The organism is Streptomyces sp. MNU76 (assembly GCF_020982545.1).
Lineage (GTDB): Bacteria > Actinomycetota > Actinomycetes > Streptomycetales > Streptomycetaceae > Streptomyces.
Window position 1 is genome coordinate 1 of record NZ_JAJKLK010000003.1, and the last position, 57,671, is coordinate 57,671.

Here is a 57,671-nt window from a genome sequence, read left to right on the forward strand (position 1 = left end):
CCCGGGACGCGCATCGCCAGAATGGCCATGTCGTCGGAGGGCGCGTCGGAGGCGAAGCGTTCGACCGCACGCATGACGCGGGCCGCGACCGCGCCGGCCGTGAGACCCGTGCAGGTGGTGAGGACCTCGGTGAGGCCGTCGTCGCCCAACATGCGGGTGCCCTCGCGGCGTTCGGTGACGCCGTCCGTGACACACAGGAGGACGTCGCCGGGGTCGAGGGTGACGGTCTGCTCGTACAGCTCCAGGTCCTCCATGACGCCGAGCAGGGCCTGCGGTTCGGCGGCCGGCTCGACCGTGCCGTCCTGGCGCAGGCGCAGCGGGAGCGGATGGCCGGCGCAGACGACCTTCAGGACCGCGCTGCCGTCCTCCTGGGGCCACAACTCGCCGTACAGAAGCGTGAGGAAGCGGCTGCGGGCGCCCTCGTCGATGATCGCGGAGTTGAGGCGTTCCAGGACCGCCGGGCCGGCGTAGCCCTCGCGGGCGAGCAGACGCAGGGCGTGGCGGGCGAGGCCGGTGACCGCGGCTGCCTCCGGGCCCGTACCGCAGACGTCGCCGATGGCGAAGCCGTACGCGCCGTCGCGGATGGGGAAGAGGTCGTAGAAGTCGCCGCCGACCTCGTTGCCCTCGCCGGCCGCGCGGTAGATGACCTCGACCTCGACGCCGTCGATCTGCGGGAGCTCGGGCGGGAGGAGGCTGCGCTGGAGGGACTGGCTGATGGCCACGCGCTCCGAGTAGAGCCGGGCGTTGTCCAGGGCGAGGGCGGCCCGGCGGGAGAGGTCCTCCGCCAGTTCCAGGATCTCCTGGCGGAAGTGTTCGTCGGTGGGCTTGCCGAGGGTCAGCATGCCGATGACGCGGTTGCGGGCCACGAGCGGGAGGACCACGGTCTCGCCACCCACCGCCGAGGCCGTCGCCAGGGTGGTGCCGATGCCCGAGCTGACCGTGGCGGGTTCGCCGAGGCCGAGGCTGCGCATGGAGGTGCGCAGGGCGGCCTGGTGGGCGGCCTCGGCGGGGGCCGTCCAGACGCGGGCGCCCGGCGTGGGGATGGGTTCCGGCGGGCGGATCTTGACCAGGAGGGCCTTGAGGCCGTCGATGAGGTCCTCGTCCTCGTGCAGGACGTAGGAGAGGTACGGGTCGGAGGCCTGGTCGGCGATCGTGTAGACCGCGCACCATGTCGCGAGCGTCGGGATGGTCATCTGGGCCATCAGGGCCAGGGTCTGGTCGCGGTCCAGGGTGCCCGCGAGGAGGTCGGAGGCCTCCACCAGGAAGCTCAGCGAGCCGCGGCGCAGGCGTTCCAGTTCGCCCAGGCGGGCCGACTCGACGGCCAGCGCGATGCGGTCGGCGGCGAACTGCAGGCGCAGGGCCTCCTCGTTGGAGTACCGGCCCTGGGCCTCGGCGGCGACGCCCAGGGAGCCCGTGAGGCGGCCTTCGACCTTGAGGGGGACCGTGACGACCGAGCGCATGCCCGTGCCGTTGAGCAGGGGGACGGCGCCGGGGACGGCCGTGAGGTCGTCGTGGACGGCGGGCATGCGGGCCGAGCCGTAGCGGCCGGGGCCGGCCTCCACGGGGACGCGGGCGAAGCGTTGGCGGGCCGAGGGCAGTCCCGTGGAGGCCCGGACCTCCAGCTCCGTCTCGTCGTCGGTGGCCAGGAGCAGGAAGGCGGAGTCGCCGTCGAGCATGTCGCGGGCGCGTTCGACCGTGCGCTGGAGGAGGCCGTCGAGGTCGTCCGGGGCGGGGGAGCCGATGAAGACCTCGAAGGGGTCCGTGGCCTGGCCCTCGCCTGAGCCGGAGGTGTCGCCGGACGGCATGCGGATGGGGGTCTGGAGGACGGCGCGCTCGTCGTCGCGCACGAGGAGGCAGACCGTGGAGGGGTCGCCGGCGGAGTCGCGGACCCGGAGGTGGGAGGCGTAGACCGGGGTCACCCGGCCGTTGGCGCCGCGGATGCCGTAACTGCCCTCCCAGCGGGAGAGCTGGAGGGCCTCGGCCACGCCCGTGCTGGTGCCGGGCGTGTGCGGCCACGCGGCCAGGTCGGTGAGGGGTTTTCCGATGACCTGGTCGGGGGTGTAGCCGAAGAGTTCCTCGGCGTCCTCGTTCCAGGCGCCGATGGAGCCCACGCGGTCGATCTGGACGACCGCGACGCGGACCCGGCCGTCGGCGAGCGGGAGCAGGTCGGCGGGGAGGGACGGGCCGGCCGAGCGGGTGCCCACCGGGCGGTCGGGGAGGTCGAGTTGGAACCAGACCTGCTTGTGCGTGGACGTGTACTCCACGCCCCAGCGGGTGGCCATCGCCGCGCACAGCTGGAGGCCGCGGCCGCCCTCGCGGTCGGGGCTGCCCATGTTGATGTGGCTGCCCTGGAGGGGGATCTCACGTTCGGGGTATCTGTCGGCGACCTCGATGCGGACGCCGTCCTCGGCACGCAGACAGAGGACGTCCGCGGAGGTGCCGGCGTGGACGACCGCGTTGGTGACGAGTTCGCTGGTGAGGACCACCGCGTCGTCGACGATGTCGGCGAAGCCCCAGCCCTGGAGGGTGTCGCGGACGAACGAGCGGGCGGTCGCGACGGATCGTGAGACGGCAGCGAAGCTGGCGGCCGCGCGCGCGGTGATCACAGAACTCCTTGTCCGGTTCTCTACGTGCGGGGGTGCGTGGACGGCCTCCTGCCGTGGCAGAGGCTGGTTCTCCGTCGGCCTGGGGTCCTGGGGGGTCTCCCCGGGATGCAGTCCGGTGGTCATGGTGCGGCCGCCCCTCCGATGCCTGCCCGCTCGTGCTCGTGCGCCACCGCCCAGGCCGGGTAGGAACCGGCGTGGCTGGACAGCCGCATGCAAGGTTACTTACCTTCGCCGTCCATGCGGATGCCGGTCGTCTGTGTTTCCGTCCGGAGGTGTGCGGACTGAACCGCCCCGGGTTCGGTGGAGATCTCAGTTGGTGGCTGTGAGCTGGGTTTTCGTGGTTGCTCGGTAGTAGTTGGCTTCGTATTCGACGGGCGGAATGTGCCCTATCTCACCGTGGAGCCGGCGGTGGTTGTACCAGTCGACCCACTCGGCGGTGGCGAGCTCGACGTGCGAGAGCGTCTTCCACGGCCGCTGCGGTTTGATGACCTCGGTCTTGAACAGACCGATCGTCGACTCCATGAGCGCGTTGTCGTACGCGTCGCCGACCGAGCCGATTGAGGCCGCGATGCGGGCCGCGTCGAGGTGTTCGGCGAGGCGAAATGAGGTGTATTGCGACCCGGCGTCGGAGTGGTGGACCAACTCGCCAGGGGCCGGCGGACGGCCGTCGCGGTCGCGCTGCCACAGCCCCATGTCCAGGGCGTCCAGGACGAGTTGGGTCTCCTTCGACAACGACGCGGACCAGCCGACAATGCGACGCGAGAAGGTGTCCACGACGAACGCGACATAGACGACGCCCGCCCAGGCCGCGACGTGTGTGAAGTCGGCGACCCAGGTGCGGTTCGGAGCCGGGGCGACGAACTCGCGGTCGAGCAGGTCCGGGGCCCGGGCGGCGGCCGGATCCGGCATGGTGGTGATGACCTTCTTGCCGCGGACGGCGCCGGCGATGCCGAGCTCGCGCATGAGGCGCTCGATCGTGCAGCGGGCCACCTCGTGGCCCTGGCGGTTGAGCTGTCGCCAGACCTTCCTGGCGCCGTAGACCCGGTAGTTGGACTGGTAGACCTCCTGGATCAGCTCCTTGAGTTCCTCGTCTCGCACCGCTCGCGGAGAGGGGCTTTCGAGGCGTTTCTTGCAGGCGTAGTAGGTGGAGGGGGGCGATCTTGCAGCTGTGCTGGGTCAGTACGCGGCAGATCGGCTCGACGCCGCCGAAGCGGTCCCGGTGCTCGTCGATGAACGTTACGAGCGAGGAAGTGGCCGGTCGAGCTCGGCCGCGAAGAAACTCGCCGCGGCCTTCAAGATCTCGTTCGCGCGCTTGAGTTCGGCGATCTCCTTCTTCATCGCCTTGATCTGCGCGGACTCCTCGCTCGTCGTCCCCGGCAGGGTCCCGGAATCGATCTGGTCCTGGCGGACCCACTTGCGCAACGTCTCGCGCGAGCCGATGCCGAGCTTCGCCATCACCGCGTTGATCGCGGCGGACTCGGTCGGGTAGTCACCGCGGACCTCGGCGACCATGCGCACCGCGCGCTTGCGCAGCTCAGGGGGATAGGAGGAGGGACGTGCCATGACTCTGATCCTTACACGGAATCGAGTCTCCATTCGAACCGGGGCGGTTCAGACCGTGTGCGAAGCTGCCGAACTGTTATGGCCTGGTTCAGCCATGGTGAAACACTGGGCAGGCTTCCAGGAGGAGGTCGGGCGACTCCGAGTACGAAGTAGCACGAGTGGTACGAGCAGTGTGAGCAGTACGAAGCGTTCGAACATGGCGAAGTACGCCCAACAGGAACGGTCGACCCTTGCGGGAGGGACACAGTGGAGTCTGGCGCAGCGGCGCGGGGCACTAAAGCGCGCGCGAAAGGCGGACAGTCCCTGAGTGACCAGCGCAAGTCGCGCAAACCGCGCAATGGAAGCACGACCGTGGACACGGCCGCCCTGAACCGGCTGCTCACGGCTCTGGAAGCGATGCGGGACGGCAACTTCCGCAAGCGCCTCACCGTCTCGGGTGACGGTGTCATGGCGGAGATCGCCGCGGTCTTCAACGAGGTGGCGGACCGGAATCTGCATCTCACCGGTGAGCTGTCGCGGGTGCGGCGGGTCGTCGGGCGTGAGGGCAAGCTCACCGAGCGGCTGGAGACGGGTGCCACCGAGGGGTCCTGGGCGGCGGCGATCGACGCGTCGAACGCGCTGGTCGACGACCTCGTACGGCCTGTCTCCGAGGTCAGCCGGGTGCTGTCGGCCGTGGCGGACGGTGATCTGTCGCCGCGGATGGAGCTGCGGACGCAGGCGCCGGACGGGACCGGGCATCCGCTGCGCGGGGAGTTCCTGAAGGTCGGGCGTACGGTCAACAACCTGGTCGATCAGCTGTCGACGTTCACCGACGAGGTCACCCGGGTGGCCAGTGAGGTGGGCACCGAGGGCAAGCTGGGCGGGCAGGCCAAGGTGCGCGGAATGTCGGGTTCCTGGAAGGACCTGACGGAGTCCGTCAACACGATGGCGTACCGGCTCACCGCGCAGGTGAGGGACATCGCGCTGGTGACGACGGCGGTCGCGAAGGGTGACCTGTCCCGCAAGGTCACGGTGGACGTGGCCGGCGAGATGCTGGAGCTGAAGGTCACCGTCAACACGATGGTGGACCAGTTGTCCGCGTTCTCCTCCGAGGTGACGCGGGTGGCCCGTGAGGTGGGTACGGAAGGGCAACTCGGCGGGCAGGCCGAGGTGCCGGGTGTGGCCGGGGTGTGGAAGGAACTCACCGATTCGGTCAACCTGATGGCCGGCAACCTCACCGCGCAGGTGCGGGGGATCGCCCAGGTCACCACCGCGGTCGCCAACGGTGACCTGTCGCAGAAGGTGACCGTGCCCGCACGGGGCGAGGTCGCCAAGCTCGCCGAGACGATCAACCAGATGACCGAGACGCTGCGGATCTTCGCCGACGAGGTCACGCGGGTGGCCAACGAGGTGGGTGCCGAGGGGCGGCTCGGCGGTCAGGCGCAGGTTCCGGGCGCGGCGGGAACGTGGAAGGACCTCACCGATTCGGTGAACACGGTGTTCCGGAACCTCACCATCCAGGTGCGGGACATCGCGGCCGTCACGACGGCGGTGGCCGACGGCGATCTCTCGCAGAAGGTCACGGTGGACGTGGCCGGCGAGATGCTGGAGCTGAAGAACACCGTCAACGGCATGGTCGACCAGCTGTCGTCCTTCGGTGACGAGGTCACGCGGGTGGCCAACGAGGTGGGTGCCGAGGGGCGGCTGGGCGGTCAGGCGCAGGTGCCGGGCGCGGCCGGTACGTGGAAGGACCTGACGGACTCCGTCAACACCGCGTTCCGCAACCTCACCGGACAGGTGAGGAACATCGCGGCGGTGACCACGGCCGTGGCCAACGGTGACCTCTCGCAGAAGGTCACCGTCGATGTCGCGGGCGAGATGCTCGAACTGAAGAACACCGTGAACACCATGGTGGACCAGCTGTCGAGCTTCGCCGACCAGGTGACGCGGATGGCCCGGGACGTGGGTACGGAGGGCCGCCTCGGCGGTCAGGCCCGCGTGGACGGTGTGTCCGGCACCTGGAAGGAGCTCACCGACTCCGTCAACTCGATGGCCGGCAACCTCACCTCGCAGGTACGGAACATCGCGCAGGTGACGACGGCCGTGGCGCGGGGTGACCTCTCCCAGAAGATCGACGTGGACGCGCGCGGCGAGATCCTGGAGCTGAAGAACACCATCAACACGATGGTCGACCAGCTGTCGTCCTTCGCGGATCAGGTGACCCGGGTCGCCCGGGACGTGGGTACGGAGGGCCGCCTCGGCGGTCAGGCGCAGGTGCCCGGCGTGGCCGGTGTGTGGCGCGACCTCACCGAGTCCGTGAACGGCATGGCCGGCAACCTCACCGGCCAGGTGCGCAACATCGCGCAGGTGGCCACGGCGGTGGCCAGGGGCGACCTGTCGCAGAAGATCACCGTGGACGCGCGCGGCGAGATCCTGGAGCTGAAGAACACGCTGAACACGATGGTGGATCAGCTGTCGTCGTTCGCCGAGGAGGTCACCCGGGTCGCCCGTGAGGTGGGTACGGAGGGCCAGCTCGGCGGTCAGGCCGAGGTGCAGGGCGTCTCCGGCACCTGGAAGGACCTCACGCAGTCGGTGAACTTCATGGCGAACAACCTGACCATCCAGGTGCGCCAGATCGCCGAGGTCACGACCGCGGTCGCCAAGGGCGACCTGTCGAAGAAGATCACCGTCGACGCCAAGGGCGAGATCCTGGAGCTCGTCACCACCGTCAACACGATGGTCGACCAGCTGTCGTCGTTCGCCGAGCAGGTGACCCGGGTGGCCCGCGAGGTGGGCACCGAGGGCATTCTCGGCGGCCAGGCGCACGTGCCGGGTGTCACCGGCATCTGGAAGGACCTCAGCGGCAATGTGAACCTGATGGCCAAGAACCTGACCATGCAGGTGCGGAACATCTCCCAGGTCGCCGCGGCCGTCGCCAACGGCGACCTGACCCGGACGGTGACGATCGAGGCGGCCGGTGAGGTCGCGCAGCTCGCCGACACCTTCAACAGCATGGTGAAGACGCTGAGTTCGTTCGCCGACCAGGTCACCAAGGTGGCCCGCGAGGTGGGCACGGACGGCATCCTGGGCGGTCAGGCGCACGTACCGGGTGTGGCGGGTACGTGGAAGGACCTCACCGAGTCGGTGAACTCGATGGCGTCCAACCTCACCGGGCAGGTCCGCAACATCGCGATGGTGACGACCGCCATCGCCAAGGGCGATCTGACCAAGAAGATCGACATCGATGCGCGCGGCGAGATCCTGGAGCTGAAGACCACCATCAACACGATGGTCGACCAGCTGTCGTCGTTCGCGGAGGAGGTCACCCGGGTGGCCCGCGAGGTGGGCACCGAGGGGCAGCTGGGCGGTCTCGCGCGGGTGCGGGACGTCGACGGCACCTGGCGGGACCTCACCGAGTCGGTGAACGAGATGGCCGGGAACCTGACCCGGCAGGTCCGTGCCATCGCGCGCGTGGCCACCGCGGTGACCCGGGGCGACCTGAACCTCAAGATCGACGTCGACGCGTCCGGCGAGATCAAGGAGCTGCAGGACTACATCAACAAGATGATCGCCAACCTGCGCGACACCACGATCGCCAACCAGGAGCAGGACTGGCTCAAGGGCAACCTCGCCCGGATCTCCGCCCTGATGCAGGGCCGCCGGGACCTCGACGACGTGGCCTCGCTGATCATGAGCGAACTGACGCCGGTGGTGTCCGCGCAGCACGGCGCCTTCTTCCTCGCGCTGCCGTTCCTCGACGGCAAGGACCTGGCCCCGGACAACGACGACCAGTACGAGCTGCGCATGCTCGGCTCGTACGGCTATTCGATGGGCTCCATGCCGACGTCGTTCCGGCCCGGGGAGGCGCTGGTCGGGACGGCGGCCAAGGAGAAGCGCACGATCTTGGTGGAGAACGCGCCGAGCGGTTACCTGAAGATCTCCTCCGGGCTCGGGGAGGCGCCCCCGGCGCAGGTCATCGTGTTGCCGGTGCTCTTCGAGGGGACCGTGCTCGGGGTGATCGAGCTGGCGTCGTTCACACCGTTCACCCAGATCCAGAAGGACTTTTTGAGCCAGATCGCGGAGATGATCGCGACGAGCGTCAACACCATCTCCGTCAACACCAAGACCGAGGTGCTGCTGAAGCAGTCGCAGGAGCTGACCGAGCAACTGCGCGAGCGGTCCGACGAGTTGGAGAACCGGCAGAAGGCGCTCCAGGCGTCCAACGCCGAACTGGAAGAGAAAGCCGAGCTGCTGGCCCGGCAGAACCGCGACATCGAGGTGAAGAACACCGAGATCGAGGAGGCGCGGCAGGTCCTGGAGGAGCGGGCCGAGCAGCTCGCGGTGTCCATGCGCTACAAGAGCGAGTTCCTCGCGAACATGTCGCACGAGCTGCGCACGCCGCTGAACTCGCTGCTGATCCTCGCCAAGCTGCTCGCCGACAACGCCGAGTCGAACCTGACGCCCAAGCAGGTCGAGTTCGCCGAGACGATCCACGGGGCGGGTTCCGACCTGCTGCAGCTCATCAACGACATCCTGGACCTGTCGAAGGTCGAGGCGGGCAAGATGGACGTCTCCCCGACCCGGATCGCCCTCGTCCAGCTCGTCGACTACGTGGAGGCCACCTTCCGGCCGCTGACCGCGGAGAAGGGTCTCGACTTCTCCGTACGAGTCTCGCCGGAGCTGCCCGCCACCCTGCACACGGACGAACAGCGCCTGCTGCAGGTGCTGCGGAACCTGCTGTCCAACGCGGTGAAGTTCACCGACTCCGGGGCCGTGGAGCTGGTCATCCGACCGGCGGGCGCGGACGTGCCGGTGGCCATCCGGGAGCAGCTGCTGGAGGCGGGTTCGCTGCGGGACGCGGACGCCGACATGATCGCCTTCTCGGTGACGGACACGGGCATCGGTATCGCGGCCAGCAAGATGCGGGTCATCTTCGAGGCGTTCAAGCAGGCGGACGGCACCACCAGCCGTAAGTACGGCGGTACGGGTCTGGGGTTGTCCATCTCGCGGGAGATCGCCCGGCTGCTGGGCGGCGAGATCCACGCGCAGAGCGAGCCCGGACGCGGTTCCACCTTCACCCTGTACCTGCCGCTGTACCCCAGCGAACTGCCCCCGCAGGGCTACGCGCACAACGCGCCTGCGACGCTGGAGGCGGGCGAGCTGCTGGCCTCCGAGGAGGAGCTGGCCCAGCGCGCCGAGACGCCGGCCGAGGTGAAGTCGTACCGCGAGACCCAGAACGGGGCCGCCGCGCTCTTCAGGCGCCGCCGCAGGTCCGTGTCGGCCGGCTCCCCGTCCTCCGCGCAAGCGCAGGGCAACGGGCAGGCTCAGGAGCACTGGGCGCAGCAGGCGGCTCAGGAGGCGGCGTCGCGGGCGCGCCGGACGGCGGCCCGGTTCGACGGCGAGAAGGTGCTCATCGTCGACGACGACATCCGTAATGTCTTCGCGCTCACCAGCGTCCTGGAGCAGCACGGCCTGTCCGTGCTGTACGCCGAGAACGGCCGCGAGGGCATCGAGGTCCTGGAGCAGCACGACGACGTGACGGTCGTGCTGATGGACATCATGATGCCCGAGATGGACGGGTACGCGACGACCACGGCGATCCGCCGGATGCCGCAGTTCGCCGGGTTGCCGATCATCGCGCTGACGGCGAAGGCGATGAAGGGCGACCGGGAGAAGGCGATCGACTCGGGTGCCTCCGACTATGTGACGAAGCCGGTCGATCCGGATCATCTGCTGGCGGTGATGGAGCAGTGGATGCGCAGTGAGTGACAGGCGGTACGGCCCGTGGTCACAACCCGTCGGGGTGCGCGCGGAGTTGCTGACGGAGTGTGCCCGAGGCCGTGTAGAAACGCGGGATTCGGGGAACCTTCTGGTCTCCCCTTGCGTTTCTGCTACGAGCACAGTGACATCACGGTGACAGGGTGTGGCGACGGGCGGGGTGCGGCTACGATGACCGGCACAAGGACGGGTGGCGCGAGGGAGTCGTCCCCTGGGGTGACGCCGAGCGGTGTCACGTCGAGTCCTGCGGACAGGGGAGGCCCCAAGCCGGGGCGAGGAGGGCGGGCCATGGTGCAGAAGGCCAAGATCCTCCTGGTCGATGACCGGCCGGAGAATCTGTTGGCGCTGGAGGCCATCCTCTCCGCGCTCGATCAGACACTGGTGCGGGCATCGTCCGGGGAGGAAGCGCTCAAGGCGCTGCTGACGGACGACTTCGCGGTCATTCTGCTGGACGTCCAGATGCCGGGCATGGACGGTTTCGAAACGGCCGCGCACATCAAGCGGCGTGAGCGGACCCGGGACATCCCGATCATTTTCCTCACCGCCATCAACCACGGACCGCACCACACGTTCCGTGGGTACGCGGCGGGTGCGGTCGACTACATCTCGAAGCCGTTCGACCCCTGGGTGCTGCGCGCCAAGGTCTCCGTCTTCGTCGAGCTGTACATGAAGAACTGCCAGCTCCGGGAGCAGGCGGCGCTGCTGCGGCTCCAGTTGGAGGGCGGTGGCAAGGGTGCGGCGGGCGGTTCCAAGGAGCCCTCCGGAGGCATTCTCGCCGAGCTCTCCGCGCGGCTCGCGGCCGTCGAGGAGCAGGCGGAGGCGCTCTCCAAACAGCTCGACGACGACTCCGCGGACGCCGCGGCGGTGGCCACCGCGGCCCATCTCGAACGCAAACTCACCGGTCTGCGCAGGGCGCTGGACGCGTTGGAGCCGGGCACGGGCGGGCCTTCGCCCATGCCGTCACAGAACTGAGCGCACATCAGGGCGCGGGCCCGGTCACGCAAGTGGCCCGGGCCCGCGTCTCGTTGCGACTGGGCCGGGACGGGGACAATGACGGTGACGGGCCGATGCCGGTGCGCCCGCGCGGTTGACGGCCTGTCAGGCCGCGTCAGCTTCAGGCCGACGCACGCGCGACACGAACGGGTGAAGCAGTAGGCACACGTGTCGGCCGTGGCCTCCACCGGTAACCTCACACCCATGGCCTCACGTCAGTCCGCAGCGAAGAAGCCGCCCGCGAAGAAGGCGGCCGCTCCGACGAAGGCTCCGGCGAAGAAGGCCCCCGCGAAGAAAGCCGCCGCCAAGAAGGCGACGGCGAAGAAGACGGCCCCTCCGAAGCCGGCGCCCAATCCGACCGGAGGTGTGTACCGACTGGTACGCGCCATCTGGCTCGGTGCCGCGCACGCCGTCGGCGCCGTCTTCCGCGGCATAGGGCAGGGCGCGCGGAATCTCGACCCGGCGCACCGCAAGGACGGCGTCGCGCTGCTGATGCTCGCGCTCGCTCTGATCGTCGCCGCCGGCACCTGGTCGAACCTGCGCGGCCCGGTCGGCGATCTCGTCGAGATGCTGGTCACCGGCGCCTTCGGCCGGCTCGACCTGCTGGTGCCGATACTGCTCGCGGTCATCGCCGTGCGGTTCATCCGGCACCCCGAGAAGCCCGAGGCCAACGGCCGGATCGTCATCGGCCTGTCCGCGCTCGTCATCGGCATCCTCGGCCAGGTCCACATCGCCTGCGGTTCGCCCGCCCGCAGCGTCGGCATGCAGGCGATAAGGGACGCCGGAGGCCTCATCGGCTGGGGCACGGCCACCCCGCTGACGTACACCATGGGCGAGGCCCTCGCCGTGGCGATGCTCGTGCTGCTCACGGTCTTCGGCCTGCTCGTCGTCACCGCCACGCCGGTCAACGCGATCCCGCAGCGACTGCGGCTGCTCGGCCAGAAGCTGGGCGTCATCGCCGACGACGAGGACGACGACGAGTACGGCGAGGACGACGCGCGCTACGAGGAGCAGTGGCGCGACAGCCTGCCCGCGCGCTCCCGCCGGCGCGGCTCCGCCCCCGAGCCGTACGACCCCGACGGCGCCGAGCAGGAGGCCCTCACCCGCCGCCGCCCGAGGCGCTCCGCCGTACGGCAACCCGATCCGGACCGGCCGATGGACGCCGTGGACGTGGCCGCGGCGGCCGCCGCCGCGCTCGACGGGGCGGTGCTGCACGGCATGCCGCCCTCGCCGGTGGTCGCCGACCTCACCCAGGGCGTCACCGCGGGGGACCGGGAGGAGACCACGCCCGTCCCGGCCGCGCGCAGCAAGCCGACCAAGGAGGCCAAAGAAGAGCCCCCGGTCGCCAAGCCGCCGAAGGGCGCCCGCCAGGACATCCTGGTGCCGGACCTGACCAAGCAGGCCCCGGAGGCCCATCGTGAGCTGCCGCCGCGCGCGGAACAGCTGCAGCTCTCCGGCGACATCACCTACTCCCTGCCCTCGCTGGACCTGTTGGAGCGGGGCGGCCCCGGGAAATCGCGCACCGCGGCCAACGACGCCATAGCTGCCTCCCTGACGAACGTGTTTGCCGAGTTCAAGGTCGACGCCGCCGTCACCGGCTTCACCCGCGGGCCGACGGTCACCCGGTACGAGGTCGAGCTGGGGCCGGCGGTCAAGGTCGAGAAAATCACCGCCCTGACCAAGAACATCGCGTACGCGGTCGCCAGCCCTGATGTCCGGATCATCTCCCCGATCCCGGGGAAGTCCGCCGTCGGCATCGAGATTCCCAACAGTGACCGCGAGATGGTCAACCTCGGAGACGTGCTCCGCCTCGCCGAGGACGACGACCCGATGATGGTCGCGTTCGGCAAGGATGTGGAGGGCGGCTACGTCATGCACAGCCTGGCGAAGATGCCGCACATGCTGGTCGCCGGCGCGACCGGCTCCGGTAAGTCGTCCTGCATCAACTGCCTGATCACCTCGGTCATGATGCGTGCGACGCCCGAGGACGTCCGCATGGTCCTCGTCGACCCCAAGCGCGTCGAGCTGACGGCCTACGAGGGCATCCCGCACCTCATCACGCCGATCATCACCAACCCCAAGCGGGCCGCCGAGGCGCTCCAGTGGGTCGTGCGCGAGATGGACCTGCGCTACGACGACCTGGCCGCGTTCGGCTACCGGCACATCGACGACTTCAACGAGGCCATCAGGAACGGCAAGGTGAAGCTGCCCGAGGGCAGTGAGCGAGAGCTCCAGCCGTACCCGTATCTGCTGGTCATCGTGGACGAGCTGGCCGACCTGATGATGGTGGCGCCGAGGGACGTCGAGGACGCGATCGTCCGTATCACCCAGCTGGCGCGCGCGGCCGGCATCCATCTGGTGCTCGCGACCCAGCGGCCGTCCGTGGACGTCGTCACCGGTCTCATCAAGGCGAACGTGCCCTCCCGGCTCGCCTTCGCCACTTCCTCGCTCGCCGACTCCCGCGTCATCCTCGACCAGCCGGGCGCCGAGAAGCTGATCGGCAAGGGCGACGGGCTGTTCCTGCCGATGGGGGCGAACAAACCGACCCGTATGCAGGGCGCGTTCGTGACCGAGGACGAGGTCGCGGCCGTCGTCCAGCACTGCAAGGACCAGATGGCGCCCGTCTTCCGGGACGACGTCACCGTGGGCACCAAGCAGAAGAAGGAGATCGACGAGGAGATCGGCGACGACCTCGACCTGCTGTGCCAGGCGGCCGAACTGGTCGTCTCCACGCAGTTCGGCTCGACCTCCATGCTCCAGCGCAAGCTGCGCGTCGGCTTCGCCAAGGCCGGGCGGCTGATGGACCTGATGGAGTCCCGGGGCGTCGTCGGACCGAGCGAAGGCTCCAAGGCACGTGACGTTCTTGTGAAACCCGACGAGCTGGACGGCGTGCTCGCCGTGATCCGGGGGGAGACTGAGGCGTAAGGGCCGCAGCGGTATCGCGGAGGGGCGCGACAGGGGCGCACGGCAGGAGAAGACCGGTTGTCCGGCGGGCGGAACACGGATGGGATTACGGCATCCGGGTATTCGAACGTGACTCACCCGTAAGGAAATGGTGAGCAACCGTTTCCCTTCGTCGTACGTCAAGTTGGACGAGGGGACAGCCCCGTGCCCGCACCCTCACCACCAGCAGGATGTCCGGCCATTCTGATGGCGTACAAAGTCCCACCGCCCGGTTGCCCCACCCTTTCGCACCCCCCCTAGACTGAACCTCCAGCACAGGTGGCTACACGCTCGAAAGGCGCCCCCGTGTCCATCGGCAACTCCCCTGACGGCAACTTCCCCGAAGACGAGCGCCCGTTCGAAGACGACCGTGACGAACGCTCGGCGGAACGCCCCTCGATCGGCCGTGCCCTCCAGCAGGCACGCATCGCGGCCGGGCTGACCGTCGACGACGTCAGCAACGCCACCCGGGTCCGCATCGCCATCGTGCACGCGATCGAGCAGGACGACTTCGCCCCCTGCGGTGGCGACGTCTACGCGCGCGGTCACATCCGCACCCTCGCGCGCGCGGTGCGCATCGACCCCGAGCCACTCCTCGAACAGTTCGCGGAGGCGCACGGCGGGCGGCCCGCGCCGACCCCGGCGGCCCCGCTGTTCGAGGCGGAGCGAATCCGTCCCGAACGGCGCGGCCCCAACTGGACGGCCGCCATGGTCGCCGCGATCGTCGCGGTGATCGGCTTCGTCGGCTTCACCGCGTTCAACGGCGGAGACGACGACGGCTCCACCACCCAGGTCGCCGAGGGCTCCACCCCGACCACCGTAAAGTCCCCCTCGCCGACGCCCAAGGCCGACAAGTCCGACGCCGACCCGAAGCCCGACCCGACCGACAGCGCCATCGCGGCCGCGCCCCGTGACAAGGTGACCGTGCAGGTCAGCGCCTCCGACGGGCGCAGCTGGATCTCCGCCAAGGACCACAACGGGCGGTTCCTGTGGGACGGCCTGCTCAAGCAGGGGCAGTCCAAGACCTTCCAGGACAGCTCCCGGATCGACCTCGTCCTCGGTGACGCCGGTGCCGTCCAGCTCTACGTCAACGGCAAGAAGATCAAGGACGACTTCCAGCCCGGCCAGGTCGAACGTCTGACGTACACGAAGGGCGACCCGGAGGTCGGCTGAGCCCGCCGGGCCTCCGGAGCGGACGTACGGACGGCCCACAGGGAAACGCGGGTACGGGGTTGGCCAAGATCGGCCAACCCCGTCGACGTGGGCTGTCACTGGGACGAAGTAGTCTTGAGCCCATGCCTGAACGCCGTACCGTCGCACTCGTCACTCTTGGCTGCGCCCGTAACGAGGTGGACTCGGAGGAGCTCGCAGGCCGCTTGGAGGCGGACGGCTGGGAGCTCGTCGAGGACGCCGAGGAAGCGGACGTCGCGGTCGTCAACACCTGTGGCTTCGTCGAGGCCGCCAAGAAGGACTCCGTCGACGCCCTCCTGGAGGCCAACGACCTCAAGGGGCACGGCAGAACCCAGGCCGTCGTGGCGGTCGGCTGCATGGCGGAGCGGTACGGCAAGGAACTGGCCGAGGCGCTGCCCGAGGCCGACGGAGTGCTCGGCTTCGACGACTACGCCGACATCTCCGACCGTCTCCAGACCATTCTGAACGGCGGCATCCACGCCTCGCACACCCCGCGCGACCGGCGCAAGCTGCTGCCGATCAGCCCGGCCCAGCGGCAGGAGTCCGCAGCCGAGGTCGCGCTTCCGGGGCACGCCCCCGTCGATCTTCCGGAAGGCCTCGCTCCGGCCTCGGGGCCCCGGTCCCCGCTGCGCCGCCGTCTGGACGGCTCGCCCGTCGCCTCCGTGAAGCTCGCCTCCGGCTGCGACCGCCGCTGCTCCTTCTGCGCCATCCCCTCCTTCCGCGGCTCCTTCATCTCGCGCCGCCCCTCGGACGTGCTGAACGAGACGCGCTGGCTCGCCGAGCAGGGCGTCAAGGAGGTCATGCTGGTCTCCGAGAACAACACCTCGTACGGCAAGGATCTCGGCGACATCCGGCTGCTGGAGTCCCTGCTGCCCGAGCTCGCCGAGGTCGACGGCATCGAGCGGGTGCGCGTCAGCTACCTCCAGCCCGCCGAGATGCGGCCCGGCCTCATCGACGTGCTCACCTCCACGCCCAAGGTCGTGCCCTACTTCGACCTCTCCTTCCAGCACTCCGCCCCCGCGGTGCTGCGCTCGATGCGCCGCTTCGGCGACACCGACCGGTTCCTGGAGCTGCTGGACACCATCCGCGGCAAGGCCCCCGAGGCCGGCGTCCGGTCCAACTTCATCGTGGGCTTCCCCGGTGAGACCGAGGCGGACCTCGCGGAGCTGGAGCGGTTCCTGAACGGCGCGAGACTGGACGCCATCGGTGTCTTCGGGTACTCCGACGAGGAGGGCACCGAAGCGGCGACGTACGACAACAAGCTGGCCGAGGACCTCGTCGCCGAGCGTCTCGCGCGGGTCTCGCGACTGGCCGAGGAACTGGTCTCGCAGCGCGCCGAGGAGCGTGTCGGACAGACCGTGCGTGTCCTGGTCGAGTCGGTCGACGGCGACGAGGGCGCCTGCGGCCGCGGCGCGCACCAGGCGCCCGAGACGGACGGTCAAGTGCTGTTCACTAACGGCGAGGACCTGAGCGTCGGCCTTATGGTCGAGGCGAAGGTGGTCGGCACGGAAGGCGTCGACCTGGTGGCCGAGGTGCTTCCGGGCTCGCTCGCCTCCCCCGCGTGTACTGAGGAGGCGGCCAGATGACGGGAGTCCCGGCATCCGCGGCGGGCGGCACCTCCGGCGCCAAGAGCGCGGCGAGCGCCTCAGGCGTTCCCGGCGCCCCGAGCGCCGCCGTCCCCAGCGCTGCCGGGGAGGCGCGACCCGTCCGTGGCGGGAAGCTGGGAGCTGCCGCCGTCAACCAGGCCAGCCTCTGGAACATCGCGAACATCCTGACCATGGTCCGCCTGGTTCTCGTGCCGGGCTTCGTCGTCCTGATGCTCATGGACGGCGGATACGACCCGGTCTGGCGGGCCTGGGCGTGGGCAGCCTTCGCCGTCGCCATGATCACCGACGTCTTCGACGGCCACCTGGCCCGGACGTACGACCTCGTCACCGACTTCGGGAAGATCGCCGACCCCATCGCCGACAAGGCGATCATGGGCGCCGCCCTGATCTGTCTGTCCTATCTCGGTGATCTGCCGTGGTGGGTGACCGGCGTCATCCTCGGCCGGGAGCTGGGCATCACCCTCCTGCGGTTCGTCGTCATCCGGTACGGCGTCATTCCCGCGAGCCGGGGCGGCAAGCTGAAGACCCTGACCCAGGGCATCGCCGTCGGGATGTACGTGCTGGTGCTGGAGGGGCCCCTGGCGACCCTGAGGTGGTGGGTGATGGCCGCGGCGGTCGTCCTGACCGTGGTCACCGGGCTCGACTATGTGAGACAGGCCATTGTGCTGCGTCGGCGCGGAACAGCCGAGCGCGAAGCCGCGGCGGAGGGAGCGGAACGTTGACTTCCACGGCCGCCGAAGTGCTGCGACTACTGACCGTGAGGGGAGAGACTCTCGCCGTCGCGGAGTCGCTGACCGGTGGTCTGGTCGCGGCCGCCCTCACCGCGGCCCCCGGCTCCTCCCAGGCCTTCCGGGGCTCGGTCACCGCGTACGCCACCGAGCTGAAGCACCGGTTGCTGGATGTCGACGCCACCCTCCTGGATCAGCGGGGAGCGGTGGATCCGCAGGTCGCGGTAGAGATGGCGCGGGGCGTCCGCACGGCGCTCGGTGCCGACTGGGGGATTTCGACCACCGGCGTAGCGGGCCCGGAACCCCAGGGCGGCCAGCCCGTCGGCACGGTCTATGTGGCCGTCGCCGGACCGTCCACAGCCGAATCCGGCGTATCAGGTGGCGGGAAAGTGTCGTCGTTGCGGTTGAACGGCGGCCGGACGGAAATCCGTATGGAGAGTGTACGGAGCGTACTCGCACTGCTCCTTCAGGAGCTTGCGGGCGAACAGACCGGGAATGAGCGGGCACAGGATACGGAACAGAACGGGGGGACTTGATGTTTGCAGCCCTGAGTGAACACAACAGCGCTCCCCGCACGGCCGCAGCGCAAGGCGGTACGGTGGGGCGTGAAGGATGCGGCTACGCGGTCCGAGGAGGGAGCCACCGATGATTCTGCTCCGTCGCCTGCTGGGTGACGTGCTGCGTCGGCAGCGCCAGCGCCAGGGCCGTACTCTGCGCGAAGTCTCCTCGTCCGCCCGAGTCTCACTCGGCTATCTCTCCGAGGTGGAGCGGGGGCAGAAGGAGGCTTCCTCCGAGCTGCTCTCCGCCATTTGCGACGCGCTGGACGTACGGATGTCCGAGCTCATGCGGGAAGTGAGCGACGAGCTCGCCCTTGCCGAGCTGGCCCAGTCCGCAGCGGTCACCGAGCCGGTGCCAGCACCAGTGCGCCGACCCATGCTCAACTCCGTCTCGGTGGCCGGTGTGCCGCCGGAGCGGGTCACGATCAAGGCGCCCGCCGAAGCGGTGGACGTCGTCGCGGCGTGACCTGCCGCGACCTGGGTGCATGAGCACCGGCACGCGCCGGTGAAGCGGTAGAAGCGAAGCGGGAGCCCCGGTCGGGGACCTCCAGGGAGACCTGGGGGTGCCGGCCGGGGCTTTTGTGTTGCCTGGGGCTCCCGTTTGCCGGGGTGGGGGTGTGCGGTCATGGTGGTCGTACGGTCGTCTCAAGAATCCGGAGCGTGCTGATGAACGTGGTGAAGAGCCCGCTGTCCGAGGCCGATCTCAAGACCGTCTCCGAGGCGCTGCAAGGTGCCCTGGTCGATCTTGTCGATCTCTCCCTGGTGGCCAAACAGATCCACTGGAACGTCGTCGGGCCGCGTTTCCGCTCCGTCCATCTCCAGCTCGACGAGGTCGTGGACACCGCGCGGCTGCACTCCGACACCGTCGCCGAACGTGCCTCCACCCTCGGTGTCCCGCCGGACGGGCGGGCGGGAACGGTCGCCGGGAGCAGCGGCATCGGCAGGGTGCCGGACGGCTGGGTCAAGGACGCGGACGCGGTGGGGATCCTGGTGGACGCGCTCGGCGCGGTGATCACTCGGATGCGGACGCGGGTGGAGAGCACCGCGGAGCCGGATCCGGTGAGCCAGGACATCTTCATCCAGATCACTGCGGATCTCGAGAAGCACCACTGGATGTTCCAGGCGGAGAACGGGTAGCGCGGCGCGGGTGGCCGGTGAGGGCGTGAGGACGGCGGTGAGTGGCTGCGGGGCGCACCGGGCGCACCGGGGGCGCGGTCCCCATGAGGGGGCCGTGCGTCCCTGTGCCGGTGGTGCGCCCTCTCCGGCCGTGACGAGGGCCGTCTAGCGTCGTTCTGGGGGCCCGAAGGCCTTGGAGGTGGCGGCCATGCGAATAGCTCGCTGGGGGGCGGCTCTGGGGCTCGGTGCGCTGTGGTGGTGGGGTGTGCTGCGACTCGCGCTGGTGTCCGGACGCCGGCGAGGGCGGTCGCGGCCGGGGGTGGGGGCTGAGTCTCCTGCCTGTCCACTGCGTGCCGAAGGGGCGGGCTCGCGAACGGTCGGGGGCGCGTCAGGGGGCGCGAGGGGTGGTCCTGTTCTGGAGGGCGCGGTGGGGGCCGTGGTCACCAGGGCATGGCCACCCCGCCGTTCGGGCGGAGGATCTGACCCGTCGTGAACGCCGAGGCGTCGGAGGCGAGGTGCAGCACGGCGTGGGCGATGTCGTCGGGTTCGCCGACCCGGCTCAGCGGTGACAGCCGGGCCATGCGGGACTCGGTCCGCGCCTGTGCCTCGCTGTCGTGGCGGTCGGTCATGGGTGTGCGGATCCAGCCCGGGGCCACGGCGTTGACGCGGATGCCGTGCGGGCCGACCTCGGTCGCCAGGGTCCTCGTCAGCTGGACCACCGCCGCCTTGGTCACGCCGTAGCAGAGGAGGCCCGGACCGCCGGTGTCGACGGCGCCGGAGGCCATGGTGACGATGCTGCCCCGAGTCCCGTCGGTGATCATTCGGCGGGCCGCTTCCTGGCAGGCGTGCAGCACTCCCTTGAAGTTGACGCTCCACACCCGCTCCAGGTCCTCGTCGCGGGTCTCCAGTACCGGGCTGCTGTGCATGATCCCGGCGATCGCCGCCATCACATGGAGACGCTCGCAGGCGGCCACCGCCCGCGCGAGCTGGGCGCGGTCGGTGACGTCGAGGTGGTGGACGTGGGCGGTGCCGCTCCTGGCCTTGATCAGGGTCGCCGTCTCGTGCAGGCCCTGCGCGTCACGGTCCGCGCAGTGCACCGAGGCGCCCGCCTCGGCGAGCAGTACCGCCGAGGCACGGCCGATACCGCTGCCGGCGCCGGTGACGAACGCGGTGCGGCCGGTGAGGTCGTACGCCGGGATGGGCATGAGGCGACGGTACGAGCGTTTCTGACGGTCCGTCAATCAGTGGTGTCGCCTCGGGCGCTACGGCCTACGGGTACGACCTCGGGTTCGACGTGCGGCCACGGGGCTCGGGCGGGGCGTTCTGGCGGTACCGGGGCCGGGGCCCCCGACTGGCAGGTGGGGCACCAGTACGTGGGACGTTCCCGGGAGCCGTCGCCCTGGTCGGCCGCGCGGACGGGGGTCTGGCAGCGCAGGCATGGGCGGGGGGCCCGGCCGTAGACGAACAGGTCGTGGCGGCGGTGGCCGGTGGTGCTGCGGATCGGGCGGTCGCGGTTGGCTTCGAGGAGCTTCTTGGCGACGCCGGGCAACCGGGCGGCGAGCTCCTCCGGGAGGGCGCCGACCGGGAGCCAGGGGGTGACCCGGAGCAGGAAGCAGAGCTCGCTCTTGTAGACGTTGCCGATGCCGGCGAGATTGCGCTGGTCCAGTAGCGCCTCGCCGAGGGGGCGCGTGGGGTCGTTCAGGAGGTTGGTGAGGGCGCGGTCGGGGTCCCAGTCCGGGCCGAGCAGGTCGGGGCCGAGGTGGCCCACGACGCGCTGCTCGTCGGCGGTGCGCATCAGCTCCAGCACGGGGAGGCGGTAGCCGACGGCCGTGCGGTCGACGGTGCCCAGGATGGCGCGGATCTGGTGCGCCGGGCCGCCGCGCCAGCGCTCGTCGTTGGCGTACACCTTCCAGGAGCCGTCCATCCGCAGATGGGAGTGGAGGGTCAGGTCCCCTTCGATACGGGTGAGGAGATGTTTGCCCCTGGGGGTGACGTCCAGGACGGTCCGGCCCGTGAGGTCGGCCGTGGCGAACCTCGGGACCCGCAGGTCGGAGCGGGACAGGACCTTGCCGGCGAGGGCGGTGTGGAGTCGTCTCGCCGTCTGCCAGACGGTGTCACCTTCGGGCATGGGCCAAGGGTGGCATGTCGGTGGGATCGGGTGCGTGGTGGCGGATGGGATCGGGTGTCTGGTGGGGCATGCCGCCGCGTGTGGCGAGACGGTCCCGCCTCCCTGAGGGCGGGGTCGTGCGGTTCACGCGCGGATGCGCAGGCCGCGGGGGGTCGCGATGAAGCCTGCTCCTTCCAGGAGGGGCCGTGGGGAGGTGAGGGCGGAGGTGCCGTTCACGCGTTCCACCGTGACCGTGCCCAGGGAGCCCGCGCGGGCCGCCGCGGAGAGGGCCTCGGCGGCCGGGCGCAGCCGGGGGTCGTCGAGCGGTCTGGCGTCGGGATCGGCGGGCCAGGCCAGGAGGGTCTTGCCGCCGCGCTCCATGTAGAGGGTCAGCTCGCCGTCGACCAGGACGACCAGGGAACCTGCCTTGCGGCCCGGTTTGTGTCCGGCCTCGGTGGGTGGGTCGGGCCACGGGAGGGCGGCCCCGTAGGCGTTCGCGGGGTCGGCGGCGGCCAGGACGACGGCTCGCGGGGAAGACGTGGGGCGGGTGCGGTGCGGGGGCGGCCGGTGCGGGCGTACGGGCCGGCTTGGGCGGACGTGTGGTGGCCGTCGGGGATGTCGTCCGGGGCGTACGGGGAGTCGAGACCGGGGTCGAGGTCGGGAAGGTCGGCGCCGACGGCGGGGAAGGGGTGCCGGAGGCGTCGGAGAAGGCGTCCCGCGGGTCCTGGGCCCGGTCCCGGGCTGTGTCGTGGGGTGGGCGTCGTCGGCGAAGGGGTAGGGGTCTGGCTCGGAACGGGCTCGTTGCGTTCGCGGGCGTTGGACACCGCGCGGAGGCGGTCCACGGCGCCGTCCATCGCGAACTGGGCGGCGCCCAGGCCCTCGACGACGTAGCCGCGACGGGCCTGGCCGCTCTCCTCGAAGACGGAGAGGACCCGGTAGACCGCGGAGAAGCCGCCCTCGACGCCCTCGGCACCCACGGCACCCCGGGTCACCACGCCGTGGCGGTCGAGGAGGGTGCGGGCCAATGCGTGGGCACGGACGGTGGGGTCGGGTTCGTGGGCGGGGAGGAGGGACCACCGGCCGGCGACCGTGGGCGGCCCGTACGGGACTGGGGCGCGCGGCGGCGGTCAGCGAGCCGTACCGACCGCGGGGGACCGTGCGCTTGGCGCGGTGGGCGGTGGAACCCGCGGTGCGGCCCGAGCCGAGGAGGGAGCGCATGGGGGTGAGGGTGTCGTTGGTCAGTCGGCCGGACCAGGCCAGGTCCCAGACGGCGTCGGCCAGTTGGGGATCGGTGGCGTCGGGGTGGGTGGTCGCGCGGACCTGGTCGGCGATCTGGCGGAAGAAGAGGCCGTAGCCGCCGGAGAGCGCGCTCAGGACCGACTCGTGGAGCGCGGTCAGCTCCAGGGGGTGCGGCGGCGGGAGGAGGAGCGGGGCCGCGTCCGCCACGTACAGCGAGACCCAGCCGTCCTTGCCGGGGAGGGCTCCGGCCCCGGCCCAGACGACCTCTCCGGACGCGGTGAGTTCGTCGAGCATCGCCGGGCTGTAGTTGGCCACCCGGGACGGCAGGACCAGCTTCTCCAGGGCGGAGGCGGGCACGGAGGCGCCCTGGAGCTGTTCGATCGCGCGGACCAGGCCGTCGACGCCGCGTAGTCCGTGGCCGCCGCCCACGTGCTGCCACTGGGGCAGGAACTGGGCGAGCGCGGCGGGCGGAACCGGCTCCAGCTCATGGCGCAGGGCCGCCAGCGAGCGGCGCCGCAGCCGGCGCAGCACGGCCGCGTCGCACCACTCCTGGCTGATGCCCATATCAAGAGAGGCGGCGCGAAGCGCCTCGTTGGAAGGGTGGTGGTGGGCGACGGGCGGGCGGAACTCGCCCTGCACGACACGGCCGTTCGCCGCCAGGCGGTGCAGGGCGCCGTCCGTGACGGCCACGCCGAGGCCGAAGCGGGCGGCGGCCATGGCCGAGGTGAACGGGCCGTGGGTGCGCGCGAACCGGGCCAGCAGGTCGCCGAGGGGGTCCTTGACCGGCTCGGTGAAGGCCTCCGGCACACCGACCGGCAGGGCGGTGCCGAGCGCGTCCCGCAGGCGGCCCGCGTCCTCGATCGCCGCCCAGTGGTCGGTGCCGGCGACGCGGACCCGGATGGCGCGGCGGGACCCGGCGAGCTCCGGCGCCCACTGCGGTTCGGCGCCGCGCTCGGCCAACTCGGCGTCCGTGAGGGGGCCGAGGAGGCGGAGCAGGTCCGCGACCCCTTCGGCGTCCTTGACGCGGCGGTCCTCGGTGAGCCACTGGAGCTCCCGCTCCAACTCGGTCAGCACCTCGGCGTCGAGCAGCTCCCGCAGCTCCGCCTGGCCCAACAGCTCGGCGAGCAGCCGGGAGTCCAGGGACAGAGCGGCCGCGCGGCGCTCGGCCAGCGGGGAGTCGCCCTCGTACAGGAACTGGGCGACGTAGCCGAAGAGGAGGGAGCGGGCGAAGGGGGAGGGCTCCGGGGTGGTGACCTCGACGAGGCGGACCCTGCGGGACTCGATGTCGCCCATCAGCTCGGTCAGTCCGGGGACGTCGAAGACGTCCTGGAGGCATTCGCGGACCGCCTCCAGGACGATCGGGAACGAACCGAACTCGCTGGCCACCTGCAGCAGCTGGGCCGCGCGCTGGCGCTGCTGCCACAACGGCGTGCGCTTGCCGGGGTTGCGGCGGGGCAGCAGGAGAGCACGGGCGGCGCACTCGCGGAAGCGGGAGGCGAACAGGGCCGAGCCGCCCACCTGGTCGGTGACGATCTGGTCGACCTCGCCCTTGTCGAAGGCGACGTCCGCGGCGCCGAGCGGGGCCTGCTCGGCGTCGGCCGCCGTGTTCAAGGGTGTGCCCGCCTTCATGGGCTCCATGTCGAGCAGGTCCAGGCCCATCAGGTCGGCGTCGGGCAGACGCAGCACGATGCCGTCGTCGGCGTGCATGACCTGGGCGTCCATGCCGTACCGCTCGGAGAGCTTGGCGCCGAGGGCGAGGGCCCAGGGGGCGTGGACCTGGGCGCCGAAGGGCGAGTGGACGACGACCCGCCAGTCGCCCAGCTCGTCGCGGAAGCGTTCGACGACGATGGTGCGGTCGTCCGGCACATGGCCGCAGGCCTCGCGCTGCTCGGCCAGGTAGGAGAGCACGTTGTCCGCGGCCCAGGCGTCCAACCCCGCGGTCAGCAGACGCAGCCGGGCGTCCTCCTCGGACAGGGAGCCCACCTCGCGCAGGAACGCGCCGACGGCGCGGCCCAGTTCGAGCGGGCGGCCGAGCTGGTCGCCCTTCCAGAACGGCAGCCGGCCCGGGACACCTGGGGCGGGGGAGACCAGTACCCGGTCCCGCGTGATGTCCTCGATGCGCCAGGAGCTGGTGCCGAGGGTGAACACGTCCCCGACCCGGGACTCGTACACCATCTCCTCGTCCAGCTCCCCGACCCGGCCGCCGCCCTTCTTGGGGTCGGAGCCCGCGAGGAAGACTCCGAACAGGCCCCGGTCCGGGATCGTGCCCCCAGAGGTGACGGCGAGCCGCTGGGCTCCCGGGCGGCCCGTGATCGTGCCGGCGACCCGGTCCCACACCACGCGCGGGCGCAACTCGGCGAAGGCGTCGGACGGGTAGCGGCCCGCGAGCATGTCGAGGACGGCGGTGAACGCGGACTCGGGCAGCGACGCGAAGGGGGCCGCGCGGCGGACGGTGGCGAGGAGGTCGTCGAACTGCCAGGTGTCCATCGAGGTCATGGCGACGACCTGCTGCGCCAGGACGTCCAGGGGGTTGCCCGGGATCCTCATGGACTCGATGGAGCCGCTGCGCATCCGCTCGGTGACCACGGCCGACTGGACCAGATCGCCCCGGTACTTGGGGAAGACCACACCCGTGGACACCGCGCCCACCTGGTGTCCCGCGCGGCCCACGCGCTGCAGGCCCGAGGCGACCGACGGGGGCGACTCCACCTGGACGACGAGATCCACCGCGCCCATGTCGATGCCCAGTTCGAGGCTGGAGGTGGCGACCACGGCCGGCAGCCGGCCCGCCTTCAGATCCTCCTCGACCAAGGCGCGCTGCTCCTTGGAGACCGAGCCGTGGTGGGCGCGGGCGAGGACCGGGGGCGCTCCCTGAGCCGCGCCCGAGCCGCCCATCAGCTCCGCCGGGGCGTGATGCTCGTCCAGCGGTTCGCCGGTGGCACGCTCGTACGCGATCTCGTTGAGCCGGTTGCACAGCCGCTCCGCGAGGCGGCGGGAGTTGGCGAAGACGATCGTGGAGCGGTGGGCCTGGACGAGGTCGGCGATCCGCTCCTCCACGTGCGGCCAGATCGACGGCCGCTCCGCGCCCTCGTTGGCATCCGCGACCGGTGAGCCGCCCAGCTCGCCCAGGTCCTCCACCGGCACGACCACCGACAGGTCGAACTCCTTGCCGGACGGCGGCTGGACGATCTCCACCCTGCGGCGCGGCGAGAGATAGCGCGCGACCTCGTCGACGGGACGCACGGTGGCCGACAGCCCGATGCGACGGGCCGGCCGGGGCAACAGCTCGTCGAGCCGCTCCAGGGACAGGGCCAGGTGGGCGCCGCGTTTGGTGCCCGCCACCGCGTGCACCTCGTCCAGGATCACGGTCTCCACGCCCGTGAGGGCGTCGCGCGTGGCTGACGTCAGCATCAGGAACAGCGACTCGGGGGTGGTGATCAGGATGTCCGGCGGACGGGTCGCCAGGGCCCGCCGCTCGGCGGCCGGTGTGTCCCCGGAGCGGATGCCGACCTTCACCTCGGGCTCGGGCAGCCCCAGGCGCACCGACTCCTGACGGATGCCGGTCAGCGGACTGCGCAGGTTCCGCTCGACGTCCACCGCGAGGGCCTTCAGCGGTGACACGTACAGCACCCGGCAGCGCTTTCGCGGGTCGGCCGGGGGCGGGCTGGACGTCAGCTGGTCCAGTGCGGCCAGGAACGCGGCCAGCGTCTTGCCGGAGCCGGTCGGGGCGACCACCAGCACGTCCGAGCCCTCGCCGATCGCCCGCCACGCTCCCGCCTGGGCCGCGGTGGGCGCGGAGAAGGCCCCCGTGAACCAGCCGCGGGTCGCGGGGGAGAAGCCGTCGAGGGCTCGATCTGCGGAGCTGACCATGCCCCCATCCTGCACCCGACCACCGACAACGGCTCGGACCTGGGCAAATGGTTCGGGGCGGGCAGCGTGAGGGGCCGGGGGCGCGGGGCCCGCGGTCGGGGATGGGGCCGAGGGGAGGATGCGGTGGGGTGCGGCTGGAGCGGGTCGGGCCGTGGCCGGTGGGGACGGGTCCCGGCCAGGACCGGGCCGCGCGGGGCCGGGTCGGCCGGGACCCGTGGGGTTCGTCGTTCGGACCGGTCGCAGAATGGAGGTATGGCAGGTCGGGTGGAACGGGCGAGGCACTGGCGGTACGCGGGACTGCCCGGGGTCGACCTGCTGCGGGCGACCTACGTCGAGATGCGGTGCGGCCGTTCGCGGCCCAGTGGGTCATCGACGAGACCACGGCCGTCGCCCTTGCCCAGCCCACGCGCCGGGTCGGCCGTATCGGCTTCACCGTCACCGGTCTCACCCTGTACGTGCTGTGGAACCTCAGCACGCTGCTCGGCGCGCTCGGCGCCGAGGCCATCGGCGACACCGGTGCCCGGGGGCTAGACGCGGCGGGACCCGCCGTCTTCCTGGCCCTCCTCGCGCCGATGCTGAAGACCGCCGGGGAGCGCGCCGTCGCGGGCATCGCCGTCGTCCTGGGGCTTGGCCTGCTGCCCGTCCTGCCGGCCGGAGTCCCGGTCCTGGTCGCCGCGACGGCAGCCCCGGTCGTGCTCTGGGCGGAGGGGCGCCGGCGCGGGGCCGCCGGTGCGCGGGCGGCCCGCCGGAAGGGAGGCGGTCGGCCGGAGGACGGGCAGGACGACGGCGGGCCCGACCCGCAGGGCGAGGACGGCCTGCGCGGCGACAGGCAGGGGGACGCCCGGTGAACGTCTGGCTCGCGGTCGTCGCCACCGCCGTCGGCTGCTACGCGGTCAAACTGATCGGCCTGATGGAGCCCGAGGGCGATCTGGAACGCCCCTCCGCGCGCCGCCTCGCCGCCCTGCTGCCCGTGGCCCTTCTCGCCGCACTCACGGCCCAGCAGACCTTCGCTGTCGGCCACGACCTGGTGGTGGACGCGAGGACCGCGGGGCTCGCCGCGGCCGCCCTGGCGCTCCTCTGGCGCGCGCCTTTCCTGATCGTCGTGGGCGCAGCCGTGCTCGTGACGGAGGGGGTGCGGGCGATCACGGGCTGACGCCCGCCACGACTGCCGTACGACCGCATGACGCACCGGGCGGCCCTGCGGCAGCGGGCCTCAGCCGATCGGACGTCCGTACGCCCGCAGCGTACGCAGTGCCTCGATCGTCACGATCGGGCGGCTCTCCATGGCCGTGCTCGGTGCCCACTGGCGCCAGCGGATCGGCCAGCCGCCGTCGTCCGTCTGCTCGCTCGCCAGGAAGTCGAGGGAACGGGACATCTCCTCGTCGGTGAACCACGCGCGCGCGAGGGACTCCGGGGTGGGCGCGAAGTCGTGCGGGTAGTGGTGCTCGCCCGGTGCGTAACCGGCCGACACCGGGAAGTCGCCAGGCCGCTCCGGATCCAGCGCGGCGAGCCGGTGTTCGCGGACCAGCCGGCCGAGCCGGTCGGCGGCGGCCCGCGCGCGCGGGCGGTCCGGCACCGATTCCAGGAACGCCACCGCGGCGTGCACCTCGTAGGGGTGCGACTTCTCCAGGGACTCGACCGCCTGCCAGCAGAAGTCGGTGGCCCGGAACAACCACGCGTGCCACACCTGGTTACGGTGCAGCAGGCCGACCACGGGCCCGGTGGCCAGCAGATCACTGGGCGGGTCGTCGACGATCGGCACGAACGGGGCCGCCGGATAGCCGCGCTGGCTGGGGTGCACCGCGGAGAGCGCGCCGTCCGGCGTCGACACCGACGTCAGATAGCGGCACACGCGCTCCACCCGCTGTCCGCCGCAGCGCCCGATCGAGTCCAGGACGCGCAGCGCGTGCCCGGTGTGCAGCGGCTGGCTCACGGGGCCGCGCAGATCGGGTTCGAGCGCGTGCCCGTAGCCCTCGTCGGCGTTGCGGTAGGCGGCCAGCGCGGTCTCCACCGCGTCGGCGCTCCCCTCCAGGAAGTGGTAGGCGAAGCGGCGCTGCTCCAGCACGCGCGCGGTCAGCCAGATGAACTGCTCGGCGCGAGCCAGCGGGGTGTGCGCCGGGGACGACGAGGGGAGTGGGGATGCTCCGGTTTCGGCCATGGTTCCGACCGTAGGGCGGAAAGCGGTATCGGAAAGCCGTCCCGGGCAGGCCCACCCCCTGGGGCGGGATACTGGAGTCATGCGGTTGACGGTCTTCTGGCAGCGGATGGCGGAGCACTTCGGTGCGGGGTACGCCGACACCTTCGCGCGCGATCATGTGATGTCCGACCTCGGCGGACGCACGGTCCACGAGGCGCTGGACGCGGGCTGGGAGGCCAAGGAGGTGTGGCGCGTGGTGTGCGCGACCATGGGCGTTCCCGCCGAAAATCGCTGAAAAGCCCGGGACTTCACCACACGGACGTCGGTCGTTGCGCCGGAGGATCAGAGGGCGGCGACTGATTGTCGGTGGCGTGGGCGAAACTTGGTGCGTGGCTCCCACAGACGAGACCGCGAGGTCCCAGCAGCAGGCCCCCACGTCCGGTACGACACCTCCCGTCGGCACGCCGGCCGACCCGGGTCCCGGTGCCGTGCCCAGCGGCCGTATGCCGCGCTGGCTGCCGCGCGCGATGGTGCTCGCGCTCTCCCTCGTAGCCGTCTTCCAACTGGGCAGTTGGGCGTTCCACCAGCTGATCGGACTGCTGGTCAACATCCTCATCGCGTTCTTCCTGGCGCTCGCGATCGAGCCCGCCGTGAGCTGGATGGCCTCGAAGGGGCTGCGCAGGGGCTTCGCCACCTTCCTGGTCTTCGTGATCACCCTGATCGGGGCCGCGGGGTTCGTCACCCTGCTCGGCTCGATGCTCGCCGGCCAGATCATCAAGATGGTCGAGGACTTCCCGGCCTACCTCGACTCCGTCATCAGCTGGATCAACACCACCTTCCACACCGAGCTCAAGCGGGTCGACATCCAGGAGGGGCTGCTGCGCTCCGACTGGCTCCAGAAGTACGTGCAGAACAGCGCGACGGGCGTCCTCGACGTCTCCGCGCAGGTCCTGGGCGGTCTCTTCCAACTGCTGACGATCGCGCTGTTCTCGTTCTACTTCGCCGCCGACGGACCACGGCTGCGGCGTGCGCTGTGCTCCGTGCTGCCGCCCGCGAAGCAGGCCGAGGTGCTGCGCGCGTGGGAGATAGCCGTGGACAAGACCGGCGGCTATCTCTACTCGCGCGGGTTGATGGCGCTGATATCCGGCGCGGCGCACTACGTCCTGCTGGAGTACCTCGACGTGCCCTACGCACCCGCGCTAGCGGTCTGGGTCGGCCTGGTCTCGCAGTTCATCCCGACCATCGGCACCTATCTCGCGGGTGCGCTGCCGATGCTGATCGCCTTCACGGTCAACCCGTGGTACGCGCTGTGGGTCCTCGTCTTCGTGGTCCTGTACCAGCAGTTCGAGAACTATGTGCTGCAGCCCAAGCTGACCGCCAAGACCGTGGACATCCACCCGGCCGTCGCCTTCGGGTCGGTCATCGCGGGCACCGCCCTCCTCGGGGCGGTCGGCGCGCTCATCGCCATTCCCGCCATCGCCACCCTGCAGGCCTTCCTCGGGGCGTACGTGAAGCGGTACGACGTCACGGACGACCCCCGGGTGCACGGGCACCGCAGACCCGGCTCCCGCAACCTCCTGAGGCGGCTGCGCAGACTGCTGGAGGAGAAGGTGGACCGGCGGCACCCGACGAACCGCCCGCCGGACGACCCCGAGGCCCAGGCCGGGCCCGAGCCCGACGCCGGGTCCGAGGGCGACGCCGGGGCCAAGAGCGGCGCCCGGCCGGAACGCGGCGCTCCGTAGGGCGCGGCCTCCGGGCGTCGCGGCCGCACGGGAAGGCCCGTCGAAGAGGTCCGAGGTTCTGTGGAAGTCCTCCGGACGGCCCGTGGTGTCGCTTGACACCAAAATCGAACATCCATTCTCATGGAGGCTCCGGCGCGGCTGTCGACGGGAGTTCGGCAGGGATTTCGTGGAGAAGTGCCCGAGTTATCCACAGGCCGGGCGGGCGTCCGGGCCCATTGTCAGTGGCAGGCGTTAGCGTCTTTCACGTGAAGCGATCGACTCAAGCAAACCGGGTGGAACCCATGGCAGGAACCGACCGCGAGAAGGCGCTCGACGCCGCGCTCGCACAGATTGAACGACAATTCGGCAAGGGCGCGGTCATGCGCATGGGCGACCGGTCCAAGGAGCCCATCGAGGTCATCCCGACCGGTTCGACCGCGCTCGACGTGGCCCTCGGCGTCGGCGGCCTGCCGCGTGGCCGAGTGGTGGAGGTGTACGGACCGGAGTCCTCCGGTAAGACGACCCTGACGCTGCACGCGGTGGCGAACGCCCAGAAGGCCGGCGGCCAGGTCGCCTTCGTGGATGCCGAGCACGCCCTCGACCCCGAGTACGCGAAGAAGCTCGGCGTCGACATCGACAACCTCATCCTGTCCCAGCCGGACAACGGCGAGCAGGCCCTGGAGATCGTGGACATGCTGGTCCGCTCCGGTGCCCTGGACCTCATCGTCATCGACTCCGTCGCAGCCCTCGTCCCGCGCGCGGAGATCGAGGGCGAGATGGGCGACAGCCACGTCGGTCTGCAGGCCCGGCTGATGAGCCAGGCCCTGCGGAAGATCACCAGCGCGCTCAACCAGTCCAAGACCACCGCCATCTTCATCAACCAGCTCCGCGAGAAGATCGGCGTGATGTTCGGCTCCCCGGAGACCACGACCGGTGGCCGGGCGCTGAAGTTCTACGCCTCGGTGCGACTCGACATCCGCCGCATCGAGACCCTCAAGGACGGCACGGACGCGGTCGGCAACCGCACCCGCGTCAAGGTCGTCAAGAACAAGGTCGCACCGCCCTTCAAGCAGGCCGAGTTCGACATCCTCTACGGCCAGGGCATCAGCCGCGAGGGCGGCCTGATCGACATGGGTGTGGAGCACGGCTTCGTCCGCAAGGCCGGCGCCTGGTACACGTACGAGGGCGACCAACTCGGCCAGGGCAAGGAGAACGCCCGTAACTTCCTGAAGGACAACCCCGATCTCGCCAACGAGATCGAGAAGAAGATCAAGGAGAAGCTGGGCGTCGGCGTCCGGCCCGAGGAGCCCACCGCCGAACCGGGCGCGGCGGGTGCGGCCCCGGCCACCGCTGACGACGCCACGAAGGCGGTGTCCGCTCCGGCTGCCAGGGCCACCAAGACCAAGGCCGCTGCGGCGAAGAGCTAGTCCGTGACGCGCAGAACGGACTGGGGCGAGTACGCGTATCCCAGTGTTCCCGAGAGCCGGGAGCGCGGGGTACCGGCGGGGGACCGGGGATTCGGTGCGGACCGGCACGGGGCGAGGGATTCCGACCGTACGACGACGGCGGTGACGGCGACGTCGTACGGCGGGAGGACGGCCCGCGCTCCGAGGGCCCGGCCGTCGGCAGCCGTCGGCGCGGCGGCGGCCCTCGCGCGGTGCGGGCGGCGACGCGCGTGGCAGACGCGGCGGTCGGGGCGGTCGGCGGCGTGGCTTCGGGGAACAGGGGACGGCCCGGACGACGGGGGCCGCAGGACGGGGCTCGTCTTTCTCGTCGAGGGCCGAGAAAGGCGAGTCCTCAGGGGACCCGGCTGAGCGGGCGCGCGCGATCTGTCTGCGCCTGCTCACCGGGACCCCACGCACTCGGAAACAACTCGCGGACGCCCTGCAGAAACGGGAGATCCCCGAGGACGTGGCGGAGGAGGTGCTGTCGAGGTTCGAGGAGGTCGGACTGATCAACGACAGCGCGTTCGCCGACGCCTGGGTCGAGTCCCGGCACCACGGTCGGGGCCTGGCACGCAGAGCCCTCGCCAGGGAGCTGCGCACCAAGGGCGTCGACTCGGCACTGATCGACGAGGCCGTCTCCCAGCTCGACTCGGAGCAGGAGGAGAGTACCGCGCGCGAACTGGTCGCCCGCAAACTGCGCTCCACCCGTGGCCTCGACCGCGACAAGCGCCTCCGCCGCCTCGCCGGCATGCTCGCCCGCAAAGGCTACGCCGAGGGCATGGCCCTGCGCGTGGTCCGGCAGGCGCTGGAGGAAGAGGGGGAGGAGACGGAGGGGTTGGAGGACGAGGGGTACTGAGGCGAGGGATGCCGCCTCCGCGTGCAGGGGAAGGGGGAACGAGCTGGGGCCGCTGGGGCCCCGGGCTCACTGCCAGTCGGACGGGCGCTCGACGTGTTCCAGGCGCAGCACCTGGCCCGTGCGGCTGAAGCGGCGGATGCGGGGGAGGGGCGGGTAGTAGGCGTGGACGGAGACCGCGTGCTCCTCGCGTGACTCGTTGAGCACCTCGTGGACGTGGTGACGTCCGAAGGAGCGCCCCTTGCCGGCGGACAACTGCCGCTCGCGGTCGACACCTTCGGTGAGCTCGAGGGTCTTCCAGCCGTCGGTGGGCAGCCGGACGGCGAGCGAGTACTCCTTGAGTTCGCCCGCCGCGGTGACGAAGGCGCCCACCGAGTCGGCGTGGTCGTGCCAGCCGGTTCCCGTGCCGGGCGGCCAGCCGATGAGCCAGGCCTCGCTCCCGCCGGGGCCTTCGAGCCGTACCCAGGTACGGCCCTCGGGGTCGAGCGGAAGGGACACGATCAGCTCGGCGTCGGCGGCGGTCCGGCGCGCGAAGTCGAGCAGTTCCGCCTGCGTGGGGGCGGAGACGGCGGAAGTGGAAGTGAGGGGAACAACGGGGGACACAGACACGGGTACCGTCCTGAAGTGCGTTCGCTCGGGAGCGCGCGGCCTCATATGACCGGCGCGCGCGAAAGAAGAGGGATGCGAAGTCAGCAGGACGGACGACACACGCAGCCCGCATAGCGGACGAGGTCCATATGGACCCTCCGCCACAGGCGCGTAGAGGTGTCGGTCACGGACCGGAGTAGACCATGTCCGGGCAGGACGGTCAACTCACCGTCACTATGTGGACACGGAGTTACGGATGTCGGCGACGGGGCCGGGGCTCACGAGGGTGTCTCAACGTGCGCTCGTCGCCGCGCCGCTGGTCTCGGGCTGTTGCCTCGCCCCGCCCAGTGTCGCCTCCGCGGCCGCGTACAGGTCGGCCGGGCGCACGCCGCTCAGGGCGGTGACGAGGTAGCCGTCGGGGCGGACGAGGAGGACGGTGTGGGCGGCCGCGCCCGGGTAGGCCTCGGCGACCAGCAACTCGGCGGGCCGCGGCAGGGCGGAGACGGCGGCGGCGAGCCGGGGCATGATCCCGGCGCTCATCCAGTGCTTGCGCTCCCACACCCCGGTGCCGGGCGCGATCAGCACGACCAGCAGCGCCCCGCGTCCGAGCCGGTCCCGCAGCGGGACGAAGGTGCCGTCCTCCGCAGTCACCTCCACATCCACGACCTGGGTGCCCGGCAGAGTGTCGACCGGTGTCTCCCCGTCGGCGGGCGGAGGCATGAGCGGTGAATCGGAGTACGCCCCCGGCGCACCCAGTGCCCCGCGCCCCAGGTGGCCGTCGGCCAGCAGTGCGTCGTGGCCCCGGGCCGAGCCGGGGACGTACGAGCGCAGCCCCTTGCCGCCGCGCAGCAGCGGCAGCACCTGGTCGGCGGCGCGCAGCCGGGCGGCGACGACCGCCCGCCGCTCGGTCTGGTAGCTGTCGAGCAGGGTCTCGTGCGGGCCGTGGTGCCAGGCGAGGGCCAGCTTCCAGGCGAGGTTGTCGGCGTCCCGCAGTCCCTCGTCGAGACCCTGGGTGCCGAGGGCCCCGAGCAGGTGCGCGGCGTCGCCGGCGAGGAAGACCCGGCCCACCCGCCAGCGCCGGGCGAGCCGGTGGTGCACGGTGTGGACACCGGTGTCGAGCAGGTCGTACGGCGGTGTCGAGCCGCCCGTCCAGCCGGCGAGGGTCTCGCGGACGCGGGCCACGAGCAGTTCGGGCGTCACGAGATCCTTGCCCGGTGGCAGGAGCCAGTCGAGGCGCCAGAGACCTTCGGCGAGGGGCCGCGCGGTGATCTCCCCGCCGGACGGGCCCGCCGTGCGCCAGGGCGGCATGCGGTGCAGCAACGCTTCGCCCGGCCAGGGGAGTTCCGCGCGCAGGGCCGCCACCGCGTGCCGCTCCACCGCCGTACGGCCGGGAAAACGGATGTCCTGGAGCTTGCGGACCGTCGAGCGGGGGCCGTCGCACCCCACTAGGTAACTACCGCGCCACCAGGTGCTCTTGGGGCCGCGGGTGTGGGCCGTGACGCCGGACTTCTCCTGTTCGAGCGCGTCGAGGCGGCTCTCCACGACGACCTTGACGAGCCGCTCACCGGCGATGGCCTCGCGCAGGGCCGCGGTCAGGACGTGCTGGGCGATGTGGAGCGGGGGGAGGTCGGCGGAACCCTCCACGACGGCGTCGTGGCCGCCGCGCCCAGCCTTCGCGACCTCACGGGGAGGGATGCCCGTCTCCTCGGCGTCGGGCTCACCGAATCGGACCTGACGCATCACCTGCTTGCGCCGCATCGACCGCCATCCGGCCCAGCGGAAGCCGATCCGGGAGAGGGGAGCGCCGGACAACCGTTCCAGCAGCGCGGCGGTGTCCTCGTTCAGGACCACCGTCCGCGCGAGGCGCTGCTCGTCCTTGCCCGGTCCCTCGTCGAGGACCACGGACGGCACCTCCTGGCGCGCCAGCGCCAGGGCGAGCGTGAGCCCCACGGGCCCCGCGCCGACGACGATCACCGGATCCACGGCGCGGCGCCCCCTGCCCGACGTGACGTCCCGGCGGACGTGGGTGAACAGGAAGTTGGAGCAGGGTGCACGATCACAGAACGTATGCAACCCATTGCCGGTGCTTGCGTCAAGTGACGGAGGGCAGTGGCGATCATGCCACTGCCCTCCGGGGAGCGAATCGGGGGACATCCTGGGCGGATGTCACCTGATCACCTGTCAGGTGCCTGCTTCGCCGTCGCCGTCGCCGCCGGCGACACCGCCCATGCCGACGCCTGCGCCCGCGCCGGTCGCCGCGGTGCCCTCGATCGCCGCCGGGCCCAGCACCACCCCGGTCGACTTCTTGCCCCGCCGCAGCCGCTGCTCCAGCCAGCTCGCGAAGCTGGTGATGATGAAGTTCAGGACGATGTAGACGATCGCGACGACGACGAAGCTGGGCACGACGTTGGCGTACACCGCCGCCAGCGTCGCGCGTCCGCTGAGCAGTTCGGTGAACCCGATCATCACGCCGCCGAGCGCGGTGTCCTTCACGATGACCACGAGCTGGCTGACGATGGCCGGCAGCATCACCGTGACGGCCTGCGGCAGCAGGATGAAGGACATCGTCTGGCCCTTGCGCAGGCCGATCGCCTGGGCGGCCTCCGTCTGGCCCTTGGGGAGGGCGAGGATACCGGCGCGCACGACCTCAGCGAGGACCGAGGCGTTGTACAGCACCAGACCGGTGACGACCGCCCAGAGCTGCCGTTGCTCGGTGGTGACGTTCATCGAGCGGGCGATGACCTCGTTGGCGAACAGCATCAGCAGCAGGACCGGGATGGCCCGGAAGAACTCGACCACCGCACCGGCCGGGATGCGGACCCACAGGTGGTCGGAGAGGCGCGCGATGCCGAAGAGCGCACCCAGTGGCAGGGCGATCACGATGGAGAGCGCCATGGCCTTGAGCGTGTTGACGAGACCGGGCAGCAGATACGTCGTCCAGGCCTCGGAGGTGAAGAACGGCTTCCAGAGCTTCCACTCCAGCTGGTTCCTGCTGTCCAGCGCTCCCCAGAGCCACCACGCGAGGAGGGCCAGCAGGACGACGAAGACCACCGTGAGGATCACGTTGCGCCGTTTGGCCCGGGGGCCGGGGGCGTCGTACAGAACGGAACTCATCGCTTCACCGCCAGTCGCTTGCTCAGCCAGCCCAGGATCAGGCCGGTGGGAAGGGTCAGAACCACGAATCCGAAGGCGAAGATCGCGCCGATGAGCAGGGTCTGCGCCTCCTTCTCGATCATGCCCTTCATGAGGTAGGCGGCCTCCCACACACCGATCGCCGCGGCCACGGTCGTGTTCTTGGTCAGCGCGATCAGCACGTTGGCCAGCGGTCCGATGACGGCCCGGAACGCCTGCGGCAGCACGATGAGGCCGAGGACCTGGGTGAAGCTCAGTCCGATGGCGCGTGCCGCCTCGGCCTGACCGACGGGCACGGTGTTGATGCCGGAGCGCAGCGCCTCGCAGACGAATGCCGCGGTATAGGCCACGAAACCGAGAACGGCGAGTCGGAACGCCGTGAGTTTGACGTCGTTGCCCGCGCCCATCGTCACCCGGAAGATGTCGGCGAGGCCGAGCGAGGTGAAGACGATGATGACGGTCAGCGGGATGTTCCGCACGACGTTCACATAGACGGTGCCGAAGCCGCGCATGAGGGGCACGGGGCTGACGCGCATGGCGGCCAGCAGGGTTCCCCAGATCAGGGAGCCGATGGCTGAGAAGACGGTGAGCTTGACCGTCATCCAGAACGCACCCAAGAAGGTTGGGTCGTTGTAAGTCGAAAGGAAGTCGAACACTGTCTCCCGCGCTTCCGGGTGTGTGGCATACGTGGCAGGCGCAGAGCGCCGCCGCCCTTACCGCGCCTTGCGGCGGGCGGCGGCGCGACAACGAGAACCGCGCTGGTGGCGGATATTCGCTGACTAGGCGATGACGCCGATCTTCGGGGCGGGCTCGTTCTTGTACTCGGCCGGGCCGAAGTTCTCCTTGACCGCGGTCTCCCAGGCACCGTCGCTGACCATCTTCTCGAGGGCGGCGTTGATCTTGTCCACGGTCGCCGTGTCGCCCTTCTTGACGCCGATGCCGTAGTTCTCATTGCTGAGCTTCAGGCCCGCGAGCTTGAACTGACCCTTGTAGTTCTCCTGCGCGGCGAAGCCCGCGAGGATCGAGTCGTCGGTGGTGACCGCGTCCACGGCGCCGCTCTGCAGGCCGGCGATGCACTCCGAGTAGCCGCCGTACTCCTTCAGCTGGGCCTTCGGAGCGATGTCCTTCTTGACGTTCTCCGCCGAGGTGGAACCAGTCACCGAGCAGAGGGTCTTGCCGTTGAGGTCCGTACCCTTGCTGATGTCCGAGTCGGCCTTGACCAGCAGGTCCTGGTGGGCCAGCAGGTACGGGCCGGCGAAGTCGACGAGCTTCTTGCGCTCGTCGTTGATCGAGTACGTGGCCGCGATGAACTTCACGTCGCCGCGGGCCAGCGCGTTCTCACGGTCGGCGCTCTTGGTCTCGACGAACTCGATCTGCTTGGCGTCGTAGCCGAGCTCCTTGGCCACGTACGTCGCCACGTCGACGTCGAAGCCGGAGAAGGAACCGTCGGGGTTCTTCAGACCGAGGCCCGGCTGGTCGTACTTGATGCCGATCTTGATCTTGCCGCCGCCGCTGGAACCGGAGTCGGAGCCGTTGTCGTTGCCGTTGCTGTCGTCGCCGCCGCAGGCCGTGGCCGTCAGGGCGAGGACGAGGGCGGTGGCTGCAGCGGCGGAGGCCTTGCGGAACTTCATGGTGAACATCCTTTTTGTGGTGAAGAGATGCGGACCGTCATGGTGCGGGTGCCGGGGGCCGGAAGGGACGTCGGCAGGGCCGTCAGTGGTGCAGGATCTTCGACAGGAAGTCCTTGGCCCGGTCGCTGCGGGGGTTGCTGAAGAACTGGTCCGGCACAGCCTCTTCGACGATGCGGCCGTCCGCCATGAACACCACCCGGTTGGCGGCTGAACGGGCGAAGCCCATCTCGTGGGTGACCACGACCATCGTCATGCCGTCCCGGGCCAGCTGCTGCATGACCTCCAGGACCTCGTTGATCATCTCGGGGTCGAGCGCCGAGGTCGGCTCGTCGAAGAGCATGACCTTGGGGTCCATGGCGAGCGCCCGTGCGATCGCGACGCGCTGCTGCTGACCACCCGAGAGCTGCGCGGGGTACTTGTCGGCCTGGGTTCCCACGCCGACCCGGTCGAGCAGGTTCCGCGCCTTCTCCTCGGCCTGCTTCCTGTCGGTCTTGCGGACCTTGAGCTGTCCCAGCATCACGTTCTCGAGCACGGTCTTGTGCGCGAAGAGATTGAACGACTGGAACACCATGCCGACGTCCGCCCGAAGGCGGGCGAGCGCCTTGCCCTCCGCGGGCAGCGGCTTGCCGTCGATCGTGATGTCGCCGGAGTCGATCGACTCCAGCCGGTTGATGGTGCGGCACAGGGTGGACTTGCCGGACCCGGAGGGTCCGATCACCACGACGACCTCGCCCCTGGTGATCGTCAGATCGATGTCCTGGAGTACGTGCAACGCGCCGAAGTGCTTGTTGACGCTCTTCAGGACGACCAGGTCGTCGGCCGCGGGCACCGCGTCCTTGACCACCGAAACTTCGGTCATCGCTTTGGGCTCCGTCTTCCTCGGTTTCGGAGGACAGTAGTGACCGGCGACGACCAGCGTCATTACATCTGAGCGAGAATTGAGCATAACGATCTGGTAGCCGGACGGACACTGCACGTGACGAGCCCGAGCGGGGCGTTTCGGCTGGATAACGGAACCCGCGCGGAACCCCTCCGGCCTTGACGGCGTCCTCACCCATCAGTGTGACTGCCAGGAAGCCGATACGCGCGTGCCCGGGATGCGCGTGCGCGTAATGTGTGCCAGCCGAGACGCACACATGACCGAAACGCATGACCCACCGAACAGGAAAGGGGCCGGAATGAGGCTGCTCCTCGTCGAGGACGACAACCACGTCGCCGCCGCCCTGTCCGCGGTCCTGGCCCGGCACGGCTTCGACGTCACGCACGCCCGCAGCGGCGAGGAGGCGCTCCAGGCCCTGGTCCCCGAGGGCAACGGCTTCGGGGTCGTCCTGCTCGACCTCGGCCTGCCCGACCAGGACGGCTACGAGGTCTGCGGCAAGATCCGCAAGCGCACCAGCACGCCGGTGATCATGGTGACGGCCCGCTCCGACGTACGGTCCCGGATCCACGGCCTCAACCTCGGCGCCGACGACTACGTGGTCAAGCCGTACGACACCGGCGAGTTGCTCGCCCGGATCCACGCCGTCGCCCGCCGCCGGGCCCCCGACGAGGCCGCGTCGTCCGGCGACAGCGGGCTGCGGCTCGGGTCCGTGCTCATCGAGCTGCCCACCCGGCAGGTCAGCGTGGACGGCTCGGTCGTGCAGCTGACCCGCAAGGAGTTCGATCTGCTCGCGCTGCTGGCCCAGCGGCCCGGGGTCGTCTTCCGCCGGGAACAGATCATCAGCGAGGTGTGGCGGACCAGTTGGGAAGGGACCGGCCGCACCCTCGAAGTGCATGTCGCCTCCCTGCGGTCCAAGCTGCGGATGCCTGCCCTCATCGAGACGGTGCGCGGGGTCGGCTACCGGCTGGTCGCCCCGACGCCGTAGCGTGCCCGCGTGCGCACTCGTCTTCTTCCGCTGCTCATCGTCCTGATGGCCGCCGTGCTGCTGGCCCTCGGCATTCCGCTGGCGGTGAGCCTCGCGGCGGCGCGGCAGCAGGAGGTGGTCGTCGACCGCATCGACGACACGGCGCGGTTCGCGGCCCTCGCCCAGTTCGTCACCGAGCGCCCGAGCGGATCCCGGGTGGACACCACGGACGGCCGCGGCGAGACCCTCCAGCGGGAGTTGGAGCAGTACTACCGCGTGTACGGCATCAAGGCCGGCGTCTTCTACCGGGAGAAGAGCCAGCCGGCCATGGCCAACGCCCCCGTGGAGTGGGGCCGGCCCGCCGACGGGGAGGGGCTTGCCGCCTTCGAGGAGGCGCTGCTGGGGCGCCGCCCGCACGACCCGCAACAGGTGTGGCCCTGGCAGGAGGGCCGGCTCGTCGTCGCGTCCCCTGTCATCCACGACGGTGACGTCGTCGCGGCCGTCGTCACCGACTCGCCCACCGATCAGATGCGCTCCAAGATCCTGCGCGGCTGGCTGATCATCGGCGCGGGCGAGATCGCCGCGATGCTCCTCGCCGTCGGCGCCGCGCTGCGGCTGACGGGCTGGGTGCTCAAGCCCGTACGCGTCCTCGACGTCACCACCCACGCCATAGCCTCCGGGCGTCTCAAGTCACGGGTCGCGGTGGCCAGCGGGCCGCCCGAACTCCGGCGCCTGGCACGGTCGTTCAACGAGATGGCCGACAACGTCGAGGACGTGTTGGAGCAACAGCGCGCCTTCGTCGCCGACGCCTCGCACCAACTCCGCAACCCGCTGGCCGCGTTGCTGCTCCGCATCGACCTGCTCGCGCTCGAACTGCCCGAGGGCAACGAGGAGATCGCCTCCGTCCGCACCGAGGGCAAACGGCTCGCCTCGGTCCTCGACGATCTGCTCGACCTGGCGCTCGCCGAGCACGCGGATTCCGATCTGCGGCTCATCGACGTGGGTGAGCTGACCGCCGAGCGTGTCGCGTCCTGGTCGCCGCTGGCCGACGACAAGGGGGTGTCGTTGGTCGGCACCTGCCCGGCCACCACCGCCTGGGCCGATCCCATCGCCCTGTCCAGCGCCCTGGACGCGGTGATCGACAACGCGCTGAAGTTCACGCCCGCCGGGGAGCGGGTCGAGGTCCGGGTCGCCTCCAACGGCGAGACGTCCACGGTCGTGGTCACCGACGGCGGGCCCGGCCTCAGCGACGAGGAACTGGAACGCGTCGGCGACCGTTTCTGGCGCAGCACCGCGCACCAGAACATCAAGGGATCGGGCCTCGGGCTCTCCATCTCCCGGGCGCTGATCGCGGCGGGCGGTGGCTCCATCGCCTACGCCCACCACGAGCCGCACGGGCTGCGGGTCACGGTGACGGTGCCCCGGTCGCGCCCGCCGGCCTGAGAGACCGGGCAGGAACGGAGGCAGGCAGGTCGGACCCCCGGAGGGCTACGGCTTCACCGAGCGGTAGTACGCTCTCGCGCCCTGGTGCAGTCGTAGGGGGTCGGTGTAGATCGCGGTGCGCAGATCCACCACCTGGGCCGCGTGGACGTGCTGGCCGATGTTGTCCCGGCTCTTCAGGACGACGCGGGTCAGCCACTCGGTGAGACGGGGGTCCATGTCGGCGCGGGTGATGAGCAGGTTCGCCACGGTGAGGGTGGGCACGGAGTCCGGGAGGATGGTCGGGTAGGCGTCGGCGGGCATCACGGACGTCCGGTAGTGGCTGAAGACGCCGCCCTGGTCGTGCAGCTCGGTCACCAGGTCGCTGCGGATAGGGACGAACCGGAAGTCGTACTTCTCCTTCTCCACGAGGTCCGTCAGCCCCTTCGTGGGCAGGCCGCCCGACCAGAAGAACGCCTCGATCTTCCCGGTGCGCAGGGCGTCCGGGCTGGTGCCGATCGTGTCGCGCCGCGCGTCTATGTCCTTGTCGATGTCCAGCCCGTCCGCCTTCAGCAGACGTTCGGCGATCAGCCGTACGCCGGAGCCCTCGGGACCCACGGCGACCCGCTTGCCCTTCAGCTCCGACACGTTCTGGATGGTCGAGTCGGCCGGGACCACCAGCTGCACGTAGTCGTCGTACAGCCGTGCCACCCCGCGCAGCTTGTCGGCGCCGGGCTGGTCCTCGTCGATGTACGTCTGGACGGCGTCGGCCGCGGCGATGGCGAAGTCGGCCTGCCCGGTGGCGACCCGGCGGACGTTCGTCTGGGAACCGTTGCTCGACATGAGCTGGACCCGCAGCCCCGGCATGTCCCCGGCGATCGCGTGCCGCAGTCGGCTGCCGTACTCCTGGTAGACGCCCCGCTCGGCTCCCGTGGTCACCGTGATCGTCCCGCTCGGGGGTTCCTCGCGCGGCCACAGCCACCACGCGAGCAGTCCGAGGACCACCAACGAAGCCACCGAGCCCAGCAGCGCGTGCCGCCTGCCGATGCGTGGGAGTACCTGGACCATGCGACGAGATCCTGCCAGGTCACCGGGCGGGCAGGCCAGGGTCGGACCCATCCGGTGCTAGCTCGTGACCTCGGCGCTGACCCTGTCTTCGGGCGCGGGCGCGTGGGGCTTCTCGCGCAGTTCCCCGCGCCCGATGAAAGCACAGGGGCTGCGCCCCCTGTGCTTTCATCGGCCTGTTGCCACCGCCGTGCGCAGGCGCTCCAGCTCTCCGTACATCACCTCGCCCGGGCACTCCGTCGCCATCCAGTCCCGGTGGCCGCTGATCTCCGCGACCTCCTTCTGGGTGCCGTTGACCGGGTTGGTGTAGGTCACGCGGGCCTGCGGGTCGACGCCGTGGTGGCGGACCAGGACCTTCACGAGGCGGGTCAGCGCGGCGCGGGCGGCCTCCTTGGGGCCCTGCTCGGTGAGGGTGCCCAGCAGGGCGATGCCGAGGTTGCCGGAGTTGAAGCCGCCGACGTGGAAGGCGGTCACCACCTTGCCGTCGGCGTCGTGTGCGGGCAGTCCGTCGTCGCCGGAGTAGCGGCCCTCGTAGATGCGGCCCTCCTCGTCGATGAGGAAGTGGTAGCCGATGTCGCCCCAGTCGTTGGTGACGGCGTGCAGCTGGTAGATCGCGCGGACCGTGGCGGCAGGGTCCGGGTCGTCGTTGGCCATGGCCGTGTGGTGCACGGTGATCGTCTGGAACGGGTAGAACGCGGTGGGTGAGTTCTCCGTGCCGTCCGCCTTGAACCGCAGCGACTCGTCGGCGCCCCAGGCGGCCCGCGTGAGGTACTGCACGCCCCGGACGCGGGTGGGGTCGGACGGCACGGCGACCTTGCGGTCCGGGCCGTGCAGGGTGTCGAGCGCGAGCGAGCGCAGGCCCGTGGCGCCGTCGGGGGCTCTCAGCTCGTATCCGGCGGCCTGGCCGGCCGCGATCAGCACACCGCCGCCGTTGGCGACCGAGCAGCCGCCGTCGCCGAGCGAGCGCCACGCGCCCTGCCCGCCGTCGGCCTCCGTCAGCCGGATGCCGCCGCCGGTGGTGTCGTCGGTGCCGCCCCAGCGCACGCCCACGTAGCCGATGGGAAAGGCCGCCTCGACGGGCGCCTCGCCGGTGGCGGCCTCGCTGCGGGTCTTCGGGAAGGTCTCGGTCGTGGTGCCGGCCTTGGTGTCCTCCGCTCCGGTGTCCGCTCCGGTGTCCGCGCCGCCGGAGTCGCCGGTCGTGGCCATCACGGTCGGCGTGATCACGGCGCCGGCCGCGACCGTGCCGACCACGCCGATCACCGTACGGCGGGTCACCCGGGACCTGGCCCGGTGGCTGGAGGAAGTGGGGGGAACGCTCACGATGGGTCCTCAATCGCTCGGGGTGGTACGTGAAGACACAACGGAGGGTACGGAGTGGAGTCACCCGTTCCGCCACCGCCCCCTGTGCTGACGTAACGTCAAAGATCCATCAAACAAAGGGACTTGGGCGTCATGACCGTAGGAGTCGGACAGAACTGTCGGTGCGGGGCGGGCGATCGGTAGGGTCGGCGGATGAGTTCCTCTCCCGCTCGACTGGTCCGTGAGTTCCACCGGGCCTTCGGTCTCGACGCCCGTACCGCCCCCGCCGAGGTCTCGCCCGAGTTGGCCGCCCACCGGGGGGAGTTGTTGGCCGAGGAGGCCGCCGAGGTCGCCGAGGTGGCGGTCGACGGGCCGCTCGACCGGCTGGCCCACGAACTGGCCGACGTGGTGTACGTGGCGTACGGCACCGCCCTCGTCCACGGCATCGACCTGGACGAGGTGATCGCCGAGATCCACCGCTCGAACATGACCAAGCTGGGCCCCGACGGTCGGGTCGCCCGCCGGGCCGACGGCAAGGTGCTCAAGGGGGACCACTACCAGGCGCCCGACGTGTCCTCGGTGCTGCGGAAGCAGGGCTGGGCCGGCTGAGCCCGCCGGCCGGACGACCCCGGCCGGTGATGCTCGGACACGGCCGCCGGACGCTGGGAGACGGCCGTGCGGATGGTCGGAAGCGGCCTGACGCGGGTGGTCCTCGGCCCGGTGTGGCCGACGTGCTCGCCCACCAGGGCGGAGCGGTCCGCCTCGACCAGGTGGCCGCGCTCCAGCAGTCCGACGGCGGCGAGGATCCGGCCGTACATGCGGGCGATGGTGGTCCTGCCGGTGCCCGGGTTGCCGGTGAAGACGAGGTGGCGGCTGAGCGGTGGCGGGGCCAGGCCCATCACCTCGCGGCGGCGGACCATCTGCATGAGTTTGACCAGGGACGAGACATCGCGTTTGACGCGCTCCAGACCCGCGAGGCCCTGGAGCGCGTCAAGCAGGTCGTCCAGGGTGTCCTCGGCAGGAGCCTCGGTCTTGCGCGGGCCGGTCCCGGCCCCGGCCGCCTCCGGGCCCCGGCCGCCGGCAGGGCCTGTTCGGCGCCGGTCGGCAGGGACGGGTTCTTCACCTCCCGGGAGAGACAGTCGTCGAACACCGGGCGGGCACCCTTCTCCAGTGCCACGTCCTCCTCGCAGTCACTTCGTCCTCGTCGACTGCATGGGCGGCAGCGCCTTGAAGGACTGCGTCGACCTGTCCCACACCCTCGGCATGGTCACCGACCTCGACAGCCACCTCGTGCGCAGCGCGCGCTCACCTCGCTGTCCGCCGAACTCACCCGCCGCGAGCACATCCTGGCCGAGGCGGGAGCCAAGGATCTGCCCGAGTACCAGGGCATGCGCCGCCGGAGCCCCGAACTGGCGCCCCTGCCCCGACTGTGATCGTCATCGACGAGTTCGCCACCCTCGTCCGGGGGATCCCCGACTTCGTCCCGGCCTGGTCGGCATCGCCCAGCGCGGCCGTTCCCTCGGCATCCATCTGATCCTGGCCACCCAGCGCCCCGCCGGAGTCGTCAACTCCGACATCCGGGCCAACACCAACCTGCGCATCGCTCTCCGGGTCACCGACTCCTCGGAGAGCATGGACGTCATCGACACCAAGGACGCCGTCAGCATCTCCCCGGCGACCCCCGGCCGCGCCCTGGCCCGGCTCGGCCACGGCACCGTCGTCCCTTTCCAGACCGCGTACGCCGGCACCCTCAGGCCCGTCGCCGAACCGTCCGCCGAGACCCGGGCCCGCGAGGAGCGGCAGGCCGCCGAGGAGGCCCGGATCTGGGGCGCCGCGCTCCACTGGCAGCGCCTCGGCCGAGCCGTCGCCCGGCCCGGAACTCCTGAGGGGCAGCAGGACACGGACCCGGCGGACCCGATGGCCGATGAAGCCCCCACCGACCTCAACGCCCTGGTGGAGGCCCTGTCCGAGGCGGCTCGGCTCGCCGATTGCGTGCCACAGCCCAGCCCCTGGCTGCCCGCGCTCGGCCGGCATGTGCTGATCGACGACCTGCCCCAGCCGGACGAGCCCGGCGGCGCCCATCTGGCCCCGGTCTCCTGGGCCCTGTCGGACGTCCCCGAGGCCCAGGCGCAGCTGCCGGCCCTGCTGGACCTCGCCGAATTCGGACACCTGTACGTCGTCGGTGTCCCGCGCTCCGGGCGCTCCCAGGTGCTGCGCACCATGGCCGGAGCCCTGGCCCGCGCCCACTCCAGCGCCGACGTCCACCACTACGGCATCGACTTCGCCGGTGGCGCGCTCACCGCGCTGGGCGTGCTCCCGAACACCGGAGCCGCGGTCCCCCCTGGTGACATCGAGCGTCTGGAGCGGCTGTTCGCCAGGCTCGACACGGATCTGGAGCGCCGTCAGGAACTGCTCACCCGGCACCACGCCGGCAATCTGACCGAACTGCGTGAACTGGTCGCCGCCCGGGGACCGTCCGGCCCACGTCATGCTGTTCATCGACGGCTACGCCCTGATCGAGGCCGTCGCCGACCACAACGGCGGACGCCTGGTCGAACAGGTCAACCGTCTCCTGCGGGAAGGGGCCGCGGCGGGCATCCACCTCGTCGCCACATCCGAACGCGCCCTGCTGTCCGGCCGGGCGACCACCCTCAACGACAACAAACTGCTGCTGCGGCTGAACGACCGCACCGACTACCACGCCGTCGGCAAGCGGCCCCGCGACATCCCCGACATGGTCCTGCCCGGCCGCGGCTTCACCTCCGACGGCGGCACCGAGATCCAGGGCGCCCTGCTCGCCCCCGGCGCCTCCGGCCAGGAGCAGGCCGAGGCACTGCGTCGGATCGGCGCCGACGCCACCCGCCGGGCTCCTCCCGGCCGACCACCCGCTGCTGGGCGCGGCCGTCCCGCTCGCCGACACCGACGGGGTCCTGTTCACCAGCCGGCTGTCGGTACGCACCCACCCGTGGCTGGCCGACCACGGCGTCTACGGCACCGCCCTCCTCCCGGCCACCGCCCTCCTCCAGGCCACCGCTCTGCTCGAACTGGCGGTACGGGCGGGTGACCAGGTCGGCTGCGGTCAGGTCGAGGAACTCACCCTGGAGGCCCCGCTGGTGATCCCCGCGCGGGGCGCGGTGGTCCTCCAGCTCTCCGTCGGCGCGCCGGACGCCTCGGGCGCCCGGCGCGCCAGCGTCCACCCCCGCGCCGAGGACGCCTCGTCCGCATCGGCACCCTGCCGGTGAAGGTCACGTTCACCGACGCCCACGAGAAGGTGCGGGAGGAGCTCGGCCGATGTGGGGCCTGCTGGGTCTCGGCGGCGACGACGTCTCCCCGGTCGGCGTCGACTTCGCGGAGACCTCGCCCGCCTTCTCGGTCGTCGGCCCGCCCGGCTCGGGCCGCAACACGACCCTGGCCGCTCCCTGGCCGTCTCCCTGCTGGCCTCCGGCACCCGCCTGGTGATCCTCGCCCCGCGCGAGTCGCCCCTGCGGACGCTGGGCACCCACCCCGGCGTACGGCTGATCACCGCGACCGAACCCACGGTCGAGGAGTTCACCGAGGCCTTGGAGGCCGACGGCGGACCCCGGGTGGTCATGGTGGACGACGCCGACCTGTTCGTCCTGCCGGACATCGACCCAGAACCTGCGCTCCCTGGCCCAGTCCGGCCGGGACCACGGCATCGGCATCGTCGTCGCGGCCACCGCAGAGACCATGACCGGTGTCATGGGCTGGCTCAGTGCTCGGACACGGCACCGCAAGGGGTGTCCTCCTCGGCCCGCAGAGCCTCCTGGAGGGCGACTTCGTCGGGGCCCGCCTCGCCCACGCCCACCTGCGCGGCCGCAAGCCCGGCCGGGGCCTCACCGTCGACCAGCGCACCGGCGAACTGATCAACGTGCAGATCCCGGAGACAGTCCTCGACGGGAACGACACGACGGGCTGAGCGTGGCCACGAGACGGCGGTGCCTGGGGACGAGGGCTCCCCGGGCGCTGCCTTAGGCTTACGGAGTGACCAACAGCAGCGACCGGAGTCAGGCAGTGGGCGTCAAGACATACGAAGTGCGTACTTATGGATGTCAGATGAACGTCCATGACTCCGAACGCCTGTCCGGTCTGCTGGAGGAGGCCGGATACGTCCGCGCGCCCGAGGACGCGGGGGAGGGCAACGCCGACGTCGTGGTCTTCAACACCTGCGCCGTACGGGAGAACGCCGACAACCGCCTCTACGGCAACCTCGGCCGCCTCGCCCCGATGAAGACCGCCCGCCCCGGCATGCAGATCGCCGTCGGCGGCTGCCTGGCCCAGAAGGACCGGGACACCATCGTCAGGAAGGCGCCCTGGGTCGACGTCGTCTTCGGCACGCACAACATCGGCAAGCTCCCCGTCCTGCTGGAGCGCGCCCGCGTCCAGGACGAGGCCCAGGTCGAGATCGCCGAGTCCCTGGAGGCATTCCCCTCCACCCTGCCGACCCGCCGCGAGAGCGCCTACGCCGCCTGGGTCTCGATCTCCGTCGGCTGCAACAACACCTGCACCTTCTGCATCGTCCCGGCCTTGCGCGGCAAGGAGAAGGACCGCCGCACCGGCGACATCCTCGCCGAGATCGAGGCCCTGGTCGGCGAGGGCGTCGCCGAGATCACCCTGCTCGGCCAGAACGTGAACGCCTACGGCTCAGACATCGGCGACCGCGAGGCGTTCAGCAAGCTGCTGCGGGCCTGCGGGCGGATCGAGGGCCTGGAGCGCGTCCGCTTCACCTCCCCGCACCCCCGCGACTTCACCGACGACGTCATCGCGGCCATGGCCGAGACGCCGAACGTGATGCCGCAGCTGCACATGCCGCTCCAGTCCGGCTCGGACACGGTTCTCAAGGCCATGCGCCGCTCGTACCGCCAGGAGCGCTACCTCGGGATCATCGAGAAGGTCCGCGCGTCCATCCCGCACGCGGCCATCACCACCGACATCATCGTGGGCTTCCCCGGCGAGACCGAGGAGGACTTCGAGCAGACCATGCACGTGGTCCGCGAGGCCCGCTTCACCCAGGCGTTCACCTTCCAGTACTCCAAGCGCCCCGGCACCCCGGCCGCCACCATGGAGGGCCAGATCCCCAAGGAGGTCGTCCAGAAGCGCTACGAGCGCCTCGTCGCCCTCCAGGAGGAGATCTCCTGGGAGGAGAACAAGAAGCAGGTCGGCCGCACCCTGGAGCTGATGGCCGCCGAGGGCGAGGGCCGCAAGGACGGCGCCACGCACCGGCTCTCCGGCCGCGCCCCCGACAACCGCCTGGTCCACTTCACCAAGCCGGACCAGGAGGTCCGCCCCGGCGACGTGGTGACCGTCGAGATCACGTACGCCGCGCCGCACCACCTGCTGGCCGAGGGCGCGGTCCTGGACGTACGGCGGACCCGGTCGGGCGACGCCTGGGAGAAGCGTCAGGCCGTTCCGGCGGAGAAGCCGGGCGGGGTGCTGCTGGGGCTGCCGAAGATCGGGGCTCCGGAGCCGCTGCCGACGGCTACCACCGGTGGGTGCGGGGTTCCCCAGTAGCGGGGTTGTTCGCGCAGTTCCCTGCGCCCCTGAAGGGGGCGCCCCTGGCCGCGGAAGTTACCCTGCGTCTCATGCTTGTCGCCGCCGCCGTCTGCCCCTGTCCGCCTCTGCTCGTGCCCGAGGTGGCCGCCGGGGCCGCGCCCGAGCTGGACGCGGCGCGGGACGCGTGCGCGGACGCGCTCGGAGTGCTCGCCGCCGCCCGCCCGGACCGGCTGGTGGTCGTGGGCCCCGCCGGGCGCCACGCGTCGTATCCGGAAGGCTCGGGCGGCTCGTTCCGGGGTTTCGGCGTGGACCTCGACGTCCGCCTCGGGCGCGGGGGGAACGGCGACACGACGGCCCGGCTGCCCGCCTCGCTCGCCGTCGCCGCCTGGCTGCTCGACCGCACCGGCTGGGCCGACGCCCCGCTGGAAGGGCTCGGGGTGGCGGAACCGACCGCCGTCGAGCGGTGTACCCAAGTAGGAAGACAGGTCGCCGGGGCGGCCGAGCGGGTGGCTCTGCTGGTGATGGGCGACGCCAGCGCGTGCCGCACGCTCAAGGCCCCCGGGTACCTGGACGAGCGCGCGGCCGGCTTCGACGCGGGGGTCGCGCGCGCGCTCGCCGACGCCGACGTCGAGGCGCTGAAGACGCTGGACACCGGGGTGGCCCGCGAGCTGAGGGCCTCCGGGCGGGCCCCCTGGCAGATCCTCGCGGGCGCCGCCGAGGGCGCGGGCCTGGCCGGCAGCCTGCTCTACGACGACGCCCCGTACGGCGTGGGTTACCTGGTCGCCGCCTGGTCGTAGAGCCGGACACGGCGGACGGCCGGGAGCACGAGGCTCCGCGGCCGTCCGACGAGATGCGTGTTCAGGAAGCCGGAGGCGGGGGACTGGCGCCGCCGCCCGGAGGCGGGGGCGTGTGACCGCCCTCGTGGTGCGCGAGTCGGTCCATGGCGTGCTTGGCCCTGCCCGTGCCCGACTGGATCTTGTTGCTGTACTTGCCCTTGGTCTTCCTGTCGACCGTGTGAGCGGCCCTGTCGAGACCGTGGTGGATCTTGCCCTCGTGCTTCTGAGCGAGGTGCGAGACCTTGTCCTTGGCCGGGGAGAGTTTGGTTTTCAAATTATCCAGCAGGCCCATGATTCACCTTCCCGCGCGGGCGGTCATTTGCGGGCGTTCTCACTGGACTCGTTGTCCGCCGCCTGATCGGCCGTCTGCTGCTTGGGGATCTCCACGTCGTCCGCCGTGTCGACGGCCTCCGCCGCCGGCTCGGCCGCGTCGCCCACCGCCTCGGCCTCGGCCGTGCTCCCGGCCTCCGGTCGGGCGGCCTCAGTGGCTCCCTTCGCCTCCTCCGGCTCCTCCGCCTCCGTCTCGGCGTCCGGCTCGGGCGCCGTCACGGCGGCCTCTTCCGTGTCCTTCACCTTACGACGGAACAGTGAAAAAACGCCCATATCAACCTCAATGCTAATCATGCGGGTTAATTCCCGCCCTCTCCCGGAGCGTCCGATTGCGTCATCCGGGTCGCCGGCACTCGAAACCGGCGCTGCGAACACGCAACACGCAACGACTCCGGCTCCCCCGCGTCACGTAGCTCGTTCGAGAACGGGCCCCGACATTTGCGAGACTGGGTCGGTGAGCAACGCAGTTCCCTCCCCACGGGTCATCGCCGTCGTCGGACCGACCGCGGCCGGCAAGTCCGATCTGGGCGTCTATCTGGCCCAGCGCCTCGGCGGCGAGGTCGTGAACGCCGACTCCATGCAGCTCTACCGGGGGATGGACATCGGCACCGCCAAGCTGACCCCCGAGGAGCGCGACGGAGTCCCGCACCACCTCCTGGACATCTGGGAGGTGACGGCCGCCGCCAGCGTCGCCGAGTACCAGCGGCTCGCCCGCGCCCGGATCGACGCCCTGCTCGCCGACGGCCGCTGGCCGATCCTGGTGGGCGGCTCCGGGCTGTACGTCCGGGGAGCCGTCGACAACCTGGAGTTCCCCGGCACCGACCCCGAGGTCCGGGCCCGCCTGGAGGAGGAGCTGACGTTGCGCGGCTCCGGCGCGCTGCACGCCCGGCTCGCCGCCGCCGACCCCGAGGCCGCCGAGGCGATCCTGCCCAGCAACGGCCGCCGCATCGTCCGCGCCCTCGAAGTGATCGAGATCACCGGAAAGCCGTTCACGGCGAACCTGCCGGGCCATGACGCGGTCTACGACACCGTCCAGATCGGCGTCGACGTGGCGCGGCCCGAACTCGACGAGCGTATCGCCCGCCGGGTCGACCGCATGTGGGACGCCGGACTGGTCGAAGAAGTGAGCGCACTGGAGGCGCAGGGGTTGCGCGAGGGGCGTACGGCGTCGCGTGCGCTCGGCTACCAGCAGGTCCTCGCGGCACTCGCCGGGCAGTGCACCCTGGACGAGGCGCGCGCGGAGACCGTACGGGCCACCAAGCGCTTCGCGCGCCGCCAGGATTCATGGTTCAGGCGCGACCCGCGGGTGCATTGGCTCAAGGGGGGGCTCGCCGACCTGACGGAACTCCCGCAGCTCGCACTGGCGTTGGTCGAACGACCGGTCACAGCCTGATCACGTCATGGCATCGGGTCGCCCCGGCGGTCATCCCGGCCTCCGGGGGCGTGCCATCATCGAGCTTCGATCGACCAAGTGGAGTCCGAGTTGGGAGGGCGCGTGGCGATGGAGGCCGGCCCTCGCGACACCGCACAAAGCACGGAGCAGGGCGCCGCGCAGGACGCGGACCAGCTGGTTACCGAGGGGTACGCACTGGATTCCGAAGGTGATCCGCTGAGCCCCGACGGTCCGGAGGACCAGACCCCCGACGGCGTCAGCGACGACGGACCGGAACCGGACGAGATGTCCGGTCCGGAGGTGGAGGTCGAGCTGCGCCCCCAGCGCAGGCTGCGCCTCTGGCAGCTCGCCCCGATCGTGGGCCTCGCCGCGGTGGGCTCCCTGATGTTCGCCTTCCCCCTCGCCTTCGAGTTCGGGGACGGCGGCGCCGTGGTCGCCATGCTCGGCCTGCTGATCTGCGCCACCGCGGCCGGCTGGGGCATGATGGCCGCCCGCCGGGTCGGTTACACGTGGCCCGGCCTGCCCGCCCGAGGCTCCGGCCGCCGCCCGGACTGGCGCCTCGTCCTCGCCTACGCCCTGGTCGTGGCCGCGGTGGCCTTCCTGGCCGTCTGGCGAGTGGCCCGGCTCCGTTAGAGAGCGCCCCGTCAGGGGCGCGGGGAACTGCGCGACCAGCCACGATCGACCCGCTCGAGACCCTCGAACCGCAAGCCCTCCAGCCGGCCCACCCAGCGGAGCGCTCCCGTACGATCGAGGAATGAGCACGCGGATCGCCTTCCTCAAGGGTCACGGGACCGAGAACGACTTCGTGATCGTCCCGGACCCCGAGAACGCCATCGATCTCCCCCCGGCCGCCGTCGCCGCCCTGTGCGACCGCCGCGCGGGCATCGGTGGTGACGGCGTGCTGCACGTCGTCCGCTCCGCCGCGCATCCCGAGGCGAAGGAACTGGCCGCCGAGGCGGAGTGGTTCATGGACTACCGCAACGGCGACGGGTCGGTCGCCGAGATGTGCGGAAACGGCGTCCGCGTCTTCGCGCGCTATCTCCTGCACGCCGGGCACGTCACCGAGGGCGACCTCACCGTCGCCACGCGCGGGGGCGTGAAGAAGGTCCACATCGACAAGGACGGTGACGTCACCGTCGGCATGGGCCGCGCCCGCCTCCCCGAGGGGGACGTGACCGTGAGCGTCGGCGAGCACAGCTGGCCCGCGCGCAACGTCAACATGGGCAACCCGCACGCCGTGGCGTTCGTCGGCGACCTCGCGGACGCCGGCGACCTGCACGCCCCGCCGCCCTTCAGCCCCGCCTCCGCCTACCCGGACGGCGTGAACGTCGAGTTCGTCGTCGACCGCGGCCCTGGGCACGTGGCGATGCGGGTGCACGAGCGCGGCTCCGGCGAGACCCGCTCCTGCGGCACCGGCGCGTGCGCCGTCGCCGTGGCCACCGCCCGGCGCGACGGCGCCGACCCGGCGGTCACGGGCACCCCGGCGACCTACACCGTCGACGTGCCCGGCGGCACCCTGGTGATCACCGAACGGCCCGACGGCGAGATCGAGATGACCGGCCCCGCCGTGATCGTGGCCGAGGGCGAGATCGATGCCAACTGGCTGGAAAACGCGGCACGTTGAAGTGTGCTAGGGCTTGGTATGACGGTGCCCGCGACGCGAACACCATAAGGATCCAAGCCCGCCACGTGTTCAGGGGTGCGAATCCATGGCCCACCCCGGTGGGGTGGCCCGAAAACGCAAACCTCGGAGCCATCGCTCGAATGGGTGATCCGTTTCACGCTCGGCGAGAGGCGGTCGGACGGGCGTGATGGGCTCGGTAGCATCAAGCACCGGCACGGACGGGGGAACGACACGATCCCCTGAGCCGCCGCACGCCCTGGGGCACCCGTCCGCCGGTCCACGCAGCCGGAGGTGCCCATGAGCGCGGAGGCCACGAACCCCGCCGTATCGCCCGCCCCTGCGCCGCCACCAGCGCACCGCAGGAAGGGCCGACCTCGTATCGACCTGCGCCGTCTGGGCCGCGCCGCACTCCTGGGCCCGACGACCCGCGACCGGTTGCCCGACGCGATCAGCCATGTCGCCGAGGCGCACCGCGCCCACCATCCCGACGCCGACCTGGAACCGTTGCGCCGGGCGTACGTCCTCGCCGAGTCCTCGCACCGCGGTCAGATGCGCAAGAGCGGTGAGCCGTACATCACCCACCCGCTCGCCGTGACGCTGATCCTCGCCGAACTCGGCGCGGAAACCACGACCCTGACGGCCTCTCTGCTCCACGACACCGTCGAGGACACCGATGTGACCCTCGATCAGGTGCGGGAGGAGTTCGGCGCCGAGGTGTGCTTCATCGTCGACGGCGTCACCAAGCTGGAGAAGGTCGACTACGGCGCCGCCGCCGAACCCGAGACCTTCCGCAAGATGCTCGTCGCCACCGGCAACGACGTCCGGGTGATGTCGATCAAACTCGCCGACCGGCTGCACAACATGCGCACCCTCGGCGTGATGCGCCCCGAGAAGCAGGAACGCATCGCCAAGGTCACCCGGGACGTCCTGATCCCCCTCGCCGAACGACTCGGCGTGCAGGCACTCAAGACGGAGCTGGAGGACCTCGTCTTCGCGATCCTCCACCCCGAGGAGTACGCCCACACCCGCGGCCTCATCGCTGACAACGCCGCACAGGAGAGCGACCCGCTCGCCGAGATCGCCGACGAGGTACGCGGCGTGCTGCGCGAGGCGGGCATCCAGGCCGAAGTCCTCATCAGGCCCCGCCACTTCGTCTCCCTGCACCGCGTCTCACGAAAACGCGGACGGCTGCGCGGCACCGACTTCGGCCGGATCCTGGTCCTCGTCGGCGAGGACGCCGACTGCTACGCCGTCCTCGGGGAGCTGCACACCTGCCTCACGCCCGTGGTCTCGGAGTTCAAGGACTTCATCGCCGTACCGAAGTTCAACCTGTACCAGTCGCTGCACACCGCCGTCGCGCGCGGCGACGGCCAGGTCGCCGAAGTCCTCATCCGCACCCACCAGATGCACAAGGCCGCCGAGGCCGGCGTCGTGGCGCTCGGCAACCCGTACGCCGCCCCCGCCGAGGAACATCCCGACGGACGGCGGGCCGACGGCGAGGGCGAGCGCGTCGACCCCACCCGCCCCGGCTGGCTCTCCCGGCTCCTCGACTGGCAGGAGGCGGCCCCGGACGCCGACATGTTCTGGTCGACCCTGCGCGAGGACCTCGCCCAGGACCGGGAGATCACCGTGTTCCGCCCCGACGGGGGCACATTGGGGCTCCCCGAGGGCGCCAGTTGTGTGGACGCGGCGTACGCGCAGTACGGCGAGGACGCCCACGCCTGTATCGGCGCCCGCGTCAACGGCCGTCTGGCGACGCTCAGCACGGTCCTGAAGGACGGCGACACCGTCCAGCTCCTGATGGGCCAGGACCCGGCCTCCGAGCCCTCCAGGGAGTGGCTGGAGCACGCCCACACACCCGCCGCACGCATCGCCATCCAGCGCTGGCTCGCCACCCACCCGTCACCCGCCACCGACGAGCAGGACGAGCGCGACGGCGACCGCAAGGGCGAGACCCCCGCGGCGCCCGCCCTCGACGAGCCCGCCGCCACCTCCGACACCGTCGGCGCCGTGGTCGTCGTCGACAGGCCCGAGGCGACCGTCCGCCTCGCCCGCTGCTGCACGCCCGTACCACCCGACGAGGTCACCGGGTTCGCCGTGCGCGGGGGAGTGGTGACCGTGCACCGCGTCGAATGCGCCGCGGTGACACGCATGAAGGGGCTGGGGCGCCCCGAGATCGACGTGCGCTGGGGCGACACCACCGAGTTCCGGGTCACCCTCGTCGCCGAGTCGTTCCAGCGCCCCCATCTGCTGGCCGACCTCACCGAGGCCATCGCCCTCGAAGGCGTCGACATCGTCACCGCCACCGTCGAACCGCCGACCCAGCAGCGCGTCCGCCACACCTACACGCTGCAACTCCCGGACGCCGCCCACCTCCCGGCCCTGATGCGCGCCATGCGGAACGTACCGGGCGTGTACGACGTGGGCCGCGCCCAGCACCAGACGGTGGCCGCGTACTGAGCGGACCGGGAGAGGCAGGGGCGGCTCGGCGGACGGCCGGGCCGCTCGTTCGGGTGGGACCGCTGCGCGTCGGCGGCGCGGAGCGGGAGCGCGCTGGTAGCGGTGGTCCATGCCGCTCACCCCACGCCTCAGGAGCCGCCGCGTCCAGGCCGCGCTGCTCGCCTCCGCCGTCTCCGTCTGCCTGATCGCCGCGAGCGCCCCGTCACCCGCCGCCCCGCTCGGCGTAGGCGACCGGCTCTTCCCGCACCTCGGCAACCCCGGATACGATGTGCGGTCGTACGACCTCGACTTCACCTACCCCGGCAGCAACCGCGAGCCGCTCACCGCCGTCACCACCATCGACGCCCGGACGACCTCCCGGCTGGAGCGGATCAATCTGGACTTCACCCACGGCAAGGTCCACTCCGTCGAGGTCGACGGGGTGCCCGCCGCCTTCACCGGCGTGGGCGAGGACCTGGTGATCACGCCCGAGGAGCCGCTCGTGGAGGGCACCCGGACCCGCATCACGGTGCGGCACACCAGCGACCCGGTGTACACGGGCGACGCGGAGGGCGGCTGGGTACGGACCGCCGACGGACTCGCGATGGCCAACCAGGCGGACGCGGCGCACGTCGTCTTCCCCTGCAACGACCACCCGTCCGACAAGGCCATGTTCACCGTCCGCGTCACCGTCCCCGACGGCTACACGGCCGTCTCCAACGGCCTCGCCACCGGCACGGACCGGGCCCTGGGCACCACCACCTGGACCTACCGCACCGAGCACCCCATGGCCACCGAACTGGCCCAGATCTCCATCGGCCGCTCCGCCGTCCTGCACCGCACCGGACCGCACCGCCTGCCGGTACGCGACGTGGTCCCCGCCAAGGACCGCGAGAAGCTCGAACCGTGGCTCGCGAAGACCCCCGCCCAGATCGAGTGGATGGAGGACAAGGTCGGCCGCTACCCCTTCGAGACGTACGGGGTGCTGATCGCGGAGGCGCAGACCGGGTTCGAGCTGGAGACCCAGACACTCTCGCTCTTCGAGAGGGCGCTGTTCGTCCGGCCCGAGTACCCCAAGTGGTACGTCGAGTCGATCATGGTCCATGAGCTGGCCCACCAGTGGTTCGGCAACAGCGTCAGCCCTCGCACCTGGTCCGACCTGTGGCTCAACGAGGGCCACGCCACCTGGTACGAGGCCCTGTACGCCGAGGAGACCGCCGGCCGGTCGGTTGCGGCCCGCATGAAGGCCGCGTACGGCGCGTCCGACCGCTGGCGCGCCGCGGGAGGCCCGCCGGCGGCGCCCAAGAAGCCCAAGGGCGGCCAGAAGATCGGCATCTTCCGGGCCAACGTCTACGACGGCGCCGCGCTCTTCCTCTACGCCCTGCGCCAGGAGATCGGCGCCCCCGCCTTCGCCCTGCTGCAGCGGGCCTGGGTCACCGTCCACCGGGACGGCGTCGCGTCCACCGCCGACTTCCGGGAGCTCGCCTCCAAGATCGCCGGACGGGACCTGGGAGACTTCTTCCACGCCTGGCTGTACGAGGTGCGGACACCCCCCATGCCGGGGCACCCCGACTGGAAGTCGGCACCGGTGGAGGCCTCCGCCGGGCGTTGAGCGGGATCGACCGGGTTCCGCGCGGGTGTGACCCCCGCGCGGACGGGAAATAACCCGAGTGACGAGACGGGGCGTACCGTGCGACCATCTTCGGGTCGACGACGGGACGCCCCGGGAATCCCCGGGACACCCCGGACGTTGTCACCAGTGACGGGCCGGGATCCGTGAAGATCCGTCGCCCTTCGGTATCCCTATCGACATCCCCATCGACGTAAGGACCCAATGACCTCCTCTTCTTCCCCTTCCCAGGCCGCGCAGCGCGCCTTCGCGCAGAACAACCCCGAAGGTCTTCGGGCCGATGCCCTGATGGAAGAGGACGTCGCCTGGAGCTTCGAGATCGACGGAGAACGGGACGGCGACCAGTTCGACCGCTCCGACCGCGCGGCCCTGCGCCGCGTAGCGGGCCTCTCCACCGAGCTCGAGGACGTCACCGAGGTCGAGTACCGACAACTCCGCCTGGAGCGCGTCGTACTCGTAGGTGTCTGGACCACGGGAACCTCGCGGGACGCGGAGAA

Annotated in this window: 43 protein-coding genes and 5 pseudogenes (1 of these 48 running past the window's edge); 30 read left to right on the forward strand and 18 right to left on the reverse strand. The window is 71.0% G+C overall.

Annotation, left to right across the window (positions count from 1 at the left end; translation table 11 throughout):
- A partial coding sequence (locus tag E4N62_RS06430) for a SpoIIE family protein phosphatase (RefSeq protein ID WP_230212679.1) occupies positions 1–2,729 on the reverse strand: 2,729 nt, incomplete at its 3' end.
- 186 nt (positions 2,730–2,915) lie between these two features.
- Positions 2,916–4,169: pseudogene (locus E4N62_RS06435) on the reverse strand (IS3 family transposase).
- Between the two features lie 246 nt (positions 4,170–4,415).
- Here E4N62_RS06435 and E4N62_RS06440 point away from each other — a divergent pair.
- The 9 genes from E4N62_RS06440 to E4N62_RS06480 all read left to right on the forward strand — a co-directional run bounded on the left by E4N62_RS06440 (position 4,416) and on the right by E4N62_RS06480 (position 19,082).
- Entirely contained in the window at positions 4,416–9,917 is a 5,502-nt protein-coding gene (locus tag E4N62_RS06440) for a HAMP domain-containing protein (RefSeq protein ID WP_230212682.1), read from the forward strand.
- Between the two features lie 297 nt (positions 9,918–10,214).
- Entirely contained in the window at positions 10,215–10,898 is a 684-nt protein-coding gene (locus E4N62_RS06445) for a two-component system response regulator (RefSeq protein WP_033525098.1), read from the forward strand.
- Between the two features lie 225 nt (positions 10,899–11,123).
- Complete coding sequence (locus E4N62_RS06450; protein ID WP_268269125.1) at positions 11,124–13,844, forward strand: DNA translocase FtsK; 2,721 nt, start codon at positions 11,124–11,126, stop codon at positions 13,842–13,844.
- 324 nt (positions 13,845–14,168) lie between these two features.
- Entirely contained in the window at positions 14,169–15,035 is an 867-nt protein-coding gene (locus tag E4N62_RS06455; RefSeq protein WP_230212687.1) for a helix-turn-helix domain-containing protein, read from the forward strand.
- Between the two features lie 122 nt (positions 15,036–15,157).
- Positions 15,158–16,639, forward strand: a complete 1,482-nt coding sequence (gene rimO / locus E4N62_RS06460) for a 30S ribosomal protein S12 methylthiotransferase RimO (RefSeq protein WP_230212689.1) — start codon at positions 15,158–15,160, stop codon at positions 16,637–16,639.
- Positions 16,636–17,382 (forward strand): CDP-diacylglycerol--glycerol-3-phosphate 3-phosphatidyltransferase, encoded by a 747-nt coding sequence (gene pgsA, locus E4N62_RS06465; protein WP_230212691.1) that lies wholly within the window; start codon positions 16,636–16,638, stop codon positions 17,380–17,382. The genes rimO and pgsA overlap by 4 nt, the downstream gene beginning before the upstream one ends.
- Entirely contained in the window at positions 17,379–17,924 is a 546-nt protein-coding gene (locus E4N62_RS06470) for a CinA family protein (protein ID WP_230212701.1), read from the forward strand. Before pgsA ends, E4N62_RS06470 begins: the two co-directional genes overlap by 4 nt.
- A gap of 109 nt (positions 17,925–18,033) precedes the next feature.
- Positions 18,034–18,411, forward strand: coding sequence for a helix-turn-helix domain-containing protein (locus E4N62_RS06475; protein WP_086752029.1), 378 nt, complete (start codon positions 18,034–18,036; stop codon positions 18,409–18,411).
- 200 nt (positions 18,412–18,611) lie between these two features.
- A complete protein-coding gene (locus E4N62_RS06480; RefSeq protein ID WP_230212703.1) occupies positions 18,612–19,082 on the forward strand; it encodes a Dps family protein in 471 nt (156 codons plus the stop codon).
- Positions 19,083–19,501: 419 nt separating this feature from the next.
- Here E4N62_RS06480 and E4N62_RS06485 read toward each other — a convergent pair whose 3' ends face one another.
- The 3 genes and pseudogenes from E4N62_RS06485 to E4N62_RS47850 form a co-directional block, all read right to left on the reverse strand.
- Positions 19,502–20,266: an SDR family NAD(P)-dependent oxidoreductase gene (locus E4N62_RS06485; RefSeq protein WP_230212706.1), complete on the reverse strand. Its 765-nt coding sequence runs from the start codon at positions 20,264–20,266 to the stop codon at positions 19,502–19,504.
- A gap of 32 nt (positions 20,267–20,298) precedes the next feature.
- Positions 20,299–21,189, reverse strand: coding sequence for an Fpg/Nei family DNA glycosylase (locus tag E4N62_RS06490; RefSeq protein WP_230212708.1), 891 nt, complete (start codon positions 21,187–21,189; stop codon positions 20,299–20,301).
- A 123-nt stretch (positions 21,190–21,312) separates the two neighbouring features.
- A pseudogene (locus tag E4N62_RS47850) lies at positions 21,313–26,277 on the reverse strand (ATP-dependent helicase).
- Positions 26,278–26,615: 338 nt separating this feature from the next.
- On the opposite strand from E4N62_RS47850, the pseudogene E4N62_RS06505 reads away from it, so the two are divergent.
- Positions 26,616–27,125, forward strand: a pseudogene (locus E4N62_RS06505) (AzlC family ABC transporter permease); the annotation flags it as partial.
- Entirely contained in the window at positions 27,122–27,430 is a 309-nt protein-coding gene (locus E4N62_RS06510; protein ID WP_230212710.1) for an AzlD domain-containing protein, read from the forward strand. The pseudogene E4N62_RS06505 and the gene E4N62_RS06510, both read left to right, overlap by 4 nt.
- 60 nt (positions 27,431–27,490) lie before the next feature.
- Here E4N62_RS06510 and E4N62_RS06515 read toward each other — a convergent pair whose 3' ends face one another.
- A complete protein-coding gene (locus E4N62_RS06515; protein WP_230212713.1) occupies positions 27,491–28,435 on the reverse strand; it encodes a hypothetical protein in 945 nt (314 codons plus the stop codon).
- Positions 28,436–28,514: 79 nt separating this feature from the next.
- On the opposite strand from E4N62_RS06515, the gene E4N62_RS06520 reads away from it, so the two are divergent.
- The 4 genes and pseudogenes from E4N62_RS06520 to recX form a co-directional block, all read left to right on the forward strand.
- Positions 28,515–28,709: a DUF3046 domain-containing protein gene (locus tag E4N62_RS06520; protein ID WP_184900059.1), complete on the forward strand. Its 195-nt coding sequence runs from the start codon at positions 28,515–28,517 to the stop codon at positions 28,707–28,709.
- Between the two features lie 94 nt (positions 28,710–28,803).
- Positions 28,804–30,156 (forward strand): AI-2E family transporter, encoded by a 1,353-nt coding sequence (locus E4N62_RS06525; protein ID WP_308184859.1) that lies wholly within the window; start codon positions 28,804–28,806, stop codon positions 30,154–30,156.
- Positions 30,157–30,437: 281 nt separating this feature from the next.
- Positions 30,438–31,562, forward strand: coding sequence for a recombinase RecA (gene recA, locus E4N62_RS06530; protein ID WP_230212716.1), 1,125 nt, complete (start codon positions 30,438–30,440; stop codon positions 31,560–31,562).
- Positions 31,563–31,773: 211 nt separating this feature from the next.
- Positions 31,774–32,436 (forward strand): annotated as a pseudogene (gene recX / locus E4N62_RS06535) (recombination regulator RecX); the annotation flags it as partial.
- Between the two features lie 66 nt (positions 32,437–32,502).
- Here the strand turns inward: recX and E4N62_RS06540 are convergent.
- From E4N62_RS06540 to E4N62_RS06565, 7 genes are all read right to left on the reverse strand, one after another.
- Positions 32,503–33,042 carry a cysteine dioxygenase gene (locus tag E4N62_RS06540; protein ID WP_230212718.1) on the reverse strand — a complete coding sequence of 180 codons (540 nt, stop codon included), beginning with the start codon at positions 33,040–33,042 and terminating at the stop codon, positions 32,503–32,505.
- An 80-nt stretch (positions 33,043–33,122) separates the two neighbouring features.
- Positions 33,123–33,209 carry a putative leader peptide gene (locus tag E4N62_RS49285; protein ID WP_316731559.1) on the reverse strand — a complete coding sequence of 29 codons (87 nt, stop codon included), beginning with the start codon at positions 33,207–33,209 and terminating at the stop codon, positions 33,123–33,125.
- Between the two features lie 103 nt (positions 33,210–33,312).
- Positions 33,313–35,004 (reverse strand): FAD-dependent monooxygenase, encoded by a 1,692-nt coding sequence (locus tag E4N62_RS06545; protein ID WP_230212720.1) that lies wholly within the window; start codon positions 35,002–35,004, stop codon positions 33,313–33,315.
- 198 nt (positions 35,005–35,202) lie between these two features.
- Positions 35,203–36,135 carry an amino acid ABC transporter permease gene (locus E4N62_RS06550; RefSeq protein ID WP_230212723.1) on the reverse strand — a complete coding sequence of 311 codons (933 nt, stop codon included), beginning with the start codon at positions 36,133–36,135 and terminating at the stop codon, positions 35,203–35,205.
- Positions 36,132–36,809, reverse strand: a complete 678-nt coding sequence (locus E4N62_RS06555; RefSeq protein ID WP_184900073.1) for an amino acid ABC transporter permease — start codon at positions 36,807–36,809, stop codon at positions 36,132–36,134. Before E4N62_RS06555 ends, E4N62_RS06550 begins: the two co-directional genes overlap by 4 nt.
- Positions 36,810–36,932: 123 nt before the next feature.
- A complete protein-coding gene (locus E4N62_RS06560) occupies positions 36,933–37,784 on the reverse strand; it encodes a glutamate ABC transporter substrate-binding protein (protein ID WP_230212725.1) in 852 nt (283 codons plus the stop codon).
- An 82-nt stretch (positions 37,785–37,866) separates the two neighbouring features.
- Positions 37,867–38,643, reverse strand: a complete 777-nt coding sequence (locus E4N62_RS06565) for an amino acid ABC transporter ATP-binding protein (RefSeq protein ID WP_230212727.1) — start codon at positions 38,641–38,643, stop codon at positions 37,867–37,869.
- A 319-nt stretch (positions 38,644–38,962) separates the two neighbouring features.
- On the opposite strand from E4N62_RS06565, the gene E4N62_RS06570 reads away from it, so the two are divergent.
- Positions 38,963–39,649 (forward strand): response regulator transcription factor, encoded by a 687-nt coding sequence (locus E4N62_RS06570; protein ID WP_184900077.1) that lies wholly within the window; start codon positions 38,963–38,965, stop codon positions 39,647–39,649.
- A gap of 9 nt (positions 39,650–39,658) precedes the next feature.
- On the forward strand, positions 39,659–41,071 hold the full coding sequence (locus E4N62_RS06575) for a HAMP domain-containing sensor histidine kinase (protein WP_230212729.1): 1,413 nt from the start codon (positions 39,659–39,661) through the stop codon (positions 41,069–41,071).
- A 45-nt stretch (positions 41,072–41,116) separates the two neighbouring features.
- Here E4N62_RS06575 and E4N62_RS06580 read toward each other — a convergent pair whose 3' ends face one another.
- Positions 41,117–42,115: a TAXI family TRAP transporter solute-binding subunit gene (locus E4N62_RS06580; protein WP_230212731.1), complete on the reverse strand. Its 999-nt coding sequence runs from the start codon at positions 42,113–42,115 to the stop codon at positions 41,117–41,119.
- A 165-nt stretch (positions 42,116–42,280) separates the two neighbouring features.
- On the reverse strand, positions 42,281–43,432 hold the full coding sequence (locus E4N62_RS06585) for a peptidoglycan recognition family protein (protein WP_230212734.1): 1,152 nt from the start codon (positions 43,430–43,432) through the stop codon (positions 42,281–42,283).
- Between the two features lie 192 nt (positions 43,433–43,624).
- On the opposite strand from E4N62_RS06585, the gene E4N62_RS06590 reads away from it, so the two are divergent.
- Positions 43,625–44,020: a MazG nucleotide pyrophosphohydrolase domain-containing protein gene (locus E4N62_RS06590; protein ID WP_230212736.1), complete on the forward strand. Its 396-nt coding sequence runs from the start codon at positions 43,625–43,627 to the stop codon at positions 44,018–44,020.
- Here E4N62_RS06590 and E4N62_RS06595 read toward each other — a convergent pair.
- Entirely contained in the window at positions 43,966–44,337 is a 372-nt protein-coding gene (locus tag E4N62_RS06595; RefSeq protein ID WP_230212739.1) for a hypothetical protein, read from the reverse strand. The two genes, E4N62_RS06590 and E4N62_RS06595, sit on opposite strands and share 55 nt — an antisense overlap.
- 991 nt (positions 44,338–45,328) lie before the next feature.
- Between E4N62_RS06595 and E4N62_RS06600 the strand changes: the two are divergent.
- The 6 genes and pseudogenes from E4N62_RS06600 to E4N62_RS06625 form a co-directional block, all read left to right on the forward strand.
- Positions 45,329–45,814, forward strand: a pseudogene (locus E4N62_RS06600) (FtsK/SpoIIIE domain-containing protein); the annotation flags it as partial.
- Positions 45,815–46,341: 527 nt separating this feature from the next.
- Positions 46,342–46,653, forward strand: a complete 312-nt coding sequence (locus E4N62_RS06605) for a polyketide synthase dehydratase domain-containing protein (RefSeq protein ID WP_230214043.1) — start codon at positions 46,342–46,344, stop codon at positions 46,651–46,653.
- A gap of 49 nt (positions 46,654–46,702) precedes the next feature.
- The gene (locus E4N62_RS06610; protein ID WP_230212741.1) at positions 46,703–46,870 is read left to right on the forward strand and encodes a hypothetical protein; all 168 of its coding nucleotides are present in this window, start codon (positions 46,703–46,705) and stop codon (positions 46,868–46,870) included.
- Between the two features lie 274 nt (positions 46,871–47,144).
- Entirely contained in the window at positions 47,145–47,348 is a 204-nt protein-coding gene (locus E4N62_RS06615; protein ID WP_230212743.1) for a hypothetical protein, read from the forward strand.
- Between the two features lie 95 nt (positions 47,349–47,443).
- Positions 47,444–48,940 (forward strand): tRNA (N6-isopentenyl adenosine(37)-C2)-methylthiotransferase MiaB, encoded by a 1,497-nt coding sequence (gene miaB / locus E4N62_RS06620; RefSeq protein WP_308184938.1) that lies wholly within the window; start codon positions 47,444–47,446, stop codon positions 48,938–48,940.
- A 71-nt stretch (positions 48,941–49,011) separates the two neighbouring features.
- Entirely contained in the window at positions 49,012–49,719 is a 708-nt protein-coding gene (locus E4N62_RS06625; RefSeq protein WP_230212748.1) for a class III extradiol dioxygenase subunit B-like domain-containing protein, read from the forward strand.
- Positions 49,720–49,780: 61 nt separating this feature from the next.
- On the opposite strand, the gene E4N62_RS06630 is transcribed toward E4N62_RS06625, so the two are convergent.
- Together E4N62_RS06630 and E4N62_RS06635 are read right to left on the reverse strand one after the other, a co-directional pair.
- Complete coding sequence (locus tag E4N62_RS06630) at positions 49,781–50,050, reverse strand: antitoxin (protein WP_230212751.1); 270 nt, start codon at positions 50,048–50,050, stop codon at positions 49,781–49,783.
- Between the two features lie 23 nt (positions 50,051–50,073).
- Positions 50,074–50,331 (reverse strand): hypothetical protein, encoded by a 258-nt coding sequence (locus E4N62_RS06635; protein ID WP_230212753.1) that lies wholly within the window; start codon positions 50,329–50,331, stop codon positions 50,074–50,076.
- 211 nt (positions 50,332–50,542) lie between these two features.
- Here E4N62_RS06635 and miaA point away from each other — a divergent pair, with 211 nt between their 5' ends.
- From miaA to hflX, 6 genes are all read left to right on the forward strand, one after another.
- Positions 50,543–51,481, forward strand: coding sequence for a tRNA (adenosine(37)-N6)-dimethylallyltransferase MiaA (gene miaA / locus E4N62_RS06640; RefSeq protein WP_230212755.1), 939 nt, complete (start codon positions 50,543–50,545; stop codon positions 51,479–51,481).
- Positions 51,482–51,583: 102 nt separating this feature from the next.
- Positions 51,584–52,114, forward strand: a complete 531-nt coding sequence (locus E4N62_RS06645) for a hypothetical protein (RefSeq protein WP_374116947.1) — start codon at positions 51,584–51,586, stop codon at positions 52,112–52,114.
- 121 nt (positions 52,115–52,235) lie between these two features.
- Positions 52,236–53,105, forward strand: coding sequence for a diaminopimelate epimerase (gene dapF, locus E4N62_RS06650; RefSeq protein WP_230212757.1), 870 nt, complete (start codon positions 52,236–52,238; stop codon positions 53,103–53,105).
- Between the two features lie 297 nt (positions 53,106–53,402).
- A complete protein-coding gene (locus E4N62_RS06655) occupies positions 53,403–55,565 on the forward strand; it encodes a bifunctional (p)ppGpp synthetase/guanosine-3',5'-bis(diphosphate) 3'-pyrophosphohydrolase (RefSeq protein ID WP_230212759.1) in 2,163 nt (720 codons plus the stop codon).
- A 109-nt stretch (positions 55,566–55,674) separates the two neighbouring features.
- Entirely contained in the window at positions 55,675–57,156 is a 1,482-nt protein-coding gene (locus E4N62_RS06660) for a M1 family metallopeptidase (RefSeq protein ID WP_230212761.1), read from the forward strand.
- A gap of 222 nt (positions 57,157–57,378) precedes the next feature.
- Positions 57,379–57,671, forward strand: partial view of a GTPase HflX gene (hflX, locus tag E4N62_RS06665; protein ID WP_230212763.1) — the start only. It continues 1,207 nt past the right edge of the window; 293 of the gene's 1,500 nt are visible here — the first part of the coding sequence; its start codon is at positions 57,379–57,381; its stop codon lies off the right edge, out of view.

Excerpts from the sequence above, each read along its gene's own strand:
- E4N62_RS06445 (WP_033525098.1), top strand. The coding sequence starts at position 10,215 with ATGGTGCAGAAGGCCAAGATCCTCCTGGTCGATGACCGGCCGGAGAAT.
- dapF (WP_230212757.1), top strand. The coding sequence starts at position 52,236 with ATGAGCACGCGGATCGCCTTCCTCAAGGGTCACGGGACCGAGAACGAC.
- E4N62_RS06520 (WP_184900059.1), top strand. The coding sequence starts at position 28,515 with ATGCGGTTGACGGTCTTCTGGCAGCGGATGGCGGAGCACTTCGGTGCG.
- E4N62_RS06570 (WP_184900077.1), top strand. The coding sequence starts at position 38,963 with ATGAGGCTGCTCCTCGTCGAGGACGACAACCACGTCGCCGCCGCCCTG.
- E4N62_RS06475 (WP_086752029.1), top strand. The coding sequence starts at position 18,034 with ATGATTCTGCTCCGTCGCCTGCTGGGTGACGTGCTGCGTCGGCAGCGC.
- E4N62_RS06550 (WP_230212723.1), bottom strand. The coding sequence starts at position 36,135 with ATGAGTTCCGTTCTGTACGACGCCCCCGGCCCCCGGGCCAAACGGCGC.
- E4N62_RS06565 (WP_230212727.1), bottom strand. The coding sequence starts at position 38,643 with ATGACCGAAGTTTCGGTGGTCAAGGACGCGGTGCCCGCGGCCGACGAC.
- E4N62_RS06560 (WP_230212725.1), bottom strand. The coding sequence starts at position 37,784 with ATGAAGTTCCGCAAGGCCTCCGCCGCTGCAGCCACCGCCCTCGTCCTC.
- E4N62_RS06490 (WP_230212708.1), bottom strand. The coding sequence starts at position 21,189 with ATGCCCGAAGGTGACACCGTCTGGCAGACGGCGAGACGACTCCACACC.
- E4N62_RS06655 (WP_230212759.1), top strand. The coding sequence starts at position 53,403 with ATGAGCGCGGAGGCCACGAACCCCGCCGTATCGCCCGCCCCTGCGCCG.
- E4N62_RS06630 (WP_230212751.1), bottom strand. The coding sequence starts at position 50,050 with ATGGGCCTGCTGGATAATTTGAAAACCAAACTCTCCCCGGCCAAGGAC.
- E4N62_RS06450 (WP_268269125.1), top strand. The coding sequence starts at position 11,124 with ATGGCCTCACGTCAGTCCGCAGCGAAGAAGCCGCCCGCGAAGAAGGCG.
- pgsA (WP_230212691.1), top strand. The coding sequence starts at position 16,636 with ATGACGGGAGTCCCGGCATCCGCGGCGGGCGGCACCTCCGGCGCCAAG.
- rimO (WP_230212689.1), top strand. The coding sequence starts at position 15,158 with ATGCCTGAACGCCGTACCGTCGCACTCGTCACTCTTGGCTGCGCCCGT.
- E4N62_RS06515 (WP_230212713.1), bottom strand. The coding sequence starts at position 28,435 with ATGGCCGAAACCGGAGCATCCCCACTCCCCTCGTCGTCCCCGGCGCAC.
- E4N62_RS06660 (WP_230212761.1), top strand. The coding sequence starts at position 55,675 with ATGCCGCTCACCCCACGCCTCAGGAGCCGCCGCGTCCAGGCCGCGCTG.
- E4N62_RS06590 (WP_230212736.1), top strand. The coding sequence starts at position 43,625 with ATGAGTTCCTCTCCCGCTCGACTGGTCCGTGAGTTCCACCGGGCCTTC.
- E4N62_RS06595 (WP_230212739.1), bottom strand. The coding sequence starts at position 44,337 with ATGCAGATGGTCCGCCGCCGCGAGGTGATGGGCCTGGCCCCGCCACCG.
- E4N62_RS06580 (WP_230212731.1), bottom strand. The coding sequence starts at position 42,115 with ATGGTCCAGGTACTCCCACGCATCGGCAGGCGGCACGCGCTGCTGGGC.
- E4N62_RS06625 (WP_230212748.1), top strand. The coding sequence starts at position 49,012 with ATGCTTGTCGCCGCCGCCGTCTGCCCCTGTCCGCCTCTGCTCGTGCCC.
- E4N62_RS06485 (WP_230212706.1), bottom strand. The coding sequence starts at position 20,266 with ATGCCCATCCCGGCGTACGACCTCACCGGCCGCACCGCGTTCGTCACC.
- E4N62_RS06610 (WP_230212741.1), top strand. The coding sequence starts at position 46,703 with ATGTGGGGCCTGCTGGGTCTCGGCGGCGACGACGTCTCCCCGGTCGGC.
- E4N62_RS06480 (WP_230212703.1), top strand. The coding sequence starts at position 18,612 with ATGAACGTGGTGAAGAGCCCGCTGTCCGAGGCCGATCTCAAGACCGTC.
- recA (WP_230212716.1), top strand. The coding sequence starts at position 30,438 with ATGGCAGGAACCGACCGCGAGAAGGCGCTCGACGCCGCGCTCGCACAG.